The sequence below is a fragment of the Rathayibacter sp. AY1C4 genome (assembly GCF_002932195.1).
Lineage (GTDB): Bacteria > Actinomycetota > Actinomycetes > Actinomycetales > Microbacteriaceae > Rathayibacter.
Genome location: NZ_PSWE01000011.1, coordinates 57,148 through 112,860, shown reverse-complemented (window position 1 = coordinate 112,860; position 55,713 = coordinate 57,148). Strand labels below are relative to the sequence as shown.

Here is a 55,713-nt window from a genome sequence, read left to right as displayed (position 1 = left end):
GCCCGCACCCCGCTCCACCCACACCCCACCTCGCAGAGCCGACCGCACCACGCCGGGCGAGGCCCGTCCTGCCACCCGCGAGGCGAACGGGTGAATCGCGTCCCAGCGATTCGCCCCAGCCGTCCGCACCCCGCTCCACCCACGCCCCCACCCCGAGAAGCCGACCGCGCCACGCCGGGCGAGGCCCGGCGTGGAATCCAACTCAGAACAGCGTGATCGGCTTGACGATGTCGGCGTAGATGAGGAGGGCGCTCATGCCGCCGAGGACGAGGACGACGACGTAGGTGAGCGGGAGCAGGCGGGCGATGTCGACGGGGCCGGGGTCGCGGCGTCCGAAGAGCTTGGCGATCCGGCGGCGCAGGCCCTCCCAGAGGGCGCCGGCGATGTGGCCGCCGTCCATGGGGAGCAGCGGCACCAGGTTGAAGACGAGGAGGGCGACGTTGAGCGAGGCGAGGACGCCGACCATCGTCTGCACCTTCGACACGACGGGGAGCTGGTCGGAGGCGGCGATCTCGCCCGCGATCCGGCCGACTCCGACGACGCTGATCGGGCCGTTGGCATCGCGCGCCTCCGAGCCGAACGCCGCCCGGGCGACGTCGATGAGGCGCTGCGGCAGGTTGAGGATCACATGGGCGACGCTGGTGATGTTCGACCAGACCGTCTCGGGCACCGCGGTGACCGGCTGCTGCGCGAGGGCCGATGTGGGCGAGATGCCGATGAAGCCGACCGTCTGCGTCTCGATCGCACCGGAGGCGTCGGTGACGGGGGCGCCGTTCGCGTCGGTCACCGCGACCTCGTTCTCGGCGGGGGTGATCGTGAGGGTCAGCGGGGCGCCGTCGCGCTGGACGGACACGCTGAGCGGGACGCCCGCGGAGCGCTGGATGATCGGGGTCAGATCGTTCCAGGTGCTCACCGGAGTGCCGTCGATCGCCGTGATCGTGTCGCCCGGCAGCAGGCCGGCCGCGACTCCGGGTGCCAGCGGGTCGTCGGCGGTGCAGGTCGCGGTCGCGCGCTGCGACTCCGGGACCACGCACTGCGAGACCGCGGCGAGGGTGCTGGTGCTCTGCGGGATCCCGATGCCGCAGAGGAGGACGGTGAAGAGGACCGTGGCGATCACGAGGTTCATGAAGGGGCCGCCGGCCATGACGATCACGCGCTTCCACACGGGGAGCCGGTAGAACGCGCGGTGGTCCTCGCCGTCGCCGATCGTCTCGGCGCTGGCGGCGCGGGCCTCGTCGATCATCGTGGCGTAGGCGCCGCGCCGGGGCTCCTCGAGCTGGGCCTCGGAGGACGCCAGGCCGTTGAAGAAACCGGTGCTCGACTCCGTGGGCCGGTCCCCCGGGTGCTTCGGCGGGTACATGCCGATCATGGCGATGTAGCCGCCGAGCGGGATCGCCTTGACGCCGTACTCCGTCTCGCCTCGGCGCCGGGAGAAGAGGGTCGGCCCGAACCCGATCATGTACTGCGTGACCTTGACCCCGAACAGCTTGGCGGGGAGGAGGTGCCCGACCTCGTGCAGGGCGATGGAGAGGGCGACGCCGACGGCGATGATGACGACGCCGAGGACGAAGAGCAGCACGGATTCCACCGACACACTGTAGGCCGGGCCCGCCCGTCCACGCTGGGGTGCGCCTGCACGGATCCGATGAACTCCGCGGCCGAGAGGATCAGCGGCGCGACGTCCGCCGACAAGGATCCGCGGAAACGGAGCCCGTCCGGATGACCCCTGGTCAGACTCCGGCGATCCGCTCGTCCGCCGTGCGGCGCGCCCACTCCTCCGCCGCGGCCAGCGACTCGCGGGTCAGCGTGCCGTCGACGCTGTGCGCGTCGACCACCGCCTCCACCGTCTCGAGGATGTCGAGGTAGCCGATCCGCCCCGCGTGGAACGCCTGCACGGCCTGCTCGTTCGCCGCGTTGAACACGGCCGGGTAGGAGGCGCCCGCCTCCCCGACGCGCTTCGCGAGCCGGACCGAGGGGAACGCCTCCTCGTCCAGCGGCTCGAACGTCCAGGAGTGGGAGCGGGTCCAGTCGAGCGGGACGCCGACCCCGGCGACGCGGTGCGGCCAGTCGAGGCCGAGCGAGATCGGGAGCCGCATGTCCGGCGGCGAGGCCTGGGCGATCGTCGAGCCGTCGACGTACTCGACCATCGAGTGGATCACCGACTGCGGGTGCACGGTGACGTCGATCCGGTCGTAGGGGACGTCGAAGAGCAGGTGCGCCTCGATCACCTCGAGCCCCTTGTTGACCAGGGTGGAGGAGTTGGTCGTGACGACCAGGCCCATGTCCCAGGTCGGGTGCGCGAGCGCCTGCGCCGGGGTGACGTCGCGGAGGGAGGCGCGGTCGCGTCCCCGGAACGGCCCGCCGGACGCGGTCAGCACGAGGCGGCGGACCTCGCGGTGCTCGCCCGCGAGGAGGGCCTGGGCGATCGCGGAGTGCTCGGAGTCGACCGGCACGATCTGGCCGGGACCGGCGAGCGAGGTGACGAGCTCGCCGCCGACGATCAGCGACTCCTTGTTGGCGAGGGCGAGCGTCCTGCCCTCCTCGAGCGCCGCGAGCGTCGGGCCGAGCCCCACCGAGCCGGTGATCCCGTTCAGCACGACGTCCGCGTCGACCGAGCGGATCAGCTGCTCGGCCTCCTCCGCGCCGAACGCCGTGTGCTCGACGCCGAACGCGGACGCCTGCTCGGCGACCGCCGCCCGGTTCGAGCCGGCGGCGAGGCCGACGACCTCGAACCGCTCGCGGTTCGCGCCGATGACGTCGAGAGCCTGCGTGCCGATGGACCCGGTCGAGCCGAGGATGATGACCCTGCGCATCCGCCCATCCTGGCACGGAGCGCCCAGCGCCTCCCGGTCAGCTGATGGCGAGGATGTCGACCACGAAGACGAGGGTGTCGGTCCCGCTGATCCCCGCGTTCTGGTTGCCCTGGTCGCCGTAGCCCTTCGACGGCGGGATGGTGACCAGCACCTGCGAGCCGACGGTCTGGCCGACCACGGCCTCCTTGAAGCCCTCGATCACGTCGCCGGTGCCGAAGGCGGCGGGAGCGGGCTTCCCCCAGCTCTGGTCGAACACCTCGCCGGTGCCCCAGACCACGCCCTGGTACTGCACGATCAGCTGGTCGCCGTCGGCCACGGTCGCGCCGCTCCCCTTCTTGAGGACGGCGAGCTGCAGGTCGGCGGGCGGGTCGGTCGAGGGGATGGTGACGGTGGGCGCCCCGTCCTCGGCGAGCGCCACCGTCGGCAGGCCGTCGACCGGGGGCTGCGGCTCGCCGTCGGCGGCGGTCGGCACGATCTGCTCGACGTCGATCACCATGACGATCGAGTCGGTCGCGGCGATGCCGAACTGGCTCTGCCCGGCGTCGCCGAACGCGTCGGCCGGGGGAACGACGGCGACGACGCGCGAGCCGACGGTCGCGCAGTTGACGGCCTTCACGAGACCGGCGAGGTACTGGTCGGTGTCGACCTCGAAGGCCGCGCGGCCACCGGACGCGTAGCTGCTCGCCGAGAACTCGGCACCGCTCGTCCCGTTGTAGAGCGTGTAGTCGACCAGCACGGTGTCGCCCTCGGCGACCTCCTCGCCGGTGCCCTCGATCGCGACGGAGCGCTCGGTGGCGTCCACGCTGACCGGGCTGGGGAACACGGTGACCGGCTTGGTGGCGAAGTCGCCGCTGGTCTGCACTGCGGCGGTCGCCTCGCCCTCGGTCGCGCAGCCGAGCGGGGTGGCGGAGGCGGACGGCGCTGCATCCGGCTCCCCGGGGGTGCAGGCCGCCAGGCTCAGGGAGGCGCCGAGGACGGCGAGGATCGCGAGGGTTCTGCGCACAGGGGCACCTTTCGTGACCGGCGGCGGCCGGTGGACGTTCGGGGATCGCCTCCATCCTGCACGGCGCGCCTCGCAACGCGCTGGGTGCGGGTCCTCGAACGGTCCCAGGCCTACCATCGGGGCATGCGTGAATTCTCGGTCCCCCAGTCCCGAGAGCTCGTCACCGAGCTCCCCGGCCCGCGCTCCGTCGCCCTCCAGGAGCGCCGCGTCGCCAGCGTCTCCCGCGGCGCCGGGACGCTCGCGAACATCTACATGGACCACGCGTCGGGCGCGGTCCTGGTCGACGTCGACGGCAACCGCCTGATCGACCTCGGCTGCGGCATCGGAGTGACCACCATCGGCCACGCGCACCCCGCGGTCGCCGCGGCGGCCGCCGCGCAGGCCGAGAAGCTGACGCACACCCTCTTCACCGTCACTCCGTACGAGAACTACGTCCGGGTCGCCGAGAAGCTCGCCGAGATCACCCCCGGGGACTTCGAGAAGCACTCGATCCTGGTCAACTCCGGCGCGGAGGCGGTCGAGAACGCCGTCAAGATCGCGCGGAAGTTCACCGGCCGCCGCGCCATCGCGACGCTCGACCACGCCTTCCACGGCCGCACCAACCTCACGATGGCGATGACCTACCGCCCCTGGCCGGAGCGCGCGGGCATGGGCCCCTTCCCGGGCGAGATCTACAGCCTCCCGATCAGCTACCCGTTCCGCGACCCCGAGGGCATGACGGGCGAGGAGGCGGCCGAGCGCACCATCGACTACATCACCACCCACATCGGCGCGCAGGAGCTGGCCGCGCTCTTCGTCGAGCCGATCCAGGGCGACGGCGGCATCATCATCCCGGCGCCGGGCTACTTCCGCCGCCTGTCCGAGTTCTGCACCGAGAACGGCATCGTCTTCGTCGCGGACGAGATCCAGGCCGGCATCGCCCGCACCGGCACCTGGTACTCCATCGAGCACCACGGCGTGGTCCCGGACCTCATCACGACGGCCAAGGGCATCGCCGGCGGCTTCCCGCTCGCCGCCGTCACCGGCCGCGCCGAGATCACGGACGCCGTGCAGCCCGGCGGCATCGGCGGCACGTTCGGCGGCAACCCCGTCTCCACCGCCGCGGCGCTCGCGACGTTCGAGGCGATCGAGTCCGAGGGCCTGCTGGAGGAGGCGCAGCGGGTCGAGCGCCTGCTGCAGGCGCGGATCGGCGACTGGGCCGAGCGCTTCGCGGTCGTGGGCGAGGTCCGCGGCAAGGGCGCGATGTGGGGCGTCGAGCTCGTCCACCCGGGCACGAAGAAGCAGTACCCGGAGGCGCTCACCGCGATCCTGAAGCATGCCACCACGAACGGCGTGATCGTCCTCGACGCGGGCAGCTGGGACAGCGTGCTGCGGATCATGCCGAGCGTGGTCATCAGCGAGGAGCTCATCGACGACGCCGCGACGGTCATCGAGGAGGCGCTCGCCCAGTTCGGCTGATCCGCCGCATGACCGGAGCGGCATGGACGCCCCGGTAGCTTCGTCGGAATGCGGATCGACGACGACCACGAGAGGCCGACTCCCCCGGGGATCGGCCTCTCCGCGCGTCTGGCGCGCCTGTCCATCGGCGGCGTCGGCCGGCTGGTCTACCGGCCGATCGTGGAGGGGCGCGACAACGTCCCGGCCGAGGGACGCGTGATCCTGGCGGCCAACCACCTCTCGTTCATCGACTCCCCGGTGCTGACGCTGCTCGCCCCGCGGCCGGTGCAGTTCCTGGCCAAGTCGGACTACTTCACGGGGACCGGCGTGCGGGGCGCCCTCTCGCGCGCGTTCTTCACGAGCGTCGGAGCCGTCGCGGTCGAGCGCGGCGCCGGCCAGGCCGCTCAGGAGGCGCTGGACCTCGGCCGGGCGATCCTCGAGCGGGACGAGGCGTTCGCCGTCTACCCCGAGGGCACCCGCTCCCGCGACGGGCGCCTCTACAAGGGCCGCACCGGAGTGGCATGGCTCGCCCTCACCACGGGCGCGCCGGTGGTCCCCGTCGGCATGATCGGCACGCAGGAGCTCCAGCCGGTGGGCACGAGGGTGCCGCGCCTGCACCGGATCACGGTCCGCTTCGGGGCTCCGCTGGACCTCTCGCGGCACGGCTCCGCCGACTCCGGCCGCGCCCGACGCCACGCCACCGACGAGGTGATGGCGGCCGTCCACGCGCTCTCCGGGCAGGAGCTCGCCGGTGCGTACAACGAGTCGCCGCCGACGACCACGGTCGAGCGCATCCGCCGGGCGCTCCCGCACGAGCGCCGCTGAGCCTCAGCGCGCGGACGCCTCCGGCTCGTGGGCGACGGGGAAGTTCACCGAGTTCGCGATGAAGCAGAGCCGGGAGGCCTCGGCGTGCAGCGTCTGGGCGATCGCCACCATCGACTCCTCAGCGACAGTGACGCGGGGCCGGAGGGTCACCGAGGTGAAGCGGCCGCTCTCCCCCTCCTGCAGCATCGAGCCCACCGCGTCGTCCGTGTAGCCGGTGACGACGACTCCGTTCTTGACCGCCACGTGCAGGTAGGAGAGGAGGTGGCACTGCGCGAGCGCCGCGAGGAGCAGCTGCTCCGGGTTCCAGCGGTCGGCGTCGCCCCGGAAGGGCGTGTCGGCCGAGGCGAGGATGGGCGCCGGGCCCTCCGCCGTGACGGTCAGCTGGCGCCCGTACTCGCGGTAGCCGCTCGTGCCGGTGCCCCGGTCGCCCTCCCAGACGACGGACACCGCGTACTCGTGCTCGGACTTCATCGGGCTCCTCCTCGACGGCGGTGGATCAGGCCGGTCGCGCCGGTCTGGACCTCTGGACGCGGAACCCCCGCGGGTAGACTCCGAGGACCATGACAGACACGCTCGCCCCCCAGGTTCCCACGTCCGCAGTCCCCCAGGAGCGGCGCGTCGCGACCGAGATCCCCGGGCCGCGATCCCGGGCCCTGCACGAGCGCCGCCTCGCCGTCGTGCCCACCGGCGTCGGCACCGCGCTCCCCGTCTACATCGACCGCGCGCACGGCGCGATCCTGGTCGACGTCGACGGCAACAGCTTCATCGACCTCGGCGCCGGCATCGGCGTCACGACGATCGGGCACACCGACGACTCCGTCGTCGCGGCCGCCGCGGAGCAGCTCGCGCGCCTCACGCACACCCTCTTCACCGTCACTCCGTACGAGCCCTACATCCGCGTCGCGGAGCTGCTGGCCCAGCACACCCCCGGCGACTTCGCCAAGAAGACCGTCCTGGTCAACTCCGGTGCCGAGGCGGTCGAGAACGCCGTCAAGATCGCGCGCAAGCACACCGGCCGCCCCGGCGTCGCGGTGCTCGACCACGCGTACCACGGACGCACGAACCTCACGATGGCCATGAACTTCAAGGCGCTTCCCTACGGCCTGGGCTTCGGACCCTTCGCCAGCGACGTCCACCGTGCGCCGAGCTCGTACCCGTACCACGACGGCTTGTCGGGAGCCGAGGCCGCCCAGCGCGCGATCTCGTACCTCGAGAAGACCGTCGGCGCGTCCGCCCTGGCCTGCCTCGTCGCCGAGCCCATCCAGGGCGAGGGCGGCTTCATGGTCCCCGCCGACGGCTTCCTCCCGGCACTGCAGGAGTGGTGCACGGCCAACGGCATCGTCTTCGTCGCCGACGAGATCCAGTCGGGCATGGCCCGCACCGGCGCCTGGTTCGCCAGCGAGCACCTCGGCCTCGTCCCCGACCTCGTCCTCTCGGCCAAGGGCATCGCCGGCGGCCTGCCGCTCGCGGGCGTGACTGGCCGCGCCGAGATCATGGACTCGGCGCAGGCCGGCGGACTGGGCGGCACCTTCGGCGGGAACCCCGTCGCCGCCGCCGCCGCCGTCGCGGTCTTCGAGCGCATCGAGCGCGAGGGCCTCCTCGCCGAGGCCGACCGGATCGGCGCACGCCTGGGCGCGGCGCTGCGAGGCCTGCAGGAGCGCTACGACATCATCGGCGACGTCCGCGGCATCGGCGCGATGATGGCGATGGAGCTCGTGCAGCCCGGCACCGCCGGCACCACGAAGGAGCCGAACGCCGTCGCGGTCCAGGCGATCATCGACTACGCCGCCCAGCACGGGGTCCTCGTGCTGAGCGCCGGCACCTACGGCAACGTGGTCCGCTTCCTGCCGAGCCTCGCCCTCACCGACGAGCTGCTCGACGACGCCGTGTCGGTCATCGCCGACGCGTTCGCCACCCTCTAGGCGCGATCCTCCGAAGGCCACCGCGGGCGCCGAGGCGCTCCCCGGTGGCCTTCGGCGTCTCCGGGAGCGCGGGACCGGTCCACGCATCGGGCAGGATGGGGGGATGCCAGCAGGAACCTTCACCGTCGCCGAGTCCGTCGAGCTGGCCGTCGTCGAGCGATCCGGGTTCGTCGAGTCGCGCCACGCCGGCTCCGCCGTCCTCCTCGACTCCGAGGGCCGCGTCGCCCGCAGCCTCGGCACCCCGACGGCTCCCGTCTTCCCCCGCTCCTGCCTCAAGCCGTTCCAGGCCCTCGCGGTGATGACCGCCGGAGTCGAGCTGAACGGCGCGGAGGCGGTCATCGCCACCGCGAGCCACGCCGGCATCCCCCAGCACGTGGCGCTGGTGCAGAACCTGCTCTTCCGCGCCGGCCTGGACCACACCGCCCTGCAGTGCCCGGCCGACTGGCCCGGCGACTCCGGGACCCGCGCTCAGCTGCTGCGGGCGGGCGCGACTCCGGACCCGCTCTACATGAACTGCTCGGGCAAGCACGCGGCGATGCTGCTGGCCTGCGTGCAGAACGGCTGGAGCACCGAGGACTACCTCGAGCGGACGCACCCGCTGCAGCAGCACATCGTCGACACGATCGAGCGCCTCACCGGCGAGCGCGTCGTGGCCTCGGGGATCGACGGCTGCGGAGCTCCCGTGCACGCCCTTCCTCTGACCGCGCTGGCGAAGGGCGTCTCGCGGATCGTGTCCTCCTCCCCCGCCTCACCGTTCGGCCTCTACCGCCAGGCCGGCGTCCTCACGGCCGCGATCCTCGAGAACGCGTGGGCGATCGACGGCCCGGGCCGGGACAACACCGTCGTGATCGAGCGCTTGGGCCTGGTCGCCAAGCTCGGCGCCGAGGGCGTGCTCGTGATGGCCTCGCCCGACGGCACCACCGTCGCCCTGAAGATCCTCGACGGGAGCCTCCGCGCCGCGACCGTGGTCGCGCTGAAGCTCCTGGTCGAGGCGGACGCGGTGGACCGGACCGCGGCGAACGACGTGCTGGTGCGGCTGAACCCGGTCGTGTCGGGCGGCGGGCGCCCGGTCGGCGCGATCCGCGCCTCCTACGTCTGACCGCACGTCCCGGCACGCCCTGAGCTACTGCTCGCGCGCGAGGCGCTTCGCCCGGGCCGCCGCGGAGACCTGCGTGATCACCACCACGAGGATCGCCAGGACGAACACCGCCGATGCGATGACGTTCGCCTCCGCCGGGATGCCGCGCGCCGCCGCGATGTAGATGTACTTCGGGAACGTGGTGACCGATCCGGAGTTGAAGTTCGTGATGATGAAGTCGTCGAAGCTCAGCGCGAACGAGAGCAGCGCCGCGGCGAGGATGCCGGGCAGCAGCAGCGGGAAGGTGATCCGCCAGAAGACCTGGTTCGGCGACGCGTAGAGGTCGCGTCCCGCCTCCTCCAGCTTCGGGTCCAGGCTCGCCACCCGCGCCTTCACGGTGACCACGACGAAGCTGATGCAGAACATCGTGTGCGCCAGCACGATCGTGACCAGCCCCTTCTCGGCGCCCACGCTGAGGAACTGCGCGGCGAGGCCGGCTCCGAGCACCACCTCCGGAGTCGCCATGGGGAGGAACAGCAGCAGGCTGATCGCCGACCGGAACCGGAAGCGGAACCGCACGAGCGCGATGGCGATCATGGTGCCGAGCGCAGTGGCCAGCACGGTGGCGATCACACCGACCAGCAGGCTGTTCCCGAAGGCGGTCATCACCTCTTCACTGGTCCAGGCCGACACCCACTTGTCGAGGGTGAACCCGCGCCAGGCGAGGTTGCTCTTCCCCGAGTCGTTGAAGGAGAAGACGAAGGTGTACCCGATAGGGATGAGCAGGAAGAGCAGCGCCAGCGCCGTGTAGACGCCGAGCCCGAGGCCCCGGAAGCGGCGGCGGCCCCGGATCGGGGCGGGGGGCGACGCGCCGAGCGCCTCCTGGGCGCTCGCGAGCGGACGGTCGGCCGTCGCGGTCACAGGAGGTCCTCCGTTCCACTGCGCTTCACGTAGAAGCCGACGATGACCAGGATCACGGCCATCAGCACGATCGAGAGCGCGGCGGCCGCCGGGTAGTTCTCGAGCGTGAGGAAGTTCGCCTCGATCGCGTTGCCCACCATCGAGGTCTGCGACGAGCCGAGGAAGTCCCGGCTCGCGTTGATGTAGTCGCCCGCCGCGGGGATGAACGTCAGCAGCGTGCCGGAGACGATGCCCGGCATCGACAGGGGGACGGTCACGCTCCAGAACACGGAGGCGGGGTGCGCGTAGAGATCCGACCCTGCCTCCAGGAAGCGTACGTCGAGGCGCTCGAGCGTCGTGTACAGCGGCAGCGTCATGAACGGGATGAAGTTGTAGGTGATGCCGAAGATCACGGCGATCGGCGTCCCCGTGAGGTGGCCGTCGCTCGGCAGGACCGCCACGGCCTTGAGCGCCTGCACGAGCGGGCTCTCGTCCGCGAGGATCTGCTTCCACGCCAGCGTCCGGAGCAGGAAGCTGATGAAGAAGGGCGCGATCACCAGCGTGAGGAGCAGGTTCTGCAGCAGCGGCCAGGGCCGCGCCTTCACTCCGATGAAGTAGGCCAGCGGGTAGCTGATCACCAGCGCGAGCACCGTCGCGATCAGCGCGTAGCCGAAGGAGCGGAGCACGTGCGGCCAGTAGTCGCCCATCACCACGAGGTAGTTCTGCCAGGCGAACCCGGGGGCGTACTCGCCGATGTCCCCGTCCGGCACCTCGGCCTGGAAGGACGTGAGCACGAGCGAGATCAGCGGCGCCAGGAAGAACAGCAGCATGTAGGCGATGCCCGGCAGCAGCAGGACGAGCGCGACCGTCGACCGCCGGCGGACCGGAGCGTCCTGAGGATCCGCCTGCCCCGTGGCGAAGGCGGCGAAGGCCATGCCTACGCTCCCCCGCTGCGACCGGCCAGGAGCCCCCGGCGCTGCACGGCGATGGCGCTGGTGGAGTCGTCCGCCTCGAAGCGCGGGACCGAGCCCGGTTCGTCCGCGAGTCCGAAGCCGTGCTCGGTGCTGAAGCCGACCCACACCTCCGCTCCCTCGCCGACGACCGGCCCGAAGACCATGTTCTGCGCGAAGACGACCACCGGGCCCAGGCCCGGCATCCGGATCGTGTACTGGGTGCTGACCCCGCTGAAGGAGACGTCGACCACTCGGCCGGGCCCGAGCACGTTCCGGCCGGAGTCCGCCGGCGGCTCCTGCGTCAGCAGCAGGAGCTTCTCGGGGCGGACGCCGACCGTGATCTCCCCGCTCGTGCGGGCGCAGCGGGCGACGGGCACGACGATCCGGTGCCCGCCCGCGTCGACGGTGAGTGCGCGGTCGGTGCTGCCGACCACCTCACCCGTGAAGAGGTTGGACTGGCCGAGGAAGTTCGCGACGAACGCGGTGCGCGGGAGCTCGTAGAGCTCCTCCGGCGCGCCCATCTGCTCGATCCTGCCCTTGTTCATCACCGCGACGGTGTCGGCCATCGTCATGGCCTCCTCCTGGTCGTGCGTGACGTGGAGGAAGGTGAGGCCCACCTCCTCCTGGATGGACTTGAGCTCCAGCTGCATCTGCCGGCGGAGCTTGAGATCGAGGGCGCCGAGCGGCTCGTCGAGCAGGAGCAGGGCGGGCCGGTTGACGAGGGCGCGCGCGAGGGCGACCCGCTGCTGCTGACCACCGGAGAGCTGCGCGGGGCGGCGCTGGGCGAGGTGGTCGAGCTCGACCAGACGGAGCGCCTCGTGCGCCTTGCCGACGGGGTCGGCGATCCTCCGCCGCTTCAGGCCGAAGGCGACGTTCTCGAGGATCGACATGTGCGGGAACAGCGCGTACGACTGGAACACGGTGTTGACGGGCCGCTGGTACGTCTTCGTCTCGGTGACGTCCCGCCCGCCGATGAGGATCCGGCCGGCGGAGGGCTCCTCGAGCCCGGCGACCAGGCGCAGCGTCGTCGTCTTGCCGCAGCCCGAGGGGCCCAGCAGGGCGAAGAAGGAGCCCGCCGGGATGGTGAGGTCCAGGGAGTCGATGGCCGTGAAGCCCGGGTACTGCTTGCTGATCCCGACCAGCTGGAGGTCGGCGCCGCTCTCGGCGAAGGTCCCGATCGCCATCAGATGCCCAGGAGCACCTTCTGGAACTCGGCCTGGTACTCCTTCTCCTCCGCGGCGGTCAGGGTCCGGAACACGTGCGCCTGCGCGAGCGTGTCCTCGTCGGGGAAGATCAGCTGGTTCTCGGCCAGCTCCGGATCGATGCTCTCCATGACGTCCTTCGCTCCATCCACGGGGGTGATGTAGTTGACCCAGGCGGCCACCTCGGCGGCGACCTCGGGCTCGTAGTAGTAGTTCATCAGGGCCTCGGCGCTCGCCTTGCGCTCGGAGCCCATCGGGACCACGAAGGTGTCGTTCCAGAGCGCGCCGCCCGAGTCGGGGAAGGCGAACTCCCACTTGTCGCCGGCCTCGGCGTTGATCAGGGTGATGTCGCCGGACCAGCAGATCGCCGCGAGGGTGTCCTCGTTCTGCAGGTCGTTGAGGTACGCGTTCCCCTTGATGTTGCGGATCTGTCCGGCGTCGACCTGCTCGCGGAAGACGTCGATCGCGTTCATGTACTCATCGTCGCCCCAGGAGCCGGCGATGTCCGTCCCCTGAGCGAGCATGATGAGCCCGATCGTGTCGCGCATCTCGCTCAGCACGCCGACGCGGCCGCGGAGCGACGGATCCCACAGATCTTCGATGCTCGAGAGGCCCTTCGGCAGCTTCTCCCTGTTCCAGCAGATGCCCGAGAACCCCGCCTGGTACGGGAGGGAGAGCCGGCGGCCCGGATCGAAGTCGGGGTTCGCCAGCGAGGGGGTGAGGTTGGCGATGTTCGGGATGTTCGCGTGGTCGAGCTCCTGCACGTAGCCGCGGCGGACCAGGCGCGAGACCATCCACTCCGTCAGGCAGACCGTGTCGGCGCCGATGTACTGCCCGAGCGCGAGCTGATCCTTCACCTTGCCGTAGTACGAGTTGTTGTCGTCGACGGCGACGTTGTAGGTCACCGCGATTCCCGTCTGCTCCTCGAAGCCCTGGAGCGTGGGGTGGTTCCCGTCGTCGTCCTCGTCCATGTAGGCGGGCCAGTTGTCCCACACCAGGCGCGGGTCGCCGGCCGATCCGTCGGCGGCGGCGGTCGGAGCGGCACGGGTCTGCGGGGCGCAGGCGGCCAGGGCGAGGGCACCCGCTCCGAGGCCGATCCCGCCGAGGACCGCCCGACGCGAGAGGACCGCCCGGCGCTCGCGCTCGTGCGAGCGTGCCGCGGCGACGGCCCGGCGGAGGACGGGATCCCTCGGGAGGGGACGGGTCATGGCGGGGGCTCCTGACTGCGTCGGGGCTCGTGCCTCGAGGGCCGAACGTGGGGAAATACTGGCACAGCGCTCATCCGCCTGTCACGGCGAACGGAGGAGAACGCTCATCCGGAAACATGATCGTCACGAATTCCGCACCCGGAGGCCGTGTCGACCGCCGATTCGGTCCCCGGAGGCCGTGCCGTCAGCGGGTGAGGGGCGGGCGTCCCGAGCCGCCGGCGGACCCGTCGACGCGCTCGACCGCCATCTCGACCGAGGAGAGCAGGATCCGGCTGCCGAGCTTCGCGCGGTAGCGGCGGCCGGCCTCGAGCGGGAGCGGCGCCTGGGTCGGCGCGACCAGCACGGACCCGTTGGCCGACCAGCGGTCCCTGACCCAGAGCCCGCCCTCGTCGAAGCCGAACTCGAGGTGGGTCTTGGAGAGGGATCGCGACGGATCCGGGATCGCGAGGATGTGCCGGAACGTCTCGTTGGGGTCCGGGAGCGGCTGGCGTCCGATCAGGCCGTTGCCGGTCACGATCGCGTGCTGCCCGGTCGCGAAGCTGAGGCGCACGAGCCCCTGCGAGGGCGGCGCCATCGGTGCGCCGGGGGCGGGACGCCGGTGCCGGCCGGGGGCCAGGCCCGGCAGCCAGGCACGGCGGGACGGGTCGAGGACCGTCGTGTCGCCGGAGGACGAGGGGCGGGACGCACCCGTCGTGGCATGCGCCGCCACCGACGAACCGCACTCGCCGCAGAGGATCGCCCCGGGAGCGAGGTTGGAGCCACACGTGCTGCAGATCACCGAGAACGCCCTTCCGCTCACCATCGTACCCAGCGCCGGCGCGGGGAGCCTCGAGCCGGCCGAACCCGACGCGAACCGGCAGGCGCAGGACCGTCGTACGGCCGTTCGGCACGTGCGGGCGGTCCGGCGGCACCGCCGCCGCGGCCGTCCCGTGCCGGAGCGCTGCTCGTCAGACCGGTGCGCCGGCCTCCTCGTCGCCGGTGACCGCGAGGACGTCGACGACGATCACGGTGACGTTGTCGCGCCCGCCGTTGTCCAGCGCGGCGTCGACCAGGGCGTCGGCCGCCTCCTGAGCGGAGCCGGTGCCGGTGAGCAGGTGGCCGACGCCGGCATCGGTCAGCTCCTTCGTGAGTCCGTCCGAGCAGATCAGCAGACGCGATCCGGCGAGGACGGGCACGAGCCGGTAGTCGGGGACGGGCGCCTCGTGGAAGCCGACCGCGCGGGTGATCACGTTGCTGTGCGGATGCACGTCGGCCTCGTCGCGGGAGATCAGGCCCGCGTCGACCAGCTCCTGGACGATGGAGTGGTCCACGGTGAGCTGCACGAGGGTCCCGGCGACGCTCAGGTACACGCGCGAGTCGCCGATGTTGAAGACGGACCAGTAGGGCTCTCCCCCGACCACCGTGAGCGCGATCCCGGTGACCGTGGTCCCGGTGCCGACGTCGGCCGTGTGCGACTGCCGGGCGATGTCCCCGACCGCCTCCCGAAGCGCCCGGTCGATCTCCTCCGCTCCGACGGTCGCGCCGAGCGCCGCGGTGGACAGGCGCGACACGACCGCGTCGCTGGCGACCTCTCCTGCCGCGTGCCCGCCCATCCCGTCGGCGACAGCGAAGAGCGGGCTCTTGGCGAGGTAGCTGTCCTCGTTCGCGCTGCGCACGTGGCCGGTCTCGGTGCGCGCGGCCCAGCCGAGGGTGACTTCGGCCGAGGGTGCGTCGGAGCTCCAGGCGGAGACGGGGACGGTGACGGACGCGCGGCTGCGGCCGATCTGCGTCATCGCTGCTCCTCGCATCCCCGTGGCCCGCAGCCGTCCGGTCCGACGGCCCGTGACCGCCGGCTCCAGGGGTGCCCGGCCGCCTCCCGATGGTAGTCGCTGACGGCCCTCCGCCGAGCCGGCCGCCATCGCTGTCGCCCGATGTCCGTCGCGCAGACGGGACCACGCTCAGACCACCGGATCCGATGCCGGAGCGAGCTCCGACGTGCGGATCCACTTGCCCGGGCACTCGAGGACTGCCAGAATCGCCGCATGGCCCCGTCTCGCCCGCCCTCTCAGCGTCCTGTCCAGCTCGACGAGGTGTCGAAGGCGATCATCGAGCAGCTGCAGGCCGACGGTCGGCGCTCGTACGCCGAGATCGGCAAGGCCGTGGGCCTGAGCGAGGCGGCCGTCCGGCAGCGGGTGCAGAAGCTCACCGAGTCGGGCGTCATGCAGATCGTCGCGGTGACGGATCCGATGCAGCTCGGCTTCTACCGCCAGGCGATGATCGGTGTGCGCGTCACCGGCGACACCCGCGACGTCGCGGACCGGCTCGCCTCCATCCCCGCCGTCGACTACGTCGTGCTGACGGCCGGCTCCTTCGACATCCTCGCCGAGGTCGTGTGCGAGAACGACGACGATCTGATCGCCCTGCTCAACCAGGAGATCCGGTCGCTTCCCGGCGTGCTCTCGACCGAGACCTTCGTCTATCTGAAGCTCCACAAGCAGTTCTACAACTGGGGAACGCGGTAAAAGATGACCACCGAGACAGCCTTCTCGACCTCCGGCCTCGAGTCGGGCGATCCCGTCCGCGGGACCGACGCGCCTGGGGGGATCGACGACGCCTCCCTGCAGAAGAAGGCGAAGGACCACCTCTGGATGCACTTCACCCGTCAGTCGACGATGGACTCCGGCGCGGGCGTGCCGATCATCACGCGCGGCGAGGGACACCACATCTGGGACAGCACCGGGCGCAAGTACTTCGACGGCCTGTCCGGCCTCTTCGTCGTCAATGCGGGACACGGGCGGCGCCGACTGGCGGAGGCCGCGGCGAAGCAGGCGTCCGAGCTCTCCTTCTTCCCGCTCTGGTCCTACGCGACCCCCTCGGCGATCGAGCTGGCCGACCGGCTCGCCGACCACGCGCCGGGCGACCTGAACCGGGTCTTCTTCTCGACCGGCGGCGGCGAGGCGGTGGAGACGGCGTTCAAGCTCGCCAAGCACTACTGGAAGCTGCAGGGCAAGCCGGGCAAGCACAAGGTCGTCTCGCGCTCGGTCGCGTATCACGGCACTCCCCAGGGAGCGCTCGCGATCACGGGCATCCCCGGGATGAAGTCGATGTTCGAACCGCTGGTGCCGGGCGGCTTCCGTGTCCCCAACACCAACTTCTACCGGGCTCCCGAGCACGGCGACGACCTCGAGGCGTTCGGCCTGTGGGCGGCGAACCGCATCGAGGAGATGATCGAGTTCGAGGGGCCGGACACGGTGGCCGCCGTGTTCCTGGAACCCGTGCAGAACTCGGGCGGCTGCTTCCCGCCCCCTCCCGGGTACTTCCAGAGGGTCCGCGAGATCTGCGACAAGCACGACGTGCTGCTGGTGTCCGATGAGGTGATCTGCGCGTTCGGCCGTATCGGGCACATGTTCGCCTGCGACGAGTACGGCTACGTGCCGGACATGATCACCTGCGCGAAGGGGATGACCAGCGGCTACTCCCCCATCGGCGCGACGATCGTCAGCGATCGGATCTACGAGCCCTTCCGCCACGGTCAGGTCGTCTTCCCGCACGGCTACACCTTCGGCGGCCACCCCGTCTCGGCCGCGGTCGCGCTCGAGAACCTCGACATTTTCGAGGAGGAGGGCCTGAACGAGCGCGTGCGAGAGAACTCGCCCGTCTTCCGGTCCACGCTCGAGAAGCTGCTCGACCTGCCGATCGTCGGCGACGTCCGGGGCGACGGCTACTTCTTCGGCATCGAGCTGGTGAAGGACAAGGCGACGAAGGAGACGTTCGACGAGGACGAGTCGGAGCGGCTGCTGCGCGGATTCCTCTCGAAGGGGCTCTTCGACGCGGGGCTGTACTGCCGGGCGGACGACCGAGGCGATCCCGTCGTGCAGCTCGCACCGCCGCTCACCATCGGCCCGCGCGAGTTCGACGAGATCGAGCAGATCCTCCGGAGCGTTCTCACCGAGGCCTGGTCGCGGCTCTAGCGACCTCACGCGGCGCGCTCCCGCCGATCGGCGGCGAGTGCGGCCGCGACCCGGCGCGCACCTGCGTGGTGCGGATCGAGAGCGACGGCCTCGTCGGCGAGCCGTCCGGCCTCGTCGGCACGGCCCTCACCGGCCAGGATCCGCGCGAGGAGGACGAGCACTCCGGCTCGCTCGCTCGCGGGTGCGACGACGGCGGCACGGCGGAGCAGCGGGGCGAGCGCTCCCGCCGCGCCGGGGTCACCGCTCCGCGCCGACCGCAGCACGCGGTCCGCACCGCGGCTGCGCTGCACGGCCACGACGAGCGCAGCCAGGCCCGCAGGCCGGACCTCGGGATCGGGACCGGTGAGAGCTCGCCGGACGAGGTCGTCGACGCCGTGCAACAGCACGTCGGGCAGTTCGGCCCGCGGGTGGCGGTCGAGGAGACGGTCGACCGCGGCGGCCACCGCTCGCGGGTCGTCCCGGTCGCCGGCCTCGAGCCCGTCGTCGCGGCCGGACGACGGGAGCACGGCGACGCGGAGGGCGAGGCCGGGGAGCCGGCGCGCACGCTCCTCGAGGGCGGCGACGAGTCCCTCGCACGACTCCGGACCCGCCTCGCCGGGATGCACCAGCGCGAGTGCTCGCTGCACCCGCCCGAACCGGCCGAGCGCACCGAGGCTGGCCCGCGCGATCAGGGACGGATCCGCCCCCGACAGCTCGAAGCGGAGCGAGCCGCTCGGCGCGCCGGCCCGGAACGGGACGAGCACGAGGCTCGCCTCGGCCGCACCCCGCCGGGACCCGTGAGCGGCGTGGAACAGGGCGGCGTCGTCGGGTGAGGCCGGGACACGCGAAGCGGGAGCGGGGTGGAGGAAGATCGCTGAGGAGGTCATGCTGCGATCCTGCCGACCCTCGCACCCGCCGGGAGCGACGGCCCTCGGGATCATCGGAAGGATCTCGAGATCGCCGCCTGTGGAGGGAGAGGTCCCATCGACACCGAATCGCCGGCGCTCGGATGGCGCCCTCCGGCCAGGAATCCCTCCACAGGGACCGATCGGCCGAGTTCTGCACCGGTGTCCGATTCCCGCCGGTCGGTGGGGAGTCCCGCGGATACTCTCGACGCATGAGAACGACTCCCCTTCACGTCCGACGGACGACGAGCCCCCTCGGCCGCATCGAGGTGGGCAGCGACGGCGATGCGATCGTCTCGCTCGCCATCGAGCAGGCCGGTCTGCTCCCGCACGAGCACCTCCCGGAGTCGGACCTCCCGGTGCTCCTGCGGGCCGTCGAGCAGCTGGACGAGTACTTCGACGGGACCCGCCGCTCTTTCGATCTGCCGGTCGCTCTGCGCGGCACGCCCTTCCAGCTCGAGATCTGGCAGCGGCTCCAGGCTCTGGGCTTCGGGGAGATCACCTCCTACGGCGCACTGGGCACGGCCGCCGGTCGCCCCCGGGCGGGCCGGCCGATCGGCGGAGCGGTAGGTGCGAACCCGGTGCCGATCATCGTGGGCTGCCACCGCGTCCTCGCGAGCGACGGACGGATCACCGGCTTCAGCGCGGGCGAGGGCGTCGCCACGAAAGCCTGGCTTCTCGATCACGAGGGGATCCCCCACCGATGAGCACGGCCGACGGACTCGTCGAGGGAGAGGACGGCCTGGTCCGCTGCGCCTGGAGCGGCGCGGATCCGGAGTACCGCCGCTACCACGACGAGGAATGGGGCACCCCGCTGCACGGAGATCGCCTGCTGTTCGAGAAGATCTCCCTCGAGGCGTTCCAGTCCGGCCTCTCCTGGATCACGATCCTCCGCAAGCGGCCGAGGTTCCGCGAGGCCTTCGACGGCTTCGATCCGGCCCGCGTCGCCCGGTACGACGACACCGATGTCGAGCGGCTGATGGAGGACAGCGGCATCATCCGGAACCGCGCGAAGATCATCGCCACCCGGGACAACGCCCGGGCCGTGCTCGCGCTCCTGGAGCAGAGAGGCGAGGGCGCGCTCGACGAGCTCGTGTGGTCCTTCCACGATCCGGACGTCGAGGACCGGGTGGTCCGAGCCGCCGACGTCCCTGCGACGACGCCCGGGTCGACGGCGCTCGCGCGAGCGCTGAAGGCCGCTGGGCTCCGCTTCGTCGGACCGACCACCGCGTACGCGCTGATGCAGTCGGCCGGAGTCGTCGACGACCACCTCACCGGCTGCTGGCGCCGACGCTGACGCCTACGACTCCGGCACGACGAGGTCGAGCTCTCCCGTGTGCCGGTTCTCGGCGAGCAGGAACCCGCGCCCGGCCGCCCACGCCGAGAGCTCGCCGAGCGACTCCGTCGCCACCCGGTCCTCCGCCAGCGCCCTGACGAAGCGTCCCTTGCCCTGCTTGTTGAAGTGGTTCAGCGACCGGAGGACGCCGTCGGCCCCGCGCGAGCGGACGCGGACGAAGAACCGCCCCTCGCCCGCAGGGACCGGTCCGAGCGCCGCGTACGCCTCGCTCCGCAGATCGAGGACGAGCCCGTCGAGCGCGCTCAGCACCCGCCCGGCCTCCGCCGCCCACCACCGCTTGAGCGGTCTGCCCGGCACACGGGAGTCGTGGGACAGACGGTATGCAGGGATCAGGTCGAGGGCGCGGATCGGCCCCCAGAGCGCGGACTGCACGATCGCCGTCCGACCGAGCACCTCCCGTGCACCGGAATCGAGGCTGCGCGCGTCGAGCGCATCGAACAGCACCCCGTCGAAGCGGTCGACCGCGGGGAGACCTGCCGCGGTCGCGAGCCCCGCGTTGCGATCGATCTCGCCGAGCTGACGCGGACCGAGCTTCAGCGCCCCGGCCGAGAGCTCGCGGTCCCCGGCCAGCGCGATCAGCGCCTCCGCCAGCTCGCGCCGCTTCGCGTGGAGCTCGGGGAAGGCGAGCGACTCGAGCACGAACGGCTCGTCGCCGCCGTCGCGCTTCGTCTCGGACGGTGGCAGCAGGACGTGCACAGGACTCCTTCGGAGAAGAGGGACGGGCGGCACGACGAAGGGGCCGGACGATCGCGATGATCGTCCGGCCCCTCCGTGCCGCGGTGAGCGGCGGTGTACTAGACCAGCGATGCCTGACGGGCGACCACGGTCACCACGTCGTTCTCGACGGACAGGAAGCCGTCGTCGGCCTGCGCGGTGAGACGCGTGCCGTCCAGGGCCGTGACGCGCACCTCGCCGGTGGCGAGGATCGCGAGCATCGGCTCGTGGCCGGCGAGAATGCCGATCTCGCCCTCGACGGTGCGAGCCGTGAGCTGCTTCGCCTCTCCGGACCACACCTCGGCGTTCGCGGACACGACGCTGACCTTCAGGGTCCCGGCCATGATCAGCCGTTCTCCTTCTGGATCTGGGTCCACTTCTCCTCGACGTCCGAGATCGAGCCGACGTTGAAGAACGCCTGCTCGGCCACGTGGTCGAACTCGCCCTTGGTGATCGCGTCGAACGACTCGATCGTGTCCTTCAGCGGGACGGTCGAGCCCTCGACACCCGTGAACTTCTTCGCCATGTAGGTGTTCTGCGAGAGGAACTGCTGGATCCGGCGCGCACGCGACACCGTGATCTTGTCCTCCTCCGACAGCTCGTCGACACCGAGGATCGCGATGATCTCCTGCAGCTCCTTGTTCTTCTGCAGGATCTGCTTCACGTTCGTCGCCACGCGGTAGTGGTCGGCGCCCAGGTAGCGGGGGTCGAGGATGCGCGAGGTGGACGTGAGCGGGTCGACTGCCGGGTAGAGGCCCTTCGACGCGATCTCGCGGGAGAGCTCGGTGGTCGCGTCGAGGTGGGCGAAGGTGGTCGCCGGCGCCGGGTCCGTGTAGTCGTCGGCGGGGACGTAGATCGCCTGCAGCGAGGTGATCGAGTGTCCGCGCGTCGAGGTGATGCGCTCCTGGAGCACACCCATCTCGTCGGCGAGGTTCGGCTGGTAGCCCACCGCGGAGGGCATGCGGCCCAGGAGGGTCGACACCTCCGAGCCGGCCTGCGTGAAGCGGAAGATGTTGTCGATGAAGAGCAGCACGTCCTGCTTCTGCACATCGCGGAAGTACTCCGCCATGGTCAGTGCCGACAGGGCGACGCGCAGACGCGTTCCCGGCGGCTCGTCCATCTGGCCGAAGACGAGCGCGGTCTTGTCGAAGACGCCCGCCTCCTCCATCTCGGCGATGAGGTCGTTGCCCTCCCGGGTGCGCTCGCCGACGCCGGCGAACACCGACACTCCACCGTGGTCCTGCGCGACGCGCTGGATCATCTCCTGGATGAGGACGGTCTTGCCGACGCCCGCGCCGCCGAACAGGCCGATCTTGCCGCCCTGCACGTACGGAGTGAGCAGGTCGATGACCTTGATGCCGGTCTCGAACAGCTCGGTCTTGGACTCGAGCTGGTCGAACTGCGGGGGCTTGCGGTGGATCGGCCAGCGCTCGGTGATCTCGAACGACTCGCCGTTGATCTTCCCGTCGGCGTCGGCGTTGAGCACCTCGCCGATCACGTTGAAGACCTTGCCCTTGGTCACGTCGCCGACCGGGACCGAGATCGGCAGGCCGGTGTCGTGGACCTCCTGGCCGCGGACGAGTCCGTCGGTGGGGTTCAGGGAGATGGCCCGGACGAGGTCGTCGCCCAGGTGCTGCGCGACCTCGAAGGTCAGCTTGCTCGAGACGCCCTCGACCTCGACGTGCGTGTAGAGCGCGTTGTAGACCTCGGGGATCGCGTCGTGGGGGAACTCGATGTCAACGACGGGGCCGGTGACGCGGGCGATGCGGCCGATGGCCCCGCCCGACGTCCCGGTCGCCGCCTCAGGTGCGGTCAGTGTCATTGCTACTTCCTTCTGTGGTCTCACCGCTCCCGGAGGGCGGAGTCGAAACTGTGTGGAGCGGAGCCCTCTTACTTGGAGGAGGACAGGGCGTCGGCGCCGCCGACGATCTCGGCGATCTGCTGCGTGATCTCGGTCTGGCGGGCGTTGTTGGCGAGACGCGTGTAGGTCTTGATCAGCGTGTCCGCGTTGTCGCTCGCCGACTTCATGGCCTTCTGGCGTGCCGCGTGCTCCGAGGCCGCCGACTGCAGCATCGCGTTGAAGATGCGGCTCTCGACGTACACGGGCAGGAGGCGGTCGAGGACCGTCTCGGGGTCGGGCTCGAACTCGTAGAGCGGGTACAGCTCGCTGTTCTGCTCCTCGGCGCCCTCGACGACCTCGAGCGGCAGCAGCCGGACGACGGTCGGCTGCTGGGTGACCATGCTGACGAAGCGGTTGTAGACGAGGTGGATCTCGTCCACGCCGCCCTCCTCGTCATCGAGGTTGTACGACTCGACGACCGCGTCCGCGATCTCCTTCGCCGTCTCGAACACGGGCTGGTCGGTGCCGCCCGTCCAGACGCGGACGCTGGCCCGCTTCCGGAACGAGAAGTACGCGTTCGCCTTGCGGCCGACCAGGTAGAAGACGACCTCCTTGCCCTCGCTGCGCAGCAGCGCGGCCAGCTCCTCGGCCTCCTTGAGCACGCTCGAGGAGAACGCGCCGGCGAGGCCGCGGTCGGAGGTGAAGATCACGATCGCGGCCGTGTCCAGCTTCTCGCGCTCGGTCGTGAGCGGGTGCTCCACGTTCGAGTAGGTCGCGACAGCGGACACGGCGCGCGTGATCGCGTTCGAGTACGGCGCCGCGGCAGCGACGCGGTTCTGCGCCTTCTGGATGCGCGAGGCCGAGATCAGCTCCATGGCCCGAGTGATCTTCTTGGTCGTCTGGGCCGAGCGGATCTTCGACCGGTAGACCCGGAGTTGCGCTCCCATGTGTCTCCTGTTGTCCTAAAAGTGGCGAATCGACGGGGTGCCGCTGGTCAGCGACGGCCCTTGACGATCTTCTCCTGGCCGACCTCGTCGGCCGCGATGGCCTGGTGCTCCTCGCGCCCGACCGAGGCGAGCGGCTTGCCCTCACCGGTCTGGAACTCCAGCTTGAAGCCGTCGACGGCACGGTTGAGCTCGGCGACGGTGTCGTCGGAGAGCACGTTGGTGTCGCGGAGGGTGTTCAGCACCTGGGTGTTGCGGCCCAGGTAGTCCAGGAGCTCGCGCTCGAAGCGCAGCACGTCGGGGACCGGGACCTCGTCGAGCTTGCCGTTCGTTCCGGCCCAGATCGAGACGACCTGCTCCTCGACGGGGTACGGCGAGTACTGCGGCTGCTTGAGCAGCTCGGTCAGGCGGGCGCCGCGGGCGAGCTGACGGCGCGAGGCGGCGTCGAGGTCGGAGGCGAACATCGCGAAGGCCTCGAGCGAGCGGTACTGCGCCAGCTCGAGCTTCAGCGTGCCGGAGACCTTCTTGATCGACTTGACCTGCGCGTCGCCGCCGACCCGCGAGACCGAGATGCCCACGTCGACCGCGGGACGCTGGTTGGCGTTGAAGAGGTCGGACTGGAGGAAGATCTGGCCGTCGGTGATCGAGATCACGTTGGTCGGGATGTAGGCCGAGACGTCGTTGGCCTTGGTCTCGATGATCGGGAGACCGGTCATCGAGCCGGCGCCGAGCTCGTCGGACAGCTTCGCGCAGCGCTCCAGCAGACGGGAGTGCAGGTAGAAGACGTCACCCGGGTACGCCTCGCGTCCCGGCGGGCGGCGCAGGAGGAGCGACACGGCGCGGTAGGCCTCGGCCTGCTTCGACAGGTCGTCGAAGATGATCAGGACGTGCTTGCCGCCGTACATCCAGTGCTGGCCGATGGCCGAGCCGGTGTAGGGGGCGAGGTACTTGAAGCCGGCGGGGTCGGAGGCCGGGGACGCGACGATGGTCGTGTACTCCATCGCTCCGGCGTCCTCGAGCGCGCCCTTCACCGAGGCGATGGTCGAGCCCTTCTGGCCGATCGCGACGTAGATGCAGCGGACCTGCTTGTTCGTGTCGCCCGACTCCCAGTTGGCCTTCTGGTTGATGATCGTGTCGATCGCGATGGCCGTCTTGCCGGTCTGGCGGTCCCCGATGATGAGCTGGCGCTGGCCGCGGCCGACCGGGATCATCGCGTCGATGGCCTTGATGCCGGTCTGCAGCGGCTCGTGGACCGACTTGCGCGACATGACGCCGGGAGCCTGGAGCTCGAGGGCGCGGCGGCCCTCGGAGGCGATCTCGCCGAGTCCGTCGATCGGGTTGCCGAGCGGGTCGACGACGCGCCCGAGGTAGCCGTCGCCGACGGGGACCGAGAGGACCTCGCCGGTGCGGGTGACCTCCATGCCCTCCTCGATGCCGGAGAACTCGCCGAGGACGACGACGCCGATCTCGTTCTCGTCGAGGTTCTGGGCCAGGCCCAGGACGCCGTTGGAGAAGCGGATGAGCTCGTTGGCCATGACGCCGGGGAGGCCCTCGACGTGGGCGATGCCGTCGGCGGCGTCGATGACGTAGCCGACCTCGGTGGTGGAGGCCTTGCCCGGCTCGTACGACGAGACGAAGTCCTTCAGCGCGTCGCGGATCTCATCCGGGCTGATGGTGATATCTGCCATGGGAATTCCTATTCGTTGGGTCCGTGCGAGCCGAAGAGGTCGTCGGGGCCTGACCTGGATGGTGCGGGGGTCGAGGGCAGTGCCCTCTGAGGATACGTGCGCCCGTCAGGACGCGAGCTGGAGCTTCAGGTCGGACAGCCGTGCGGAGACGGTTCCGTCGATGACCTCGTCGCCGACGTGCAGGCGCATCCCGCCCAGGAGGGAGGGATCGACCACGACGTTGACGGAGACCGGTCGGCTGTACTGGCGCGTGAGCGCCGAGCGGAGCCGGTCGAGCTGCTCGGGGGCGATCGGTGCGGCGACCGAGACCGTGGCGAGGATGAACCCGCCCTGGTCGGCGACCACGCTTGCTGCGAAGCGGACGAGCTCCGGGATGCGGCGACCGCGCGGGTGCGCGATCAGCTGCCGGAGGATCGCCAGCGTCTCGGCCGCGGCCTTGCCCTCGAGGAGGCGCTGCACGAGCGCGACCTTCGAGTCGGCGGCGGCGAGCTTGCTGCCGAGCGCGAGCTCGAGCTGGGCGTCGGAGGCGACGACCTCGCCGAAGGAGTGGAGCTCCTTCTCGAGGTTGACGCCCTCCGGAGCGGAGGACGCGATCGCGCGGACCCCGACCTCCTCGACCCCGGCGACCATGTCGCTCGGGCTCGACCAGCGGTGGCCGACGATCACGGTGAGCAGGCGCTTGGCCGGCTCGCCAAAGGGACCGAACACGCGGGCGACGAGAGCCTGCTTGCTGCTCGAGTCGGCGCTCGGGTCGGCGAGGGCCGCGCGCAGCTGCGCCTGGCCGTCGATGACCCGTGCGGCCTCGAAGAGCTGCTGGGCCGTGTCGAGGGACGCCTGACCGGCGAGGGCGGAGAGCTCCGCCTTCGCCGATGCGAGTGCCTGCCTGGACGCGCTGCCCATCAGTTGTTCGCCTTCTCCGAGGCCTCGAGGTCGGCGAGGAAGCGGTCCACGATCGCGGACGCCTTCGCGTCGTCGTTGAGGCTCTCGCCGATCACGCCGGAGGCGAGGTCGATGGCGAGGGTTCCGACTTCGGAGCGGAGCGAGACCACGGCGGCCTGACGGTCCGCCTCGATCTGGGCGTGCGCGTTGTGGAGGATGCGCTCGGCCTCGACCTGCGCCTGCTCCTTCTTCGCCGCCACGATCGCGTTGCCGTCGGCGTTCGCCTTCTCACGGATCACTCCGGCCTCGGCGCGGGCCTCGGCCAGCTGGGCGGTGTACTTCTCGAGGGCGGCCTCGGCCTGTCGCTGGGCCTCGTCGGCCTTCGCGATGTTCCCCTCGATCGCGGCGGAGCGCGCGTCGAGCATCTTCTGCAGGCGCGGCAGGACCAGCCTCCAGAAGAAGAACAGCAGGATGAGGAAGATCACCCCCGACCAGAAGAAGTCGTAGAACTCCGGGATCAGAATGACCGCGGGGACGTCACCTTCTTCCGCAGCGATGTTCACAGCGGTGCTGAACACGACTACGCCGCGAAGATGAAGTAGGTGGCGAGGCCGATGAGCGCGAGCACCTCGGTGAACGCGATGCCGAGGAACATCGTGGTCTGGAGGCGGCCGGCCATCTCGGGCTGGCGCGCCATGGCCTCGACGGTCTTGCCCGCGACGATGCCGACACCGATGCCGGGGCCGATCGCTGCGAGGCCGTAACCGACCGTCGCGATGTTGCCGGTGAGTTCGGCGAGAACGGTGACTGAGTCCACGAGTGGGTCCTTTCAGTGGGGTGATCGTGAGAACGGGCGGGAGCCCGTGAGTAGTGGGGTCAGTGCTCCTCGGCGACGGCCAACTGGATGTAGACCGCAGCGAGGAGGGTGAAGATGTAGGCCTGCAGCACGGCGACGAGGAGCTCGAAGAGCGTGAACGCACCGCCGAAGGCGAAGGTCACGACGCCGAAGAGCTTGAAGCCCGGGTCGATCTGGGAGCTGAAGAGGAAGAACTGCGTGGCCGAGAAGCACAGCACCAGCAGGAGGTGGCCGACGATCATGTTCATCACGAGCCGCAGTGCGAGCGAGAGCGGACGGATGATGAACGTCTGCAGCAGCTCGATCGGCGTGAGGATGAAGTAGATCAGGAACGGCGCTCCGGGCGGGAACAGGGCGTTCTTGAAGAAGCCCATCCCCCGGTCCTTGATGCCCGCGTAGATGAACGTCACGTAGGCGACCAGGCCGAGGAAGAGCGGCATGCCCACCACGGAGGTCCCCGCGATGTTCAGGAACGGGACGATGCCGGTCAGGTTCATCGAGATGATCGCGAAGAAGATCGTCACGAGGATCGGGAGGAACCGGCGCGCGTCCTTCTCGCCGAGGATGTCCTTGGCGATGGTGACGCGGACGAAGTCGAACGCGAGCTCGACGACGTTCTGGAAGCGGCCGGGGACGAGGCGCAGCTTGCGCGTCCCGAGCCAGAAGAACAGCATCAGTGCGATGACCGCGATGAAGCGGACCAGCATGACGCGGTTGATCTCGAAAGGGGTTCCCTCGAAGAGGAAACCGGGCGGGAAGAACTCGGAGATCGACGGGGTGTGGAAGTCACTCTCACCGGTCGAGGACGAGACCAACAGGGTCACAGCGTTAGCAAACAGCGCTAGCTCCTGGAATTCGGGGCGTGGCACGTTGCAGCCGACCGAATCGAATCATTCGGACGCAACGCTCTCGCGACGACGAAAGGTGGGGTTTTCCGCTCGGACGGCGATCGTGCTCGACGACCGCCATCAACGATGAGACGATCTGAGGACACGTTCGCCTGCGGGATTCGTCCCTACTGTAGCAACAGAACGGCCTGAGAGCCGAATCGTGGTCCTCTCAGGAACCGTTCGGCTCGTCCTCATCGAGCGATGTCGCTGACGTTCGGCATGCGCGAGCGCGAGACGACGAGGACGTCGATCACCAGGGACCCCAGGACGGCGACGATGATCGTGACGAACATCGCGGTGCTGTTCAGCCACGGCTGATCGCGCAGGACCAGGGCGGCGATCACGAACAGCACGAACTTGGCGAGCCACGTGCCGAGGACGACGGCGAAGAACCCGCCGATGTCGAGGCGGTTGGCGACGAGGATGCTCGCGGCGGTGAGGAGCACCATCACGCCGCCGACGATCGCGCCGAGGAGGGCTCCGATCGCGCCCTCTCCCCCGGCGGCGATCCCGCCGACGACGGTGCCGAGAACGGCCAGGGCGAGCACGAAGAGGCCGCCCACGACCAGCGCGCGGCGCAGGACGGGGACGGACGCGGGCTGCGGACGGGGGGTGGCCGGGGAGGCTCCGGTCATGATGCTTCCTTCCGCGCCGTGGTCGGCGCTGTCGTGTCCCGGTCGATCGGGAGTCCGGCCGGCGGACGGAGCAGCTCCGTCGAGGACGCGCGGTCGAGGGGGTCGAGGACGGGTGAGGCCTCCGCGGACTGCGCCGCCGCCTCGAGCCGCTTGCGGCGGCTGAGCGGGGCGAGCGTGACGACGGTGCAGACCAGCAGACCGACTCCGAGGAAGACGAGCGGGACCCACAGCACGTCGACCACGAACATCAGCAGGCAGCTGACGGCGACGACGGCGGTCCACGCGTAGAAGATCAGCACGGCGTGCAGGTGGGAGTGCCCCATGTCGAGCAGGCGGTGGTGCAGGTGCTTCCGGTCGGCGCTGAACGGCGACTTTCCCGCGCGCAGGCGCCTGATCACAGCGAGGCCGAAGTCCATCAGCGGCACCACGAGGATCGCGAACGGCAGGATGATCGGGATGAACGCGGGCAGGAGCTCCTTCGCCGCGAGCTGGGCCGGGTCGATCTGGCCGGTGACCGCGATCGCGGAGGTGGCCATCAGCATCCCGATCAGCAGTGCGCCGCTGTCGCCCATGAACATCCGCGCCGGACGCCAGTTGATGGGGAGGAATCCGGCGCAGGCGCCGACGAGCAGGACCGCGATGAGCGAGGCCAGGTTGAAGTAGTCGGTGGGCGAGGTCTGCTGCACCAGCAGGTAGCTGTAGAGGAAGAAGACCCCGTTGGCGATCAGGGCGACGCCCGCCACGAGGCCGTCGAGGCCGTCGATGAAGTTGAGAGCGTTGGTGACCAGGACGATCGCGAGCACGGTGATGATCAGCGACATCCACGGCGAGCCGACGGTCAGGCCGCCGATCGGCAGGGAGACGATCTGCACGCCCTTCCAGGCGATCAGGCCGGCGGCGATCAGCTGACCGGCCAGCTTCGTGGTCCAGTCCAGGTCCCAGATGTCGTCGGCGACGCCGATGAGGACGATGAGCAGGCTCGCGCCGAGGATCGCGAGGATCGGCTCGGGATTGGCGAACACCAGCCGGAAGTAGGGCAGCTGGGAGGCGATGCCGAAGCCGACGAGGATCCCGAGGAACATCGCGATGCCGCCCAGGCGGGGGGTCGGCCGCGTGTGCATGTCCCTGACGCGGATCTTCGGGTAGAGCCGGTACTTCAGGCTCAGCTTCCAGATGACCCACGACAGCGCTCCGGTCACGAGCGCGACCGCGAGCGAGACGAGGGCGAAGGTGATCACCGGTTACTCACCCGGAGCGGAGTCGGTGCGGGCGGCGCCGGTGCCGGTGTTGGGCGTCGGCGCGTTCGTGCTCGACGAGCCCGTGTCCGGCGCATCGGCGGAATCGACGGGCGCGGAGTCGCCGGGCGCGGAGTCGTCCTGCAGGCGGGCGCCGGAGGCCCAGTCGGGGCGCGCGGTCGGGGTCCGCTCGAAGGCGTACGGGTCGCTGCCGGTCGCGGTCTCGGCGGGCTCCTGCTGGTACCCGGCCTGCGCCGCGCCGGCCGTGGAGGCGTCGGGCTCCGACGTCTCGGCGCGGGGCGCGTCCGGATCCGGCAGCAGGTCTCCGACGACCTCGCGGATCCGCTCGGCCGACACGACGCCCTGGCGCAGGATGCGCAGGGTGCCGCCCTCGAAGCTCAGCGCTGTCGCGTCGACGATCGTCGAGGACTCGCTGGCGCCCGCGGGGCGGTCGCTGTAGCGCGATCCTGCGGCGCCGGCGTCGAGATAGACGTCGACGGAGTCGCCGAGCTGGTCGAACGCCTCCTGTGCGGTCGTGGCCGAGGGCTGCCCCGTGCGGTTGGCGGAGGAGACCGCCAGCGGACCGGTCTCGGCGAGGAGCTCGATCGTCACCGGGTTGTCCGGCATGCGCAGCGCCACGGTCCCGCGCGTCTCGCCCAGGTCCCAGACCAGGGAGGGCTGGGCGTGCAGGACGATGGTGAGCCCGCCGGGCCAGAACTCGCGCGCGAGGTCGCGCACCGCCTCCGGCACGTTCTCGGCGAGGGCGTCGAGGGCGGCCACGTCCCCGATCAGGACGGGCGGCGGCGACTGCCTCGTCCGTCCCTTCGCGTCGAGCAGGCGCTGGACCGCGGCGGCGTCGAACGCGTTGGCCGCGACGCCGTAGACGGTGTCGGTGGGGATCACCACGAGCTCGCCGCGGCCGATGGCCGTCCGCGCGAGACGGGTGCCGGTCAGGAGGTCCGTGTCGACGGAGCAGTCGTAGATGCGTGCCATAACGGGTCGATGATACCGGCGCGGTCCGTGTCCGGACCGGCTGCGGCGCGGCGGTCGCGTCAGCGCCGCCCGAGGCCGGGGCTCGGCGGCCGTCGCAGCGGCGCCCGACCCGTGCCGGCCGAGGCCGCCGGAGCGCTTCCGTGAGGCACTCGGCCCGGCGCGGGCGCCTCCGCCGACAGGACGCCCACGAGCGCCACGGAGACGGCGAGCGTCGCGAGCGAGTGCTGATCGCCGAACCAGGTGGTGTTGTCGGCCATTCCGTGCAGGAACGTCCAGAGGACGGCGACGGCGAGCGCCCCGACGGCGACGGCCTCGTTCCGGGCGACCCGGAGGAGCAGGCGCACGACGGCGACGGTGGCGAGGAGGAGGAACGCGAGGACGGGGAGCGCGATCAGGAGCCCGCCGTTGGTCCACGCGGTGACGAGGAGGTTGTGGGGCGGGCGCGGCTCGCTGTGCTGGGTGAACTGCGACCCGCGCGCCAGCCACAGCTCCTGCCATCCGCCGTACCCCAGCCCCAGCAGCCAGTTGTCGGGGAACGCGCTCGCAGCCAGGCGCAGGAAGTCGCCGCGGGCCCCGAGCGTGAGCACGCCCGCCTCCGCCAGCTGCGGGAAGGACACGGCGACGGCGTACACGGCCGTGATCCCGGAGGGGATGGTGATCATCCAGGCGACCGGACCGAGGCTGCGTCCCTTGAGTCCGCGGATCGCGGCGACCAGCAGGGGCAGGACGATCGCGAGGACGATCGCGGTCTTGGACAGCGTGAAGAGGGCGCCGACCAGCCCGGCGACGGCGACGAGCAGGAGGAGACTCCCCCGCTGCCGTCTCCAGACGGCGAAGGCCAGCGCGCCGGTCGTGGCCATGTACATCGAGGCGATGTTGCCGTTGAGGAAGAACCCTCCCGACTTCTCCTGCAGGACGTTGTTGAAGGACGTCGTGAAGATGTCCCGCACGTAGATGTCGGAGAACAGCACCGCTTCCGGCCACCGGAGGTAGGCGGTCTCCTGCACGGGATCGAGCTGGAAGAGGATCGTGAGCGTCACCTGGAGGAGGAACACGGGCGCCGCCCAGTTGAGGGCGCGGCCGACGACACGCCAGGCGCCGTCGCCGAGCCCGCGGACGGCCAGGTACGGAGTGAGGAAGGAGACGACGGAGACCACGTCGCGCAGCGCGGCCGCGCGTGCTCCGGAGTAGGTGAGCGCGAAGAGGGTGCCGGCGATCACGAGGAGGACCACGACCACGAACCGGTCGATCCGCCCGCCGCGCAGCCGCGCCACGGAGTACGGGAGGAAGAGCAGGCTCCAGGCGACCGGAGCGGTGACGGGGCCCAGGGTGTAGAGCTGCACGACGCTCAGCGCCAGGAGCACCGCGAGGAAGACGAGGACGATCCGCTCGTGCCGCCGCTGAGCGGGATCCGCCGGCGCGCGCGACGGCCGCCCGCGGGTCTCCGGAGCGTCGGTGACGCGGGTCGCGGCGATGACGGAGGGACGAGAGGCGGTCGGGCGGCGGAGGAGGGCGTCGTCGGCGTGGCGGCCCATGTCAGAGCCGTTCCGCGGAGGTGCTGGTGGCGGCCTCCGTCTGGCGGAGCGGAGGAGCGGCGCGCCGATTCCGGGACGACGGGCCGACCTCTCGCGGCGGGAGGGTCGTCCGCGGGTGCCGGTCCGGGGCGGGAGGCGGATCGAGCAGCACGGGAGAGGCGGTGGCGTCGGCGGACGCGGGCGGGAGAGGGGATGCAGGTGGCATGTCGCGCCGACACTAATCGCGCGGCACGAGCCTCGACGGGCTTGGCGCGGAACGTCGATCCGCGTGCGCGCGGCGGCCCCGCGCCTCAGCCACGGGGGTCTGCCAGCAGCTCGTCCGCGCGGCGGGCGATGCCCGGCCAGCCGAAGTCCGCCGCTCGGCGCCGCGACGCCGCAGCGACCTCCGCGCGTCGCCGGGGATCGCGCAGCGAGGCGATGAGGGCGGGGAGCTCCGCGAGGACGGCGTCCGCGACCTCCTCCTCCGTGCCCGGCGGGACGAGGACGGATCCGTCGACCACTCCGTCGGAGGTGCGCAGGATCTCGGGGAGGCCTCCGCGCTCGACCGTCACGACGGGGATCCCCCGCGAGAGCGCCTCCACCACCACCATCCCGAACGGCTCGTCCCAGCGGCAGGGGTAGAGCAGGAGCGCCGAGGAGCCGAACAGCTCCAGCAGGTCCTCGTGCCGGAGGAACGGGAGCCGGCGCACGACGCCGGGCAGGGCGGCGACAGCCTCGTCGAGCGCTCGGACGTACGGGGTGGGCGTCGCGTCGTCCCCGAGGCCCGATGCGCCGGCGATGACCAGCCGCAGATCGGCGCCGTGCTCGGTCCGCATCCGCCTCACGATCTCGACGGCCTCGCGGGCTCCCTTCTCGGCCACCAGCCTCCCGGCGAAGACCGCCTCCGCAGTACCGCCGAGCGGCGCCGGCGGGACCTCGGGCGGAGGGACGACCCCGTTGTACAGGACGGCTGTGGCGATCAGGCCGTACCGGTCGACCGCCCGGGCGCGCAGGAACTCGCTGCAGAAGATCCACTCGTCGACCGCGTCGAGGTAGCGCCGGGCGGCGGCGGGATCGGGTGGCAGGTGATCGAGCAGGTCGTTGTGCAGGTGTGCGACGATCCGCCCCCGGTAGCCCAGGCGGCGCAGGCGCACGGCGTAGCGGGGGCGGTTGTGGATCCAGACCGTCGGGACACGGCGCAGCGACGGAGCGAGCACCAGCAGCCAGAAGCGCCCGCCGAAGGACAGCCGGCGCAGCTCGGCGCCCGGGTCGCTGTCGCGCCGATGCGCCAGGAGGAGTGCCGCGCGCCGCTGAACCGCGTAGATCCGCCGGTACAGACGATGGGGCCTGACGTCCACGCCCGGTGACGCCGACGACCACGGCGCGTGCACGGCGATCCGGAGCGAGGACCGGGACACCGTCTCGCGGACCCAGGTCGCCACGGCTCCCCCGCTGCCGTCGAAGCGCTCCTCGGCGGCCAGCACCACGGCGACCTCGACCGGGGCGGCGGAGCCGAGCCGGAGCCGGGCGGGCAGTCGCGACAGGACGAGCGATCGCGCCTCGGCGATGTCGCGCCCCGGCGCCAGGAGGGCGGTCGCTCCCAGCACGAGGCCCGCGAGCGCCAGCTCCACCGGGAGCAGCCGCAGGGGCGCGCCCTCGGGGAGCAGGCGGAGCAGGAGCAGCACGATCGCCATCGGTGCGGCGAGCAGCGGCCCCGCGGCGCACGCGCGCAGGAACGCGCCGAGGCGCACTCCGAGCACCACCCGCAGCACGGCGCAGGTGACGGCGAAGCCGAGAGCGCTCGAGAGCAGCAGCCCGCCGATCAAGCCGTCGAGTCCGAACAGCACTCCCCCGCCGACGATCATCGGGATCGTGATCGCGGTCTTCACGATGTTCACGATCAGCCCGAACCGCACCCGGTCCATCGCCATCAGGATGAAGCCGACCGGATTGCCGATCGCCCGCACCGCGCCCACCACCGTCAGTGCGCTCGTCATGCCCGCGATCCAGCCCCAGCCGGGTCCGTAGAACAGTCGCACGATCTCCTCGGAGCGCAGCGCCACCAGCATCAGCGGCGGGATGCTCGCCATGCTGAGCACCGCGGTGACGCGGAGGTGGTTCCGCGCGACGCGCTCACGGTCGTGCTGGATCGAGGAGAACACCGGGAACATCACCCGCGTCACGATCGGGTTGACCCTCGCGGGGAGGTTCACGGCGAGGTTGTATCCCAGGGTGTACCCGCCCAGCTGGGCCGGTCCGAGCAGGCGGCCGATCGCGAGCGAGCCGGCGTTCGAGCCCAGGTAGTTGACGATGCCGTCGAGGGTCTGGAAGACGCCGAAGGAGAGGAAGCGGGCGGTCTCGCGGATCCGGAACCGGAACCGCAGCCGGAACCAGCGGCGGGCCTGCACGAGGGCGAGCACGGAGCGCAGAGCCGCGGTCGCGACGAGCCCCCACGCGTAGGAGAGCGCCCCTGCTCCAGAGACCGCGAGGCAGACCGTCACGGCGAAGCCGCCGACGAGAGCGATCGTCTCGGACACGGCGACCGCTCGGAACCGGATCCCCTTCTCGAGCACCGCTCTCGGCACCTGCCCGGCTGCGCTGCCCACGAACACGAGCGAGGCGACGGTGAGGACCGGCGCCGCGGCGGCGGACCCGAGCAGGGAGGCGATCGGTGCGGCGCCCAGGAGGACGGCGACGGTGACCAGGAGCCCGACGGAGAGGTTGAGCCAGAAGACCGACGAGAGCTCGAAGCTGGTCGCCCGCCGGCGCTGGATGATCGCCTGGGCGACCCCCATTCCGAGGAAGATGTCGACGAACGCGTTGAGCAGGGCGACGATCGCGATGATCCCCATCTCGGAGGGGTCCAGCAGTCTCGCCAGGAGCGCGAACTGCCCGAGCTGCACGACGAGCGCGACGGCGAACGAGACCGCCGTCCAGGCGGTCGCGTCGACGGTGCTCCGGCGCAGGCTCACCTCTCCCGCCCGGCGGAGGCCGGACGGAGGTCCGGTCGCGGATCGTCGGCGCGGTGCTCGGCGCGGCTCATCCGCGATCTCCGTCCGTCGTCGTCGGCATCGATCGGCCGGCCGCCCGGTCGTAGAGGTCCTCGAGGTCGCGGGTCCGCTCGGCGAGGTCGAACGAGGCGAGCACGCGCTCCCGCCCCTCCGCGCCCATCCGCTCCGCGCGGTCCGGGTCCCGGAGCAGGGCGGCGAGCGCCCCGGTCAGGCCGGGCACGTCCCCCTCCGGGACGAGCAGCCCGGTGACGCCGTCCTGGACCGCCTCCGGGACGCCGCCGTGGCGGTACGAGACGACAGGGACGCCTGCGAGCGCGGCCTCGAGGAAGACCATGCCGAAGCCCTCGGAGTCGCCTGTCGCCGCGGTCCGCGACGGTGCGCAGAAGACCGCGGCGCCGGCGAGGATGCGGGCGACCTCGGCGGGGGGCAGGGAGCCGGTGAAGGTCACCTGCAGGCCCAGCCGCGCCGCCTGCTCGACGAGCGCCTCCCGCAGGTGGCCGTCGCCGACGACGGTCAGGGGGACGTCGCGGATCGGTCCGGGGAGGGCGGCGACCGCCTCGAGCAGATCCGGAACGCCCTTCTTGTCGGTGAGGCGTCCGACGAAGACGATTCCCGCGCGCTCCGCAGCCGGTGCGGCCTCGGGGCGGGAGGTCGGGACGCCGATGTAGCCCACTCCGGTGCGCCGCGGGTCCGCCCCCAGGCGCAGGAGCCCGTCGGTGATGAAGCGGGAGACCCCGATCACCGCGAGCGCGGTGCGGAAGACGGCGCGGGCCTCGAGGGCGCGGTGAGCTCGGGCGAGGGGGCGGAGCAGGCGCGGAGCTCCGGTCGCGAGCGGCCAGCTGGTCACGTCGTAGCCGTGCCCCGTCACGACGAGCGGGAGGCGCCTCCTCCGTGCGTACCGCGCGATGAAGACGGCGTCGATGAGGAAGTGCGCATGGATGAGGGCGGGCCGGCGCTCATCGACGATCGCGTCGAGCCGTCGTGACACTCCGAGCCACCGCAGGAGGAGGGACCGCCGCCCGCGAGGGGTGATCGGATCGTGCAGGACGATGTCCGTGCGGTCGTGGAGGACGCCCGAGCCGGTGCGCTCGAGGCCCACTCCGAGGGCGCGCCAGCGCTCGAGTCCGTGCATCTGATTGCGGACGAACGTCTCGGAGTCCTGCAGCCACGCGCGCTTCCAGACCAGGACCAGCGGCCTCTCGCCGGCGGCGACGCCGCCCGCGTGCTCAGCGGACGGCACGGCGCACCCGGTAGCGGAGGGCCGCGACCACGCTCGGCAGCACCCGCACGGCGTCGCCCAGATAGCGCCGCCAGAGCCTGCCGGGCTCCCGGCTGAGCCGGTGCGCCCACTCGAGGCCGAGGCGCTGCACCACGAGCGGCGCCCGCGGGATCTCGCCGGCGAGGAAGTCCACGGCGGCGCCGACGCCGAGGCAGACCGCTCCCGTGCCGCCGACGGCGAGCAGGCGCTCGCGAACCTCCTCCTGCTTGGGGGAGCCGAGGCAGAGCGCGACGATGCGGACGTCTGCCGTGCGCAGAGTCGAGGAGAGGCGGGCGAGGTAGGCGTCGTCCGCGAGCTCGGCCGGCTCCGGCGAGAGGACGACCGGAACCTGGAGCCCGGCGAAGCGCTGCTGCAGCTCGGCGGCTGCGCGATCGCCGACTCCGGGGCGTCCGCCGATGAGAGCGACCGGCGCACCCTCGAGCGCCGCGCGGCGGCAGACCTCGGTGAAGAGGTCGATGCCCGTCACGCGGCTCGCCGTGCGGTGGCCGTACGAGCGGGCCAGCCAGACCAGAGGCGCCCCGTCGAGCACCACGAGGGACGCCCGGCCGTAGTACCGCCGGAACTCGCCGGAGTGCTTCCAGCGCACGAAGTGGTCGGTGTTCGGCGTGACGACCAGCTCGTCGCGGCCGCTCCGGGACAGCTCGAGCACGGCCTCCGCCGCCTCGTCGAGCGTGGTGATGCTGGCCGGCATCCGCTCGATGCGGCCGGTGATGTAGGAGGTCATGCCGGTGCTCCTCGGGGGTCGGTGCGGGAGGGAGGGAACGGAGCTGGTGTGCGGAAGGGGCCGGTCGCGGCCGCCTGCACGGGGACGGTCACGTCGTCCACCGGGTGCTCCTCCGATCGGAGAGCCGGCGGCGGGTGTCGTGCACGGCGTAGAGGATCCGGCTGAGCGCCGTGAAGGCGGCGGGGACGTGCTTGAGCACCAGCCCCAGGACGAGCAGCCGCGGCGACCGCGCGGAGCGGAGCACGCGGACGTCGCGCAGCGCCTCGGACCCGAGCCGGACGCCGGTCTCGACGAGCGCCGCGTCGGAGTTCTGGCGGATCGGGGTGAGCGCGACGGGGACGGCGTAGAACCAGGTCGTGAACCAGTCCGACAGCGGGCGCGGCACCTCCTCGAACGTACGGGCGAGCGCCGCGCGCATCTCCTCGGCGCAGACCAGGAGGTTCCGGAGGTCCGGGTCGCGCCGACGGGTGATCGAGGACGCCGTGTGGACGTAGGAGTAGAGGATCTCCGGCACGAAGAGCACCCGTTCCGCCGCCTGGACCGCCCGCAGCACGCCGACGAAGTCGGACTGGGAGCTCAAGCGCGGGAAGAGCTCCTCCTGCAGGACGGCGCGGCGGAAGAGCTTGTTCCAGAGGAAGCCGTGCAGGCGCCCGGACGCCATCCGCTCGAGAGCGAGTTCGGACGAGACCAGTTCGCGCCGGTCGAGGCCGTCGATCACACGTCCGGAGGTCGACTGCCGGGTGCGGTAGAGCGCCCGGCAGACGACGACGTCGGCCGCCGTCCGCTCGGCCTCGGCGGTGAGGGTCCGAAGGATCTCCGTGTCCCACTCGTCGTCGACGTCCACGAACCAGACGAACTCGGAGTCGATGCCGTCGAGGGCGCGGTTCCGGGCGGCAGCGACGCCGCCGTTCTGCTCGAGGAGCAGGACTCGGGCGTCCTCGCGTCCCTCGGCCCACTTCTCGAGCACCTCCGCCGTGCCGTCCGAGGACGCGTCGTCGACGAGGACGACCCGCGTCCCCGGTCCGAGAGTGAGTGCGAGCCGCGCGAGGAAGCCGTCGAGCCGGGCGATCGCGTTGTAGCAGGGAGCCACGACGGTCACCGAGTGCACGCCCCCGCTCACCGTCGGCCCCCGAGCTCGCGGTAGGCGGCGACGACGGGTCCGAAGACGGCGTCGGGCGAGGCGGCCTCGTCCACCCACGCCTTCGCGCGGTCGGCCTGCATCAGGAGCCCCTCGGGTCGCTCCAGAGCGGCGGCGAGGAGCTCGGCGATCCGCTCCCCGTCGGCGTCGGCGGGGAGCAGGAGGCCCCGACCGTCGGCGAGCAGCTCACCCACACCGCCGACGTCGGTCGCCACGACCGGGCGACGGCGGGCCATCGCCTCCAGCATCACGAGCGGAGTCCCCTCCCACCGCGAGGTCGACAGGAGGAGATGCGCCGCGTCCAGCGCTCCGGTCACGTCCGCCGACGGACCGGCGAAGTCGACCACTCCGGCTCCCCGGGCGCGCTCGCGCAGCACCGGCAGCATCGGACCGTCGCCGAGCCAGGTGCCGGTGACGGGCCGGACCCGGGCGAGGGCCTCGACGGCCGCGAGGAAGCGGATCGGGTCCTTCTGCTCCGCGAGCCGCCCGATGCCGAGGACGCGGACGACCGGCTCGGCGAGTTCCTGCGCGCTCGCGGGCTCCGCGGTGACGTTCGCCGGGGCGTTGCCGGTGACCACGACGCGATCCTGCGGGCGGCCGTAGTCCTCGACGACCATCCGCCCCACGGAGGCGGAGACGGCGAACACCCGCCGGGAGCGGAAGGAGAGCGCTCGCCTGTCGATCCCGGGCAGCTCGGTGTGCGCGTGCTCGACCACGGGGACACCGAGCGCGGCGCCGACGAGGAGGGCCAGCAGAGCCTCGCGGCGCTGGTGGGCGTGCAGGACGTGCGGGCGGAACCGGCGGACGGCGAGAGCGACGCCGCGGAGATCGGCCGCGAAGCCCTGTCTCGGTCTCGGCACCACGAAGACGGGCGACTCCTGCGCGGCGCGGTCGCTGAGCGGCCCGGGACGCCCCCAGTAGGCGGTCTCGCAACCGTGCTCGCGGCTCCACGCGCCCAGGGAGAGGGCCACACGCTGCGCTCCGCCGTCCTCGAAGGAGTCGAGGACGTGCAGGATCCGCAGGGATCGGGAACGGGCGGCCCTCATGAGAGCGCCCCGTCGGGAACCGCGCCCGGGAAGCGGACGTCGAGTTCGGCCAGGACGGCGTCGACGTCGCGGCCCATCGTCCCGGGATCGACCTCGTAGTGATCGGCGAGGAGGTCGACGACCTCGTCCCGGGGCCGGCGCTGCCGGATCACGGCCTCGAAGACCGAGGCGGCGCTCAGCGAGAGCACGATCGGGGACACCGACGGGCGGGACAGGTCGAGCACGTAGACCTGACGGTCCGTGCGCTCGACGGCGAAGCGCTGGGCCGGCGGCGCGCTGCCACCCTGCGCCTCGGCGGAGGCCTCCACCGGATGCACGGCGCTCGCCGCGGGATCGGACGAGGCCGGGAGGTCGCTCACCGGCGCCGTGGTCGCCGCGATCGCCTCGAACGAGGACGCCGAGCCCTGCTCCTCGCTGCGGCCGCTCAGCGCCACCCTGGCGAAACCGGTGAGGGCGGAGGGGAGGCCTCGGAGCGCCCGCAGGGTCCGCTCCCCCCGGAGCCGGAGCCGACGTCGGACCGTCGTCGCCTCGGGATGGCTCGCCTCGAGATCCGCGCGGGTGGGGAAGGCGGCTCTCAGCAGCAGGCCTCCCTTCAGGCGCCAGGGAGCGGACGCCACGGCGTGCAGCCAGTTGAAGGTGTGCCGGTCGGAGCTGCGGCGCACGTCCCAGAGAATCTGGGCCTGCCGGTAGCGCTCCTCGGGCGCGGCGGGGACTCCCCAGGAGGTGAGGAGCTCCGTCATCGGCGTCTGCGCGCCGAGCTCGACGGCCGCGTCGCGGATCGCCTCGCGCTCCTCGCTCGGAAGGCCGGCGGCGTGCGCCTTCAGAACCGCCAGCGCCGTGGTCGCCGAGGCGGAGCGCGCGCTGCGCAGCTGGTGCAGGGCGTGCAGCACGAGGTGGTGCGCGCGCCCGGGGATCCGCAGGGTCTCGTCGCTCAGCGGCAGATCCTCGGCGGCCGCCCAGAGGCGGTCGAAGACGATCCGCTCCTCCTCGAAGGCACCCGGGAAGGAGCGGTGGACGTCGACGTCGCACGGCCACGAGGGGTGGACGAGCGTGATCGAGTGGTCGACGAAGAGGGTCCAGCTGAGAGCCTCGGCGCGGCGGCGCCAGCCCATCGAGGCGAGCAGCGCGAGAGCCTCGTCGAAGCGCTCGGGGTCGACCCAGAGGTCGACGTCGGCCGACGTCATCGGGGCGCGGATCCCCTGGCGGTGCAGACCCTCGCCCTTCACCACGAGGCTGCGGACGCCGTGCGTCCGCAGGGTGTACTGCACCAGCACGGCGGCCAGGCGCAGGGCGACGGCGTTCGGCAGCATCGCGTCGGCGGAGGCGCCGACAGCCGGGACCGGTTCAAGGGACACGGACGCGTCCCTCCGCGAGGGCGAGGATCTCCTCGGCCGCGACGGACCACGGGCGCTCCCGCGCGAGCTCGGCGGCCCCCCGGGAGAGAGCCGTCCACTCGCGTCGGAGCCGGTGGAGGGCGTCCTCGTACTCCTCGCGCGTCGTGTCGTCTGAGAGGACCACGCCCGCCCCCGCCGCGCAGAGATCGGCCAGGACGCTCGACTCGATCGCGAGGACCGGCAGCCCGCTCGCCAGCGCGTCGAGTCCGGCGGCCGCGCCGGTCGTCGACGGCGTCAGGTGGGCGTACACGTGGGAGTGGCGGAGCACCTCGACGACGCCGTCGCGGTCCTGCTCGCCGACGGAGCGCAGCCCCGACGCGAGGTCGTCGGCGATGCCGCCGTCGTCGATCACGGTGACGTACTCGGTGCCGTCCAGGCGGGCGAGGAGATCGAGCCGCTCGGCGCCCCGGTCGAGACAGGAGGCTCCCACGGCGGCGAAGCGGAGGGGCCCGTCGGGGGCGGACGGCGTTGGGAACGACGCGTCCGGCAGGCCCAGGGGCACGACCGTTCCCGCGAGGGCTGACGCGAGCCGCTCCGTCGGGGTGACGACGACAGCACCGCGGCGCTCCTCTTCGAACCGGAGGCGCGGGAGTGCCGGGAGGTCGTCGGCCAGGAGGACGGTCATCGGAGCGAGCCCGGCGAGCTCCACGGCCGTCCCCGGGAGAGCCACCACGAGGTCGGGCCGCTCCGGAGCGAGCAGTCGGCGGGCCCGGCGCGTGACGACGGCGAGCCCGACGGACCCGGCGCCCCTCCGGCGGGCGGGCTCGAGGAAGCGGGCGAGCACGCTGGGGCGGAGCTCCGCCCCGCTGAACCCCTCCGGGTCACCGGTCACCACGACCACGCGGTGCCCCTGGCGGCGCCAGGCGCGCTCGAGCGGAGCCGCGTGCCAGGCGTCGAGGGCGACGATCCCGATGGTCAGCACGGGCGGACTCCCCCCGTCAGGGGGGATCGGCGGCAGGGACCGGGAGACGGGAGGAGCGCGGAATCCCGCTGGTCGATGACCTCGTGCACAGGGCGGTACCTCTCTCCGTCGCGGCAGGCGGAGCCGCGGACGTCGGAGAAGTTATCCCCGTGCCCGGCGGCCTCCGAGTGGGAGGCGCGATACGGAGGCGGGGGCGGCGTGCGCGCCGCTCACGGAGTCGGATCGCGTCGGTAGCGGTCGCTCGACCGTCAGTCCCCGCCACGGGTTCCGCGCCCGCCGCACCGGCATGCGGAGGCACCGCGGCGCCGCCGATAGAGTCGGCTCCGTGACCCTCTCCCCGCAGATCTTCACGCTCCCCTCGGCGGTGCAGCGGACCCCCGCCGCAGCTCCTCACCCGGGGCTGCTCCGATGAGGGGCATCGTCCTCGCGGGTGGTTCGGGGTCGCGGTTGTGGCCGATCACCAAGGGCATCTCGAAGCAGCTGATGCCGATCTACGACAAGCCGATGATCTACTACCCGCTGTCGACGCTGATGATGGCCGGGATCGACGAGGTCCTCGTGATCACGACCCCCGAGTACAACGACCAGTTCCGCGCCCTGCTGGGCGACGGGTCGAGCCTGGGCATGCGGATCGAGTACGCCGTGCAGCCCTCCCCCGACGGGCTCGCGCAGGCGTTCCTGATCGGCGAGGAGTTCATCGGCGACGAGTCGGTCGCCCTGGTCCTGGGCGACAACATCTTCCACGGCACCGCCCTGGGCACCGCCCTCGCGGCGAACACCACGATCGAGGGCGCCGTCATCTTCGCCTACCAGGTCGCCGACCCGCGCGCCTACGGGGTCGTCGAGTTCGACGAGCACTTCCGAGCCGTCTCCATCGAGGAGAAGCCCGAGCAGCCGCGCAGCAACTACGCCGTGCCCGGCCTCTACTTCTACGACAACGACGTCGTGGCGATCGCGAAGACGATCACGCCCTCGGCCCGCGGCGAGCTCGAGATCTCGACGATCAACGAGCGCTACCTCGAGGCGGGGCGGCTGAACGTCCAGGTGCTCGACCGGGGAACGGCCTGGCTCGACACCGGGACCTTCGATTCCATGATCGAGGCGACCGAGTTCGTGCGCGTGATCGAGCAGAGGCAGGGGTTCAAGATCGGCTGCATCGAGGAGATCGCCTGGCGCAACTCCTGGATCGACGACACCCGCCTCGCCGAGCTCGCCGCACCGCTGGTCAAGAGCGGCTACGGCGCCTACCTCCACCGCCTGCTCAGCCTCGAAGGCGTGAACGCGGGCCGCTGAGCCCGGCCTCCCCCGACCTTCCCGACCTCCAGGAGAACCCGTGCGGATCCTCGTCACCGGCGGTGCCGGCTTCATCGGCAGCAACTTCGTCCACCTGACCCTGCGCGAGCGTCCCGACGCGCGGATCACCGTGCTCGACAAGCTCACCTATGCGGGCAGCCGCGACTCCCTCGCCCCCGTCGCCGACCGCGTGCGGCTGGTCGAGGGCGACGTCGCAGACGCCGAGCTGGTGGACCGGCTGGTCGCCGATGCGGATCTGGTGGTCCACTTCGCCGCGGAGTCGCACAACGACAACTCGCTGCACGACCCGACGCCCTTCCTCGCGACGAACGTCACCGGCACCTTCGCGCTCCTGCAGGCGGTGCGCGCGCACGACGTGCGGTACCACCACATCTCGACGGACGAGGTGTACGGCGACCTCGAGCTCGAGGACCCCGCGCGCTTCACCGAGCACACCCCCTACAACCCCTCCAGCCCCTACTCCTCGACCAAGGCAGCCAGCGACCTCCTCGTGCGCGCCTGGGTGCGCTCCTTCGGCGTGCGCGCCACGATCTCCAACTGCTCCAACAACTACGGCCCCTACCAGCACGTCGAGAAGTTCATCCCCCGCCAGATCACCAACGCCATCGACGGCATCCGCCCCAAGCTCTACGGCACCGGCGCCAACGTCCGCGACTGGATCCACGTCGACGACCACAACACCGGCGTCTGGGCCATCATCGACCGCGGCGAGATCGGCGAGACCTACCTCATCGGCGCCGACGGCGAGAAGAGCAACCTCGACGTCGTCACCCGCATCCTCACCGCCTTCGGACAACCCGAGGACGCCTTCGACCACGTCACCGACCGCGCCGGACACGACCTCCGCTACGCCATCGACTCCACCCGCCTGCGCACCGAACTCGACTGGCGCCCCCGCTACACCGACTTCGACGCCGGACTCGCCGCCACCATCGACTGGTACCGCGCCAACGAGGACTGGTGGCGCCCCGCGAAGGCCGCCACCGAGGAGAAGTACTCCGCTCAGGCCTGAGGCGGCCCGCCGGCGGGGATCAGTGCGGACCGACTCCGGTCGACACCCGGCCGGAGGGCCGCGGAGAGTCGCACGGGCCGGGCGTCCGCTTCGCGCGGGACCGGCCGGACAGGACGATGCGGAGCAGCTGCAGCGGCTCGAGGAGGTAGCGGGCCGCGAGCCGGCGCGGGTCGCGCGCCAGGCGGAACAGCCACTCCACGCCCAGGGCGCCCATCCACCGCGGGGCGAGCGCCTGCGTGCCGGCGATGTAGTCGAGGCAGCCCCCCCACGTTCGCGAACGCCGCCCGCGGGGCGAGGTCCCGGTTCTCCAGGATCCAGCGCTCCTGGCGGGGCATGCCCATCCCGACCAGGACGAGATCGGCACGGGCGAGCGACTCGGCGAGCGGCCGCTCCTCGCCGATGCCGTGCCACTGCTGGTCGAATCCGTCGTACGCGAGCCAGGTCATCCGGGACGTGCGGGCGGCGACCGCCTCCGCCGCTTTGGCCGAGGACTCCGGCGTGCCGCCCACGGCGACCACCACCAGAGGCTCGTCGTTCTCGATCAGCGGGAACAGCCAGTCGGTGCTGTGTAGAAGGCTTCGCCGACGTCCGTCCAGGAGCCCGCGCCGCCCGCGGTGAGAGAGAGGCTCTGATCGCTGGGCCAGCCGACCTCCCCGACCGAGCAGTGCACCCCGTACCGCCGGCACCACTGCCCGAAGGTCGTCACCGCCGCCACGAAGACATGCTCGTCGGTGCCGCCCTGCTTGTCCGAGCGCAGGGTCGTACCCGTGCCGCCGGGGTAGAAGTGCTGCGAGTACACGATCCGGTCCAGCGGGTCCTGGATCCACGGCCCGTCGGGTGCGATCGCGGCGACCGTGCCCGTCGTCGCCTCCCGCATCCCCTCGACCCAGATCGTGTGCCGATCGCCGGTTCCCCGGACGGCCGACACCACGGCCTGCGTGTAGGCCTTGTAGGTCTCGACGGGGACCAGCGACCGCTTCACCTCGTTGAAGAGGTCGTAGGCGGCGATGCGTCCGTCGTTCTGGAACTCCGCCGCGAGCAGGGTCCAGACCCTCTGCGCCTGGGATACCGAGAGCCCGGATCCGAATCAGACGGTCCCCTCGGGCAGATCGCCCTGGCTCGCCGGATAAGTGCCGTTGTTGTGCAGGTCGAGCACGACCCGCATGCCGGCGGCGCCGATGGCGGCGATCTCGGTCCGGAGCAGCGCGACCGCCGCCGGATCGAGCCCCTTCGCCAGAGCGTCGTCGGTGCTCTCCCCGTCGGCCTGCGGCTGCAGGAGCGACCAGGGCACCGCGAGCCGGACCAGGGTGAGTCCGCGGTCCGCCAGGAACTCGTAGCTCTCGGGCGGATTCCCGGCGGTGCAGTCGACTCCGACGTCGACGCGCGACTGCAGATCGAACACGTTCACGCCGCGGAGGTAGGACCGGCCGCCCAGGTAGTCATCGACCGAGCCGATGGCAGGCGCGGGCGACGCGAAGGCGGACGACGGCGCGCAGGCCACGGGAGCAGTTCCGTCGCTCCGCTCGAGGAGCCGCACGGCGACCACGACGAGGGCCGCGACCACCACGACCGCCAGGACGATCAGCAGCGGGCGGCGGAGCCGACGGCGCGGCCGATCGCGTGCAGCGGCGATGCGAGCCTCCCGAGCCTGCCTGCCCGGTGCGGCCACCGGATCGCCGCTGAGGCTAGCAGAGCTCCGCGACGCCTCAGCGCACCGCCACCGTCGCGCGGTCGCGGCCGGTGAGGTCGCGCTGCGTGGTCGCTCCGCGCCAGCCGTCGGCAGTGAGCAGGGCGCGGATATCGGCGCCCTGCAGCTCGCCGTGCTCCATCACCAGCACTCCCCCGGAGCGGAGCAGGCGGAGGGCGGTCGCCGAGAGCGAGCGGACGACGTCCAGGCCGTCCTCGCCGCCGTAGAGCGCCGAGGGCGGGTCGAACAGGCGTACCTCCGGGTCGCGCGGGACGGCGGCGGCCGGGATGTAGGGCGGGTTGGAGACGACGACGGAGACGGTGCCGTCCAGCTCGGGAAGTGCCCGGGCGAGGTCGTCGAAGACGATGCGGGCGTTCTCGAGCCCGAGCCGCTCGCGGTTGCCGCGGGCCCAGATGAACGCCTCGGGAGCGTTCTCCACGCCGATCACGCGCGCGTGCGGCACCTCGTGCGCGAGCGCGAGCGCCAGGGCTCCGCTGCCCGTGCCGAGGTCGACGGCGATCGGCTCCGGATCGACGACCGCACGGAGCGCGTCGATCGCGATCTGCGCGACGCCCTCGGTCTCGGGTCGCGGGACGAACACGCCGGGTCCGACCGCGAGCTCGAGCGAGCGGAACGGCGCGATCCCGGTGATGTGCTGCAGCGGCTCGCGAGCCGACCGGCGCTCGATCGCGCTCGCGAACGCCGCGGCGTGCTCGTCGTCGACGGTCAGCCCCGTGATGAGGCGCGCCTGCAGCCGGCCGCGGCCGAGCCCGAGCAGGTGCCCGAGAAGCAGCTCCGCATCGACGTCCGGCGTGGGGACGCGGGCGGCGGCGAGGCGGGCGACCGCGTCCGCGAGGAGGGTGCGCGCGTCGACGCCGGTGGTCACGAGGGTCACGCCTCCTCGGAGCCGATGTCGGCCAGGCGGGCCTCCTCGTCGGCCTGGATGGCGCTCTCCACCACCGGGTCGAGCGCGCCGTTCATCACGCCGTCGAGGTTGTACGCCTTGTAGCCGGTGCGGTGGTCGGCGATGCGGTTCTCGGGGAAGTTGTAGGTCCGGATGCGCTCGGAGCGGTCCATCGTGCGGATCTGCGTCTTGCGCGCGTCCGAAGCCGCCGCGGCGATCTCCTCCTGCTGGCGGGCCAGGATGCGAGCGCGGAGCACGCGCATGCCCGCCTCGCGGTTCTGCAGCTGGCTCTTCTCGTTCTGCATCGACACGACGATGCCGGTCGGGAGGTGGGTGATCCGCACGGCGGAGTCGGTCGTGTTGACGGACTGCCCGCCGGGACCGGAGGAGCGGTAGACGTCGATCTTCAGGTCGTTCTGATTGATCGCGACCTCCTCGGGCGCGTCCACCTCGGGGAACACGAGCACGCCCGTGGTCGAGGTGTGGATCCGCCCCTGCGACTCGGTCACGGGGACGCGCTGCACCCGGTGCACGCCGCCCTCGTACTTGAGGTGCGCCCACACGCCCTGCGAGGGATCGGTGGCGTTGCTCTTGATCGCGACCTGCACGTTCTTGTAGCCGCCGAGGTCGGACTCGTCGCGGTCGAGGATCTCCGTCTTCCAGCCCTTCGCCTCGGCGTAGTGGAGGTACATCCGGAGGAGGTCGGCCGCGAACAGCGCGCTCTCGGCTCCGCCCTCGCCGCCCTTGATCTCCATGATGACGTCGCGGCCGTCGTCGGGGTCGCGCGGGATGAGCAGGCGCCGCAGCTTCTCCTGCGCCACCCGCAGCGACTCCTCCAACTCGGGGACCTCCTCCGCGAAGGCCTCGTCCTCGCGGGCGAGCTCGCGCGCGGCCTCGAGGTCCTCGCCGGCCTGGATCCAGGCGGAGTGGGCCGCCTTGATCTGGCTCAGCTCCGCGTAGCGCCGGTTGACCTTCTTGGCGCGGGCGGCATCGGCGTGGAGTGCCGGGTCGGAGAGCTGCGTCTGCAGGTCCTCGTGCTCGGCGAGGAGGACGCTGACGGATTCGAACATGGGGTCCTGGCTTCCGGAGGTGGTCGGGGTCGGGCTCATCGCCCGGGGACGCGAAAACGTCCGCGGCCGCCCCCGGTGACAGGGGCGACCGCGGACGTCGGGGCGCTAGTGGTGGCCGTTGCCGTGGCCGGCGGTGGCCGGGCCGACGGCCGACTTCGAGACCTGCATGAGGAACTCGACGTTGGACGAGGTCTCCTTCAGGCGCGACAGGATGATCTCGAGCGCCTGCTGCTGGTCGAGCCCGGCGAGGGCGCGGCGCAGCTTCCAGGTGATCTTGACCTCGTCGGCGCTGAGCAGCATCTCCTCGCGGCGCGTGCCGGAGGCGTTCACGTCGACGGCGGGGAAGATCCGCTTGTCGGCGAGGTGACGGGAGAGGCGGAGCTCCATGTTGCCGGTGCCCTTGAACTCCTCGAAGATCACCTCGTCCATCTTCGAGCCGGTCTCGATGAGCGCCGTCGCGAGGATGGTGAGCGAGCCGCCGTTCTCGATGTTGCGCGCCGCTCCGAAGAACTTCTTCGGCGGGTACAGCGCCGAGGCGTCCACGCCGCCCGAGAGCACGCGGCCCGAGGGAGGAGCGGTCACGTTGTAGGCGCGGCCGAGACGGGTGATGGAGTCGAGCAGCACGACCACGTCGTGGCCCAGCTCGACCAGGCGCTTCGCGCGCTCGATCGCGAGCTCGGCGACGGTCGTGTGGTCCTCGGCCGGGCGGTCGAAGGTGGAGGCGACGACCTCGCCGCGCACGGTGCGCTGCATGTCGGTGACCTCCTCCGGACGCTCGTCGACCAGAACGACCATCAGGTGGACCTCGGGGTTGTTCTGCACGATCGCGTTGGCGATCTGCTGCAGGACGATGGTCTTGCCGGCCTTGGGCGGCGCGACGATCAGGCCGCGCTGTCCCTTGCCGATCGGGGCGACCAGGTCGATGATCCGCTGGGTCAGCTTGCCGGGCTCCGTCTCGAGGCGCAGGCGCTCGGTCGGGTAGAGCGGCGTGAGCTTCTGGAACTCGACGCGCGCAGCGGCCTCCTCGACGGTCTGGCCGTTGATCGAGTCGACGCGGACGATCGCGTTGTACTTCTGGCGGCCGCCGCCCTCGCCCTCGCGGGGCTGGCGGATGGCGCCGACGACCGCGTCGCCCTTGCGCAGGTTGTACTTCTTGACCTGGCCGAGGGAGACGTAGACGTCGCTGACGCCGGGCAGGTACCCGGTGGTGCGCACGAAGGCGTAGTTGTCGAGGACGTCGAGGATGCCGGCGACCGGGATGAGGACGTCGTCCTCGCCGATCTCGGGCTCGAAGTCGTCGCCGATCGCTCCGCCGCGGCGCTTGCGGTCGCGGTAGCGGCTGCGGCGGCCGTCCTCGCCCTCGGCCTGCTGGCCGTTCTGGGGCTGTCCGGAGCCGTTCTGCTGAGGAGCCTGCTGGCTCTCGGACTGCGCGGCGCGCGCGCCCTGACCGTTCTGCGGCTGGGACTGCGAGGCGGGGCTCTGCTGAGCGTCGTTCTGGCGGTCGTCCCCGCGGTTGCGGTTCCGGTTGCGGCGGTTGCGACCGCGGCCGGTGCCCTGCTGGTCGCCGTTCTGCTGCTGGTCGCCGCCCTGCTGCTCCTGCTGGTCGCCGGAGTCGGAGGAGTCGGCGTCGTTCTCGGCGGGCGCCTGCTCGGCCTGCTCGCTCTGCTCGGAGGCGCCCCCGCGGCTGCGGCGGCGTCCGCGGCGCTCGCGCTGGCCGCCCTCGCGGGAGGAGTCGTCCGACTCCGGCCCGTTGGGCAGCTCGATGTCGATGACGGGCTTCGCAGCCTGGTCGGCGTCGCGGTCCTGCTCGATGACGGGGAGGTCGGGGATCAGCGACTCGACGCCGGTCCCGCCGGGGATGTTGAGGTGCTCGCCGGCGGCGACGGTGCCGCTGGAGGCGCGGCGCGAGCTGCGTCGGCGGGGCGCGCGCTCGGCGGGCTCGGCGACCGGCTCGGCCGCCGCGGGGAGCTCGAGCTCGACGGGGGCCGACTCGGCGGCCGTCGCGGAGGGCTCGTCGACGGTGGGCGCGGCCTGCTCGAGGACGTCGGCCGTGTCGGCCTCGGTGCTCTCGACGGGCGTCGGCAGCTCCGCCGGCGCCTCGGGCTGCGGAGCGGACTGCTCGGCCACATCGGCCGGCTCGGCCTCGACGCCGGTTGCGTCGACGTCCGGGGCGACCGCTGCGTCGTCCGGACCGACCGCGTCGGCGATCGCGGCGGGCGCGTCCTCGGCGGAGGCGGCGCGCAGGTCCGAGATGGCCTGGACCAGCTCGCCCTTGCGGAGCTTGGAGGCGCCGCCGAGGCCGAGCCGCGTCGCGAGAGCCTGGAGCTCGGCGACGCGCAGACCGGAGAGGTCGGCGGTGAGGTCCACGGTCGAGCCGTGGGTGTTGACGTCTGTCACTGGAGAGGGTTCCTTCCCCCCGGGAACGAGTGCTCACCGGGAGAGCTCATCGACCGTGCGGTGCCATCGCGTGTTCTGATCCACGCGATGCTCTCGGCCGCCGGGACCGACTGCCGCAGAGAGCGAGGAGAGGGCCCGGAGACCAGGCGCCGGTCTGCAAGAGGAGCAGGGGCGCCCTTCACACGATGTGATGGCCGTGGTTGTCGGGACGATCCGTCGGACAGATTCCGCTCGTTACGCGGTTCCTCGGGATGCGGTCCCCACTGTAGCACCCTTGAAGTCGACGGCCAGCATGTGCGCGCGCCACGGCGTGGGGGCCTCCCGCTCCACCAGATCCGCGGCGGCGAGGCGCTGTGCGGGGTCGCTGCAGAGCACCAGGACGCTCGGTCCGGCACCCGAGACGACGGCCGCGTAGCCGTGCGAGCGCAGCAGCGCGATCAGCGCTGAGGTCTCGGGCATGGCGGCCGCGCGGTAGTTCTGGTGCAGCTTGTCCTCGGTCGCCGCGAACAGCAGCTCCGGGCTCTGGATGAGAGCGGCGATCAGGAGCGAGGAGCGCGAGACGTTGAACACCGCGTCCTCGTGCGGCACGCTCTGCGGCTGCAGCGAGCGTGCCAGCCGCGTCGACATGGTGTGCTCGGGCACGAAGACGACCGGGGACACGCCGCGGTGGACCATGAGCTTCTTGGAGCGCGGGCGCAGCGGCGAGTCGTCGGCGCCGGAGGCGTGCGGCTCGACCCATGCGATGGTGAGGCCGCCGAACAGCGCGGGCGCCACGTTGTCGGGGTGCCCCTCCATCTCGGTGGCGATGCGGAGGAGGTCGTCCGAGTCGAGCTCGACGACGCCCTCGAGCAGGCCCTTCGCGGCCATGATGCCGGAGACGATCGCGGCGCCGGACGAGCCCATCCCGCGGCCGTGCGGGATGATGTTGCGCGCGATCACCTCGATGCCGGGCATCTCCTGCCGCTGGTCGGCGAACGTGTACGCGATGGCCTGCACGACGAGGTTCGTCTCGTCGGTCGCCACCTCGCCCTCGCCGACCCCGTGCACGGTGACCCGCGCACCCGTGGCCGCGACGGCCGTCACGTCGAGCTCGTCGTAGAACGAGAGCGCCAGGCCGAGCGTGTCGAAGCCGGGGCCCAGGTTCGCCGAGGTGGCGGGGACCTTGACGTGGACGGTGCGGCCGACGGTAACCGCCGAGGTCATGCGCCGGCCAGCCCCAGCACATCCGCGATCGCGGCGGTGTCGACCGGGACGACGGTCGGCGTGATGTCCGCGCCGTCGGCCGTGCGGAGCGCCCACTGCGGGTCCTTGAGCCCGTGGCCGGTGACCGTCAGGACGACGGTCGCGTCCCTCGGGATCGCTCCGGCCTCGGCGCGCTCGAGGAGCCCCGCGACGCTGATCGCCGACGCCGGCTCGACGAAGACGCCGACCTCGCCCGCGAGGATGCGGTACGCCTCGAGGATCTTCTCGTCGCTGATCGCGCCGAAGTAGCCGTCGCTGACGGTGCGCGCGTTCAGGGCGAGCTCCCACGAGGCCGGGTTGCCGATCCGGATCGCGCTGGCGATCGTCTCGGGGTGGCGGACCGGGGCGCCGTGCACGATCGGAGCGGAGCCCTCGGCCTGGAAGCCGAACATGCGCGGGAGGCGGGTCGACTCGCCGCGCTCCAGCTCCTCCGAGTAGCCGCGGAAGTAGGCGGTGTAGTTGCCCGCGTTGCCGACCGGGACGATGTGGAAGTCCGGCGCGTCGCCCAGCACCTCGACGACCTCGAAGGCCGCGGTCTTCTGGCCGGCGATGCGGTCCGGGTTCACCGAGTTGACCAGGTGGACCGGGTAGTTCTTCGCGAGGTCGCGGGCGATGTCGAGGCAGTCGTCGAAGTTGCCCTGCACCTGCAGCAGCTGCGCGTTGTGCGCGATCGCCTGGCTGAGCTTGCCCAGGGCGATCTTGCCCTCCGGCACCAGGACGGCCGCGGTGATTCCGGCGTGCGTCGCGTAGGCGGCGGCCGACGCGGAGGTGTTGCCGGTCGAGGCGCAGATGACGGCCTTCGCGCCGTGCTCGACGGCCTTCGAGATCGCCATGGTCATGCCGCGGTCCTTGAAGGAGCCGGTCGGGTTCATGCCCTCGTACTTGACCCACACCTTCGCGCCCGTGCGCGCCGAGAGGGCCGCCGCGGGGATGAGCGGCGTGCCGCCCTCGCCGAGAGTGATGACCGGGGTCGCCTCGGTGACATCGAGGCGGTCCGCGTACTCGTGCAGGACTCCGCGCCACTGCTTGGCCATCTCAGGCTCCTTCAACTCGTAGAACAGACGTCACGGCGCCGACGAAACCATGGGAATGGAGGGCGGTGACGGTGGCCGCCAGATCGGATTCCGCCGCGGCGTGCGTGCCGATGACCAGGGTAGCGGTCGGCTCGCGCCGCTCCGCACCGCCCTGCTCCTCCAGCGGGTCGGCGCCGGGCGGGGTCTGCACCAGGGTCTCGACCGAGACGCCGTGGTCGGCGAAGACGCCCGCGATCTGCGCGAGCACGCCGGGGCGGTCGAGCACCTCGAGGGTGACCTGGTACCGGGTGGTGACGTGGCCGATCGGGAGGACCGCGAGCCCGGAGCTCGCGCTGGTCACCAGGCCGGGGCCGCCGACGACGTGGCGGCGGGCGGCCGACACGACGTCGCCGAGGACGGCGGAGGCCGTCTCGATCCCGCCGGCGCCGGCGCCGTAGAACATCAGGTCGCCGGCCGCCTCCGCCTCGACGAAGACCGCGTTGTTGGCCCCGTGCACGGCCGCGAGCGGGTGGGAGCGGTGCACGAGCGCGGGGTAGACCCGCGCGGACACGCCCTCCACGCCGGTCTTGGCGTCGGTCAGCCGCTCGCAGATCGCGAGCAGCTTGATCACGTAGCCGGAGTCGCGGGCCTGGTCGACCTGCGCCTTCGTGATGCCGGTGATGCCCTCGCGGTGCACCAGGGTGACCGGGACGTCGGTGTGGAACGCGAGGCGGGCGAGGATCGCCGCCTTCTGCGCCGCGTCGTAGCCCTCGATGTCGGCGGTCGGGTCGGACTCGGCGTAGCCGAGCTCGGTCGCGCGGGCGAGCGCGTCCTCGAGGCTCGCGTGCTCGGTGTCCATCCGGTCGAGGATGTAGTTGGTCGTGCCGTTGACGATGCCGAGGATGCGGTGGACCCGGTCGCCGGCGAGGCTGTCGCGCAGCGGCCGGATGATCGGGATCGCGCCGGCGACGGCCGCCTCGTAGTTGAGCTGGGCGCCCACCTGGTCGGCGGCCTCGAAGAGCTCGTTGCCGTGGGCGGCGAGCAGCGCCTTGTTGGCCGTGATCACGTCCGCGCCCGACGAGATCGCCGTGAGGATGTGGCTGCGGGCGGGCTCGAGCCCGCCGATCAGCTCGACCACGATGTCGGCGCCCAGGATCAGCGACTCGGCGTCGGTGGTGAGCAGGTGCTTCGGGATGTCGGCGGTGCGGGGCGCGTCCACGTCCCTGACGGCCACGCCTACGAGCTCCAGCGGCGCCCCCACGCGCTGGGCGAGCTCGTCGCCGTGGTCGAGCAAGAGGCGCGCCACCTGGGCACCGACGGACCCGGCGCCCAGCAGGGCGACGCGGAGGCTGCGGTACTCGATCATCGGGAGGTGGCCTTTCGTTCGATGCCGGCGTCGCGGCGGAGGAGGTCCTCCTCGGTCTCGCCGCGCACGAGGACGCGCGAGCGCCCGTCGCGGACGGCGACCACCGGGGGGCGCCCGAGGTAGTTGTAGTTGCTGGCGAGCGACCAGCAGTAGGCGCCGGTCGCGGCGACGGCGAGCAGGTCGCCCGGCCGCACGTCCGCGGGCAGGAAGTCGTCGTGGACGACGATGTCGCCCGACTCGCAGTGCTTCCCGGCCACCCGCACGAGGGCGGGCTCGGCCGAGGAGGAGCGGTCGGCGATCCGCGCCGTGTAGTCGGCGCCGTAGAGCGCCGGACGGGCGTTGTCGCTCATGCCGCCGTCGACGCTGACGTAGCGGCGGACCGCGGTCGAGCCCTCGGAGCCGACCGTCACGTCCTTCACGGTGCCCACCTCGTAGAGGGTGACGCCGGCGGGCCCGATCAGCGAGCGGCCGGGCTCGATCGCGATGTGCGGCACCGGGACGCCGCGGGCGGAGCACTGCTCGGCGACCGCGTCGGCGACGGCGGCCGCGATCTCGGCGATCGGGGTCGGGTCGTCGGCACTGGTGTACGCGATGCCGAAGCCGCCGCCGAGGTTGAGCTCCGGCACGGGGCCGTCCGCGAGCAGTGCCGCGTGGACGTCGAGCAGGCGCGACGCCGACTCCGCGAACCCGGCGGAGCCGAAGATCTGGGATCCGATGTGGCAGTGCAGCCCGAGGAACCGCAGGGAGGAGAAGGAGCGGATGCGGGCGACCGCGGCCGGGCAGTCGGCGAGTGCGAGGCCGAACTTCTGGTCCTCGTGCGCCGTGGCGAGGAACTCGTGGGTGTGCGCGTGCACTCCGCTGTTGACCCGGAGGCGCACCGCCTGCACGCGGCCGTGCCGCTCGGCCGCGGCTGCGACGCGCTCGATCTCGACGAGGCTGTCGAGCACGATCGTGCCCGCGCCCACCTCGACGGCCCTGTCGATCTCGCGGAGCGACTTGTTGTTGCCGTGGAGGCCGAAGCGCTCGGGCTCGATCCCGGCGGCGAGGGCCACTGCCATCTCGCCGCCGCTGGAGAGGTCGAGGTTCAGGCCCTCGTCGCGCATCCAGCGGGCGACCTCGGTCGAGAGGAACGCCTTGCCCGCGTAGTAGACCGTGACGCCGGTGCCGATGCGGCCGAGCTCGCGGGCGAAGACCTCGCGCATCTCGACGGCCCGGCGGCGGGCGTCGGCCTCGTCCACCACGTAGAGAGGAGTGCCGTGCTCGCGCACCAGCTCGGCGACGGGCACTCCGGCGATCCGGATCCCGCCGTCCTCGCCGCGCTCGGCGCTGTCCGGCCACACGCCGTCGGCCAGGGCGTTCGGGTCGGCGGGCGTGTGCAGCCACTCAGGCGCGAGCGGATGCCGGGGGGCGCGGGCGCGGGCGTCGACGGTGTCCACGGGTGAGACCTCACAGAAGAGAGTGGGAGCGTCACTGCGGGGCGAGCGGGTCCGGATTGACCCCTGAAGCCAGCGATGTCAGTGTTCGGCCCGCGGAAGACGCCGGCACAGGGCTCCGATCCTACCGGTCCGGGGCGGCGGCGCCGCGCGGGCTCAGGCGCACGTGCCCGGTTCCTGCTCCGCGGGGTCGCTGAGGAACGTCGGAGAGAGCGCGAAGCTCGCGTTCAGCGACTCGTCGGCGACCTCGACTCCGGTCAGCGTCAGTCCGCGCGGCACCGAGTCCGCGATGCACACGGACGACGGAGCGAGCAGGTCGCCGGAGACGGCGCCGAAGCGGTCGCGGAAGTCGGTCGCCGAGAAGGTCGCACCGGCGGCGGAGACCTCGGCCGGGGTCAGCCGGATGGCGCCGTCCACGGCGGCGAGCTCCATCCCCACGCCCGCGCCGAGCCGGAGGCCCAGCACCTCGACGGAAGCGGTCACGCGCACGAGCGGAGCGTCCAGCGTCACCTCGTCGACAGGTACGGTGCTGCGCTCGGTGACGAGCCGCGAGACCGAGGCCGCGTCGATCGCGACCGTCGTGCTGCCGGACTCGACCGCTCCGACGCCGCTCACCGGCACCCCGATCAGGGTCGCGGCGACGTCGCCGTCGAGCTCGCCGAACGTCACGTCCGAGCTGCGCAGGTCGAGCCGGTCCAGCCGCCCCGAGACGAGCTGCGGGAGAACGGCCCAGCCGGCGACGTCGACGTCCACCGCCCGGTCCGCGGGCAGTGCGAGCGCCTCGCGGAGGCTCGCGGCGGCGCGGTCCGCGACGGCGCGGCGGGCGAGCGAGTCGCCCACCACCGCCGCGACCACGAGCAGCACCAGCACGACGACGACCACCACGGCCGCGCGTCCCCCGCGCCGGCGCCGCGGCGCCGCCCCCGACGCGCTCACATCCGGTCCGGGGCCGTGACGCCCAGCAGGGAGAGCCCGTTGCGGAGCACCTGCCCGGTCGCCTCGTTCAGGCGCAGCCGGGTCGAGTGCACGGCCTCGACCGGG

Annotated in this window: 51 protein-coding genes and 2 pseudogenes (1 of these 53 only partly in view); 10 read left to right on the top strand and 43 right to left on the bottom strand. The window is 71.8% G+C overall.

What is annotated here, in order from left to right; all coding sequences use genetic code 11:
* Window positions 1-202 precede the first annotated feature (202 nt).
* The 3 genes from C5C99_RS07780 to C5C99_RS07770 form a co-directional block, all read right to left on the bottom strand.
* Window positions 203-1,588: an RIP metalloprotease gene (locus C5C99_RS07780; protein ID WP_258063663.1), complete on the bottom strand. Its 1,386-nt coding sequence runs from the start codon at window positions 1,586-1,588 to the stop codon at window positions 203-205.
* A 142-nt stretch (window positions 1,589-1,730) separates the two neighbouring features.
* Entirely contained in the window at window positions 1,731-2,813 is a 1,083-nt protein-coding gene (gene dxr / locus C5C99_RS07775; protein ID WP_104223045.1) for a 1-deoxy-D-xylulose-5-phosphate reductoisomerase, read from the bottom strand.
* Between the two features lie 37 nt (window positions 2,814-2,850).
* Complete coding sequence (locus tag C5C99_RS07770) at window positions 2,851-3,816, bottom strand: FKBP-type peptidyl-prolyl cis-trans isomerase (protein ID WP_159939270.1); 966 nt, start codon at window positions 3,814-3,816, stop codon at window positions 2,851-2,853.
* A 123-nt stretch (window positions 3,817-3,939) separates the two neighbouring features.
* Here C5C99_RS07770 and C5C99_RS07765 point away from each other — a divergent pair, with 123 nt between their 5' ends.
* Together C5C99_RS07765 and C5C99_RS07760 are read left to right on the top strand one after the other, a co-directional pair.
* Complete coding sequence (locus C5C99_RS07765) at window positions 3,940-5,274, top strand: aminotransferase class III-fold pyridoxal phosphate-dependent enzyme (RefSeq protein ID WP_104339871.1); 1,335 nt, start codon at window positions 3,940-3,942, stop codon at window positions 5,272-5,274.
* Between the two features lie 48 nt (window positions 5,275-5,322).
* Window positions 5,323-6,078: a 1-acyl-sn-glycerol-3-phosphate acyltransferase gene (locus C5C99_RS07760; protein WP_104223042.1), complete on the top strand. Its 756-nt coding sequence runs from the start codon at window positions 5,323-5,325 to the stop codon at window positions 6,076-6,078.
* Window positions 6,079-6,081: 3 nt separating this feature from the next.
* Here the strand turns inward: C5C99_RS07760 and C5C99_RS07755 are convergent, their stop codons facing one another.
* Complete coding sequence (locus C5C99_RS07755; RefSeq protein ID WP_104223041.1) at window positions 6,082-6,549, bottom strand: OsmC family protein; 468 nt, start codon at window positions 6,547-6,549, stop codon at window positions 6,082-6,084.
* Window positions 6,550-6,638: 89 nt separating this feature from the next.
* On the opposite strand from C5C99_RS07755, the gene gabT reads away from it, so the two are divergent.
* Window positions 6,639-8,000: a 4-aminobutyrate--2-oxoglutarate transaminase gene (gene gabT / locus C5C99_RS07750; protein WP_104223040.1), complete on the top strand. Its 1,362-nt coding sequence runs from the start codon at window positions 6,639-6,641 to the stop codon at window positions 7,998-8,000.
* Between the two features lie 103 nt (window positions 8,001-8,103).
* A complete protein-coding gene (locus tag C5C99_RS07745) occupies window positions 8,104-9,099 on the top strand; it encodes an asparaginase (RefSeq protein ID WP_104223039.1) in 996 nt (331 codons plus the stop codon).
* A gap of 24 nt (window positions 9,100-9,123) precedes the next feature.
* Here C5C99_RS07745 and C5C99_RS07740 read toward each other — a convergent pair whose 3' ends face one another.
* From C5C99_RS07740 to C5C99_RS07715, 6 genes are all read right to left on the bottom strand, one after another.
* Entirely contained in the window at window positions 9,124-9,930 is an 807-nt protein-coding gene (locus C5C99_RS07740; RefSeq protein WP_181027101.1) for an ABC transporter permease, read from the bottom strand.
* Window positions 9,931-9,995: 65 nt separating this feature from the next.
* Window positions 9,996-10,913 carry an ABC transporter permease gene (locus C5C99_RS07735; RefSeq protein ID WP_104260097.1) on the bottom strand — a complete coding sequence of 306 codons (918 nt, stop codon included), beginning with the start codon at window positions 10,911-10,913 and terminating at the stop codon, window positions 9,996-9,998.
* Between the two features lie 2 nt (window positions 10,914-10,915).
* Window positions 10,916-12,115, bottom strand: coding sequence for an ABC transporter ATP-binding protein (locus tag C5C99_RS07730; protein ID WP_104223036.1), 1,200 nt, complete (start codon window positions 12,113-12,115; stop codon window positions 10,916-10,918).
* Window positions 12,115-13,341 carry a PotD/PotF family extracellular solute-binding protein gene (locus C5C99_RS07725; protein ID WP_104339870.1) on the bottom strand — a complete coding sequence of 409 codons (1,227 nt, stop codon included), beginning with the start codon at window positions 13,339-13,341 and terminating at the stop codon, window positions 12,115-12,117. Before C5C99_RS07725 ends, C5C99_RS07730 begins: the two co-directional genes overlap by 1 nt.
* Before the next feature lie 184 nt (window positions 13,342-13,525).
* Window positions 13,526-14,050 (bottom strand): hypothetical protein, encoded by a 525-nt coding sequence (locus tag C5C99_RS07720; RefSeq protein WP_104223034.1) that lies wholly within the window; start codon window positions 14,048-14,050, stop codon window positions 13,526-13,528.
* 238 nt (window positions 14,051-14,288) lie between these two features.
* Window positions 14,289-15,113 carry a PP2C family serine/threonine-protein phosphatase gene (locus tag C5C99_RS07715; RefSeq protein WP_104272666.1) on the bottom strand — a complete coding sequence of 275 codons (825 nt, stop codon included), beginning with the start codon at window positions 15,111-15,113 and terminating at the stop codon, window positions 14,289-14,291.
* Window positions 15,114-15,362: 249 nt separating this feature from the next.
* Between C5C99_RS07715 and C5C99_RS07710 the strand changes: the two genes are divergently transcribed.
* Complete coding sequence (locus C5C99_RS07710; RefSeq protein WP_104223032.1) at window positions 15,363-15,842, top strand: Lrp/AsnC family transcriptional regulator; 480 nt, start codon at window positions 15,363-15,365, stop codon at window positions 15,840-15,842.
* 3 nt (window positions 15,843-15,845) lie between these two features.
* Window positions 15,846-17,291, top strand: coding sequence for an aspartate aminotransferase family protein (locus C5C99_RS07705; RefSeq protein ID WP_104223031.1), 1,446 nt, complete (start codon window positions 15,846-15,848; stop codon window positions 17,289-17,291).
* A gap of 5 nt (window positions 17,292-17,296) precedes the next feature.
* Here the strand turns inward: C5C99_RS07705 and C5C99_RS07700 are convergent, their stop codons facing one another.
* Window positions 17,297-18,157: a hypothetical protein gene (locus C5C99_RS07700; RefSeq protein ID WP_104333012.1), complete on the bottom strand. Its 861-nt coding sequence runs from the start codon at window positions 18,155-18,157 to the stop codon at window positions 17,297-17,299.
* 230 nt (window positions 18,158-18,387) lie between these two features.
* Here C5C99_RS07700 and C5C99_RS07695 point away from each other — a divergent pair, with 230 nt between their 5' ends.
* Together C5C99_RS07695 and C5C99_RS07690 are read left to right on the top strand one after the other, a co-directional pair.
* Complete coding sequence (locus C5C99_RS07695; RefSeq protein WP_104223029.1) at window positions 18,388-18,882, top strand: methylated-DNA--[protein]-cysteine S-methyltransferase; 495 nt, start codon at window positions 18,388-18,390, stop codon at window positions 18,880-18,882.
* Window positions 18,879-19,472, top strand: coding sequence for a DNA-3-methyladenine glycosylase I (locus tag C5C99_RS07690; RefSeq protein WP_104232699.1), 594 nt, complete (start codon window positions 18,879-18,881; stop codon window positions 19,470-19,472). Before C5C99_RS07695 ends, C5C99_RS07690 begins: the two co-directional genes overlap by 4 nt.
* A 3-nt stretch (window positions 19,473-19,475) precedes the next feature.
* Here C5C99_RS07690 and C5C99_RS07685 read toward each other — a convergent pair whose 3' ends face one another.
* The 20 genes from C5C99_RS07685 to C5C99_RS07590 all read right to left on the bottom strand — a co-directional run bounded on the left by C5C99_RS07685 (window position 19,476) and on the right by C5C99_RS07590 (window position 41,234).
* On the bottom strand, window positions 19,476-20,228 hold the full coding sequence (locus C5C99_RS07685; protein ID WP_104339869.1) for a YaaA family protein: 753 nt from the start codon (window positions 20,226-20,228) through the stop codon (window positions 19,476-19,478).
* 98 nt (window positions 20,229-20,326) lie between these two features.
* Window positions 20,327-20,590 carry a F0F1 ATP synthase subunit epsilon gene (locus C5C99_RS07680; RefSeq protein ID WP_104223026.1) on the bottom strand — a complete coding sequence of 88 codons (264 nt, stop codon included), beginning with the start codon at window positions 20,588-20,590 and terminating at the stop codon, window positions 20,327-20,329.
* A 2-nt stretch (window positions 20,591-20,592) separates the two neighbouring features.
* Window positions 20,593-22,068, bottom strand: coding sequence for a F0F1 ATP synthase subunit beta (gene atpD, locus C5C99_RS07675; RefSeq protein ID WP_104223025.1), 1,476 nt, complete (start codon window positions 22,066-22,068; stop codon window positions 20,593-20,595).
* 68 nt (window positions 22,069-22,136) lie between these two features.
* Window positions 22,137-23,033, bottom strand: a complete 897-nt coding sequence (locus C5C99_RS07670; protein WP_104223024.1) for a F0F1 ATP synthase subunit gamma — start codon at window positions 23,031-23,033, stop codon at window positions 22,137-22,139.
* A gap of 47 nt (window positions 23,034-23,080) precedes the next feature.
* Window positions 23,081-24,718, bottom strand: a complete 1,638-nt coding sequence (gene atpA / locus C5C99_RS07665; protein ID WP_104223023.1) for a F0F1 ATP synthase subunit alpha — start codon at window positions 24,716-24,718, stop codon at window positions 23,081-23,083.
* 105 nt (window positions 24,719-24,823) lie between these two features.
* Complete coding sequence (locus C5C99_RS07660; protein WP_104225578.1) at window positions 24,824-25,618, bottom strand: F0F1 ATP synthase subunit delta; 795 nt, start codon at window positions 25,616-25,618, stop codon at window positions 24,824-24,826.
* Complete coding sequence (locus C5C99_RS07655) at window positions 25,618-26,175, bottom strand: F0F1 ATP synthase subunit B (RefSeq protein ID WP_244229449.1); 558 nt, start codon at window positions 26,173-26,175, stop codon at window positions 25,618-25,620. Before C5C99_RS07655 ends, C5C99_RS07660 begins: the two co-directional genes overlap by 1 nt.
* A gap of 2 nt (window positions 26,176-26,177) precedes the next feature.
* A complete protein-coding gene (locus tag C5C99_RS07650; protein ID WP_055794702.1) occupies window positions 26,178-26,414 on the bottom strand; it encodes an ATP synthase F0 subunit C in 237 nt (78 codons plus the stop codon).
* A gap of 59 nt (window positions 26,415-26,473) precedes the next feature.
* Complete coding sequence (gene atpB / locus C5C99_RS07645) at window positions 26,474-27,277, bottom strand: F0F1 ATP synthase subunit A (protein WP_068254016.1); 804 nt, start codon at window positions 27,275-27,277, stop codon at window positions 26,474-26,476.
* Window positions 27,278-27,534: 257 nt separating this feature from the next.
* Complete coding sequence (locus C5C99_RS07640) at window positions 27,535-27,978, bottom strand: hypothetical protein (protein ID WP_104223021.1); 444 nt, start codon at window positions 27,976-27,978, stop codon at window positions 27,535-27,537.
* The gene (locus C5C99_RS07635; protein WP_181065442.1) at window positions 27,975-29,216 is read right to left on the bottom strand and encodes an MraY family glycosyltransferase; all 1,242 of its coding nucleotides are present in this window, start codon (window positions 29,214-29,216) and stop codon (window positions 27,975-27,977) included. The genes C5C99_RS07640 and C5C99_RS07635 overlap by 4 nt, the downstream gene beginning before the upstream one ends.
* A gap of 3 nt (window positions 29,217-29,219) precedes the next feature.
* Entirely contained in the window at window positions 29,220-30,206 is a 987-nt protein-coding gene (locus tag C5C99_RS07630; RefSeq protein WP_104260103.1) for an L-threonylcarbamoyladenylate synthase, read from the bottom strand.
* Between the two features lie 59 nt (window positions 30,207-30,265).
* Window positions 30,266-31,741 (bottom strand): O-antigen ligase, encoded by a 1,476-nt coding sequence (locus C5C99_RS07625; RefSeq protein WP_104223018.1) that lies wholly within the window; start codon window positions 31,739-31,741, stop codon window positions 30,266-30,268.
* A 290-nt stretch (window positions 31,742-32,031) separates the two neighbouring features.
* Entirely contained in the window at window positions 32,032-34,692 is a 2,661-nt protein-coding gene (locus C5C99_RS07620; protein WP_104339868.1) for an MOP flippase family protein, read from the bottom strand.
* A 67-nt stretch (window positions 34,693-34,759) separates the two neighbouring features.
* Window positions 34,760-35,971, bottom strand: coding sequence for a glycosyltransferase (locus tag C5C99_RS07615; protein ID WP_104339867.1), 1,212 nt, complete (start codon window positions 35,969-35,971; stop codon window positions 34,760-34,762).
* On the bottom strand, window positions 35,958-36,734 hold the full coding sequence (locus C5C99_RS07610; RefSeq protein WP_104260107.1) for a WecB/TagA/CpsF family glycosyltransferase: 777 nt from the start codon (window positions 36,732-36,734) through the stop codon (window positions 35,958-35,960). The genes C5C99_RS07615 and C5C99_RS07610 overlap by 14 nt, the downstream gene beginning before the upstream one ends.
* A gap of 88 nt (window positions 36,735-36,822) precedes the next feature.
* On the bottom strand, window positions 36,823-37,854 hold the full coding sequence (locus C5C99_RS07605) for a glycosyltransferase family 2 protein (protein WP_181027087.1): 1,032 nt from the start codon (window positions 37,852-37,854) through the stop codon (window positions 36,823-36,825).
* Window positions 37,851-38,918, bottom strand: coding sequence for a glycosyltransferase family 4 protein (locus C5C99_RS07600; protein ID WP_104339866.1), 1,068 nt, complete (start codon window positions 38,916-38,918; stop codon window positions 37,851-37,853). The genes C5C99_RS07605 and C5C99_RS07600 overlap by 4 nt, the downstream gene beginning before the upstream one ends.
* Window positions 38,915-40,273, bottom strand: a complete 1,359-nt coding sequence (locus C5C99_RS07595; RefSeq protein ID WP_104339865.1) for a PqqD family peptide modification chaperone — start codon at window positions 40,271-40,273, stop codon at window positions 38,915-38,917. Before C5C99_RS07595 ends, C5C99_RS07600 begins: the two co-directional genes overlap by 4 nt.
* A complete protein-coding gene (locus tag C5C99_RS07590; protein ID WP_146078761.1) occupies window positions 40,263-41,234 on the bottom strand; it encodes a glycosyltransferase family 4 protein in 972 nt (323 codons plus the stop codon). Before C5C99_RS07590 ends, C5C99_RS07595 begins: the two co-directional genes overlap by 11 nt.
* Before the next feature lie 408 nt (window positions 41,235-41,642).
* On the opposite strand from C5C99_RS07590, the gene rfbA reads away from it, so the two are divergent.
* Together rfbA and rfbB are read left to right on the top strand one after the other, a co-directional pair.
* The gene (rfbA, locus tag C5C99_RS07585; RefSeq protein WP_104232713.1) at window positions 41,643-42,527 is read left to right on the top strand and encodes a glucose-1-phosphate thymidylyltransferase RfbA; all 885 of its coding nucleotides are present in this window, start codon (window positions 41,643-41,645) and stop codon (window positions 42,525-42,527) included.
* Between the two features lie 40 nt (window positions 42,528-42,567).
* On the top strand, window positions 42,568-43,560 hold the full coding sequence (rfbB, locus tag C5C99_RS07580) for a dTDP-glucose 4,6-dehydratase (RefSeq protein ID WP_104339864.1): 993 nt from the start codon (window positions 42,568-42,570) through the stop codon (window positions 43,558-43,560).
* A gap of 19 nt (window positions 43,561-43,579) precedes the next feature.
* Here rfbB and C5C99_RS17480 read toward each other — a convergent pair whose 3' ends face one another.
* From C5C99_RS17480 to argS, 12 genes and pseudogenes are all read right to left on the bottom strand, one after another.
* Window positions 43,580-43,924, bottom strand: coding sequence for a WecB/TagA/CpsF family glycosyltransferase (locus tag C5C99_RS17480; RefSeq protein ID WP_219813756.1), 345 nt, complete (start codon window positions 43,922-43,924; stop codon window positions 43,580-43,582).
* A pseudogene (locus C5C99_RS17675) lies at window positions 43,890-44,069 on the bottom strand (hypothetical protein); the annotation flags it as partial. The pseudogene C5C99_RS17675 and the gene C5C99_RS17480, both read right to left, overlap by 35 nt.
* Window positions 44,070-44,101: 32 nt before the next feature.
* A pseudogene (locus C5C99_RS17475) lies at window positions 44,102-44,962 on the bottom strand (glycoside hydrolase family 5 protein).
* A gap of 304 nt (window positions 44,963-45,266) precedes the next feature.
* Window positions 45,267-46,142 carry a peptide chain release factor N(5)-glutamine methyltransferase gene (gene prmC / locus C5C99_RS07560; protein ID WP_104225565.1) on the bottom strand — a complete coding sequence of 292 codons (876 nt, stop codon included), beginning with the start codon at window positions 46,140-46,142 and terminating at the stop codon, window positions 45,267-45,269.
* Complete coding sequence (gene prfA / locus C5C99_RS07555; protein WP_104232724.1) at window positions 46,139-47,221, bottom strand: peptide chain release factor 1; 1,083 nt, start codon at window positions 47,219-47,221, stop codon at window positions 46,139-46,141. The genes prmC and prfA overlap by 4 nt, the downstream gene beginning before the upstream one ends.
* Before the next feature lie 105 nt (window positions 47,222-47,326).
* Window positions 47,327-49,618 carry a transcription termination factor Rho gene (gene rho / locus C5C99_RS07550; protein ID WP_104339862.1) on the bottom strand — a complete coding sequence of 764 codons (2,292 nt, stop codon included), beginning with the start codon at window positions 49,616-49,618 and terminating at the stop codon, window positions 47,327-47,329.
* Window positions 49,619-49,852: 234 nt separating this feature from the next.
* Complete coding sequence (thrB, locus tag C5C99_RS07545) at window positions 49,853-50,821, bottom strand: homoserine kinase (RefSeq protein WP_104339861.1); 969 nt, start codon at window positions 50,819-50,821, stop codon at window positions 49,853-49,855.
* Entirely contained in the window at window positions 50,818-51,894 is a 1,077-nt protein-coding gene (gene thrC, locus C5C99_RS07540; protein WP_104260117.1) for a threonine synthase, read from the bottom strand. The genes thrB and thrC overlap by 4 nt, the downstream gene beginning before the upstream one ends.
* 1 nt (window position 51,895) lies before the next feature.
* Window positions 51,896-53,239 carry a homoserine dehydrogenase gene (locus C5C99_RS07535; RefSeq protein ID WP_104223002.1) on the bottom strand — a complete coding sequence of 448 codons (1,344 nt, stop codon included), beginning with the start codon at window positions 53,237-53,239 and terminating at the stop codon, window positions 51,896-51,898.
* Window positions 53,236-54,675, bottom strand: a complete 1,440-nt coding sequence (gene lysA, locus C5C99_RS07530) for a diaminopimelate decarboxylase (RefSeq protein WP_104225560.1) — start codon at window positions 54,673-54,675, stop codon at window positions 53,236-53,238. Before lysA ends, C5C99_RS07535 begins: the two co-directional genes overlap by 4 nt.
* A gap of 153 nt (window positions 54,676-54,828) precedes the next feature.
* Window positions 54,829-55,557 (bottom strand): LmeA family phospholipid-binding protein, encoded by a 729-nt coding sequence (locus tag C5C99_RS07525; RefSeq protein WP_104262485.1) that lies wholly within the window; start codon window positions 55,555-55,557, stop codon window positions 54,829-54,831.
* 47 nt (window positions 55,558-55,604) lie between these two features.
* Window positions 55,605-55,713 carry the final stretch of an arginine--tRNA ligase gene (gene argS / locus C5C99_RS07520; RefSeq protein WP_104339860.1) on the bottom strand. Its footprint extends 1,550 nt past the window's final position, so the window shows 109 of its 1,659 coding nt (coding positions 1,551-1,659); its start codon lies beyond the right edge, outside the window; it ends in the stop codon at window positions 55,605-55,607.

What these genes read in the sequence shown, in the direction of transcription:
- dxr (WP_104223045.1), bottom strand. Translation starts at nt 2,813, where the DNA reads ATGCGCAGGGTCATCATCCTCGGCTCGACCGGGTCCATCGGCACGCAG.
- C5C99_RS07765 (WP_104339871.1), top strand. Translation starts at nt 3,940, where the DNA reads ATGCGTGAATTCTCGGTCCCCCAGTCCCGAGAGCTCGTCACCGAGCTC.
- C5C99_RS07760 (WP_104223042.1), top strand. Translation starts at nt 5,323, where the DNA reads ATGCGGATCGACGACGACCACGAGAGGCCGACTCCCCCGGGGATCGGC.
- C5C99_RS07755 (WP_104223041.1), bottom strand. Translation starts at nt 6,549, where the DNA reads ATGAAGTCCGAGCACGAGTACGCGGTGTCCGTCGTCTGGGAGGGCGAC.
- gabT (WP_104223040.1), top strand. Translation starts at nt 6,639, where the DNA reads ATGACAGACACGCTCGCCCCCCAGGTTCCCACGTCCGCAGTCCCCCAG.
- C5C99_RS07745 (WP_104223039.1), top strand. Translation starts at nt 8,104, where the DNA reads ATGCCAGCAGGAACCTTCACCGTCGCCGAGTCCGTCGAGCTGGCCGTC.
- C5C99_RS07735 (WP_104260097.1), bottom strand. Translation starts at nt 10,913, where the DNA reads ATGGCCTTCGCCGCCTTCGCCACGGGGCAGGCGGATCCTCAGGACGCT.
- C5C99_RS07730 (WP_104223036.1), bottom strand. Translation starts at nt 12,115, where the DNA reads ATGGCGATCGGGACCTTCGCCGAGAGCGGCGCCGACCTCCAGCTGGTC.
- C5C99_RS07725 (WP_104339870.1), bottom strand. Translation starts at nt 13,341, where the DNA reads ATGACCCGTCCCCTCCCGAGGGATCCCGTCCTCCGCCGGGCCGTCGCC.
- C5C99_RS07715 (WP_104272666.1), bottom strand. Translation starts at nt 15,113, where the DNA reads ATGACGCAGATCGGCCGCAGCCGCGCGTCCGTCACCGTCCCCGTCTCC.
- C5C99_RS07710 (WP_104223032.1), top strand. Translation starts at nt 15,363, where the DNA reads ATGGCCCCGTCTCGCCCGCCCTCTCAGCGTCCTGTCCAGCTCGACGAG.
- C5C99_RS07705 (WP_104223031.1), top strand. Translation starts at nt 15,846, where the DNA reads ATGACCACCGAGACAGCCTTCTCGACCTCCGGCCTCGAGTCGGGCGAT.
- C5C99_RS07700 (WP_104333012.1), bottom strand. Translation starts at nt 18,157, where the DNA reads ATGACCTCCTCAGCGATCTTCCTCCACCCCGCTCCCGCTTCGCGTGTC.
- C5C99_RS07695 (WP_104223029.1), top strand. Translation starts at nt 18,388, where the DNA reads ATGAGAACGACTCCCCTTCACGTCCGACGGACGACGAGCCCCCTCGGC.
- C5C99_RS07690 (WP_104232699.1), top strand. Translation starts at nt 18,879, where the DNA reads ATGAGCACGGCCGACGGACTCGTCGAGGGAGAGGACGGCCTGGTCCGC.
- C5C99_RS07680 (WP_104223026.1), bottom strand. Translation starts at nt 20,590, where the DNA reads ATGGCCGGGACCCTGAAGGTCAGCGTCGTGTCCGCGAACGCCGAGGTG.
- atpD (WP_104223025.1), bottom strand. Translation starts at nt 22,068, where the DNA reads ATGACACTGACCGCACCTGAGGCGGCGACCGGGACGTCGGGCGGGGCC.
- C5C99_RS07670 (WP_104223024.1), bottom strand. Translation starts at nt 23,033, where the DNA reads ATGGGAGCGCAACTCCGGGTCTACCGGTCGAAGATCCGCTCGGCCCAG.
- atpA (WP_104223023.1), bottom strand. Translation starts at nt 24,718, where the DNA reads ATGGCAGATATCACCATCAGCCCGGATGAGATCCGCGACGCGCTGAAG.
- C5C99_RS07660 (WP_104225578.1), bottom strand. Translation starts at nt 25,618, where the DNA reads ATGGGCAGCGCGTCCAGGCAGGCACTCGCATCGGCGAAGGCGGAGCTC.
- C5C99_RS07640 (WP_104223021.1), bottom strand. Translation starts at nt 27,978, where the DNA reads ATGACCGGAGCCTCCCCGGCCACCCCCCGTCCGCAGCCCGCGTCCGTC.
- C5C99_RS07630 (WP_104260103.1), bottom strand. Translation starts at nt 30,206, where the DNA reads ATGGCACGCATCTACGACTGCTCCGTCGACACGGACCTCCTGACCGGC.
- C5C99_RS07625 (WP_104223018.1), bottom strand. Translation starts at nt 31,741, where the DNA reads ATGGGCCGCCACGCCGACGACGCCCTCCTCCGCCGCCCGACCGCCTCT.
- C5C99_RS07610 (WP_104260107.1), bottom strand. Translation starts at nt 36,734, where the DNA reads ATGACCTCCTACATCACCGGCCGCATCGAGCGGATGCCGGCCAGCATC.
- C5C99_RS07600 (WP_104339866.1), bottom strand. Translation starts at nt 38,918, where the DNA reads ATGAGGGCCGCCCGTTCCCGATCCCTGCGGATCCTGCACGTCCTCGAC.
- rfbA (WP_104232713.1), top strand. Translation starts at nt 41,643, where the DNA reads ATGAGGGGCATCGTCCTCGCGGGTGGTTCGGGGTCGCGGTTGTGGCCG.
- prfA (WP_104232724.1), bottom strand. Translation starts at nt 47,221, where the DNA reads ATGTTCGAATCCGTCAGCGTCCTCCTCGCCGAGCACGAGGACCTGCAG.
- thrB (WP_104339861.1), bottom strand. Translation starts at nt 50,821, where the DNA reads ATGACCTCGGCGGTTACCGTCGGCCGCACCGTCCACGTCAAGGTCCCC.
- thrC (WP_104260117.1), bottom strand. Translation starts at nt 51,894, where the DNA reads ATGGCCAAGCAGTGGCGCGGAGTCCTGCACGAGTACGCGGACCGCCTC.
- C5C99_RS07535 (WP_104223002.1), bottom strand. Translation starts at nt 53,239, where the DNA reads ATGATCGAGTACCGCAGCCTCCGCGTCGCCCTGCTGGGCGCCGGGTCC.